This is a genomic window from Serratia ureilytica (assembly GCF_013375155.1).
In the GTDB taxonomy this organism is placed as follows: Bacteria; Pseudomonadota; Gammaproteobacteria; order Enterobacterales; family Enterobacteriaceae; genus Serratia; species Serratia ureilytica.
The window spans coordinates 57,672-114,498 of sequence record NZ_JABXOF010000012.1; the positions used below are offsets into that span (position 1 = coordinate 57,672).

A 56,827-nucleotide genomic window follows, 5' to 3' on the forward strand; every position below is an offset into this window, starting at 1 on the left:
CCAGAGCATGGGCCGCCCGGATAAAGCTGCCCATCTCCGCCACCTGCACGAATACGCGGTATTGATTGAATCTGTCCATCTCGTTGACCTGCTGTTCCTTGGCGCCGTTTCTGACAGAGAGTGTAGCCGCATGGCGCGGTTGCGCGCGAGCAGGTGCGGGGGCGATAGGTGCCCCCGCCGGGTTTATTTGGTGGTGTAGCCGCCGTTGATCAGGATGGTTTGGCCGGTTACCCACCAGCCGTCGCTGACCAGATGACGGATGAACGGCACCACGTCTTCGATATCGGTCAGGCCGGTTTGGCTGAATGGCGACAGCGCCGCCGCCGTCTTGTGGTAGGCCACGGCGTCCGCGCCTTCCGCCGGGTAGAAGAACGGGGTATCCATCGGGCCGGGGCCGACCGCCGTCACGGAGATGCCGCGCTCGCCGAACTCCTTGGCGGCGGCGCGGGTGAAGTGCTCCACCGGCGCTTTGGTGCCGGCGTAAGCGGCGTAGAACGGCGTGAAGGCGCCGAGCAGCGAGGTGACCAGCGTGCAGATTTTGCCGTTGTCGTTAAGGTGCTTACCCGCTTCTTTCAGGAAGAAGAACGCGGTTTTGGCGTTGACCGCGGTCATCTCGTCGTACTCGGCTTCGCTGATGTCGATCAGCGGCTTTTTCAGCACCTTGCCGACGGTATTGATGGCGATATCCGGCTTGCCGACGGCGGCGACAGCATCGGCGAACAGCTTCTCGACCGCGCCTGCGGTGGTCAGATCGGCCTGCAGCGCGACGCCTTGCGCCCCGGCGGCCTGAATGGCGGCGACGGTTTTCTCCGCCTCGGTTTTGGAGGCGGCGCTGTTGTAGTGGATCACCACCGCTTTGGCGCCTTGCTCAGCCAAATCGCGCGCGATCAGCCCGCCGAGGTTCTTGGCGCCGCCGGCGATCAGGACGGTTTTTCCCTTGATTGAATGGTTTGCCATAACAGTTTCCTTGGATAAGCGTAACGGAAACCTGAGTCTAGCCAGCGTGGGGGGAAAGATCAGCGGCGTGGCGCGGGATAGACTATCCATAAAAACAGCCTAATCGAAAACGGGCGGTTATCGCTTATAACGCCCCGGCAGGTGACTTTTCGGCACAGGGCGGTAAATTTTATCCACTGCTCAGGCCAGTTTGCGTTTCATTAACCTACAATGATGGATATGGGCCTCATCATTTCTCCTCTGAGTAGAACCATGCCGTGCAAATCTCATCGTGCGGTGCGGCAACGTCTTCGGAGGCGGTGGGTTATGGGCGTGGCCCGTGCAGGCAAAAAAAGGGGATGAGAGCGGTAAGCTCCAGCAGAGTATCGGGTAATGAGGTAGGGCGGTTGGACCCGGCGGATGGCCGCGGATAACAACGCCTTGAGGGGGCAATCATGATCAGTACCGTCGCGCTGTTTTGGGCCTTGTGTGTGGTGTGTGTGGTTAACATGGTGCGGTATTACTCTTCTCTGCGCGCGCTGCTGGTGGTATTGCGCGGCTGTGACCCGCTGCTGTACCAATATGTCGACGGCGGCGGTTTCTTTACCGCCCACGGCCAACCCAGCAAGCAGCTGAGGCTGGTGCGTTATATTTTCGCGCAGCGCTATGTCGAGCACCACGATCCGGAGTTTATTCGCCGCTGCGAGCGGGTGCGCGGGCAGTTTATGCTGACTTCGGCCCTGTGCGGCCTGGTGGTCATCTGCCTGATAGCGATGATGATTTGGTATTAATGCCTTTCTGTTTCCCTTGATGCAGGCAAAAAAAAAGGCGGCCATGCGGCCGCCTTCCTCATGATGCTTGTCGCTTAGATCAGCTTCAACGCGACCCAATACAGCGCACCGGAAAGCAGAATCGAGATTGGCAGGGTGAGCACCCAGGCCAACAGGATGTTCTTCACGGTTTTGCTCTGCACGCCGCCGCCGTCCACGATCATCGTCCCGGCAACCGCCGAAGAGAGAACGTGGGTGGTGGAGACCGGCATGCCGGTATAACTCGCCACGCCGATCGACAGCGCCGCGGTCATCTGGGCCGATACGCCCTGGGCGTAGGTCATGCCTTTCTTGCCGATCTTCTCGCCGATGGTGGTGGCTACGCGTTTCCAGCCCACCATGGTGCCGAGCGACAGCGCCAGCGCGACGGCGACGATGATCCACATCGGCGCGTACTCGACGGTCTGCAGCAGATCCTGACGCAGGTTCTTCAGGAAGCGCTGGTCGGCGGATGAGGTTTCCGGCAGCTTGGCGACTTTATCCGCCGTGTCGGTCACGCACATCAGCAGGCGGCGCAAATGGCTGCGCTGCTCAACCGTCAACTGATCGTAGCTTTGCAGGTTGGTCAGCATGCCCTGAGCCAGCTCGATCGCCGGCATGGCGCGCGAACTGTCGCAGTGGAACTCGGCCGGTTTGCCAGGCGTGGCTTCGTCATCCGGGCTTGGCACCAGCGGCGTCAACGACACCGCATGCGACAGCGCGTCGCCGTGCTGCTGGTAATATTGCTGCAGGTGGGTCACGGCGTCACGCGTACGGGTGATGTCATAACCGGTTGCATTCATATTGACCACGAAGCCGGCCGGGGCAACGCCGATCAGCACCAGCATGATAAGGCCGATGCCTTTCTGACCGTCGTTGGCGCCGTGCGAGAAGCTGACGCCAATCGCCGACAGGATCAGCGCGATACGGGTCCAGAACGGCGGCTTGCGTTTGCCGTCGACCTTTTCACGTTCCGCTGGGGTCATGTGGATACGCTGGCGTTTCTTGGTGCCACTCCAATAGCGGCGCAAGGCGAACACCATCACTCCCGCCACCATCATGCCGACCAGCGGCGAGAACAGCAGAGAAAGGAAAATGCCAATCATTTTCGGGACGTTAAGCGCATCCACGACCGAAGTGTGGGTCATCAGGGCGTTGGTTAAACCGACACCGATGATTGCGCCTATCAGCGTATGGGAACTGGACGCCGGCAGACCGAAATACCAGGTGCCGAGGTTCCAGATGATTGCCGCCAACAGCATGGAGAAGACCATGGCTAATCCGTGTGCTGAACTGACGTTCAACAACAGATCGGTAGGCAACAAGTGGACGATGGCGTAAGCAACACTCAAACCGCCGAGCATTACGCCAAGAAAGTTGAACAAACCTGCCATCACGACCGCAAGTTGCGAGCGCATGGCGCGGGTATAAATAACTGTAGCGACCGCATTGGCCGTATCATGAAAACCGTTGATGGCTTCATAAAACAACACGAACAACAATGCGAGAATTAACATCAGGCCGGTATGGAAATCCAGGCCAGCGAACAAATGCAGCATAAGCGTTACGCCAGTTTGTGGACATGAACGCCGCGCATTATCAGTGACAACCGGTGCCGGGGAAAAGGAAAATATGACGTTTTTTTGATTTGGACATGACGAAATGGTGGCGTGTCTATAACAAAAATATGGAATATCAACGCGTTAATCTGCTCTGACCTCTGTAATATTTTCTTACTATGGCGTTGGCGGCGCGGGGGCTTTACAATCTGCCGCCGTGAATTTGGCGGTGACCGGCGGCGAAACGGCGTAATATGGCGCTCTTTTGTCGCGATTGTGGTTTTGATAAGTGAGGCTCAGGTGGAACAGTTTGATGTCGTAGTGATTGGGGCGGGCGCCGCCGGCATGTTTTGCGCCGCGCAGGCGGGGCAACTCGGTTGCCGCGTGTTGCTGCTCGACAACGGCAAAAAACCGGGCCGCAAGATCCTGATGTCCGGCGGCGGGCGCTGCAACTTCACCAACATGTACGCCGAACCGGCGGCCTATCTGTCGAACAACCCGCATTTTTGCAAGTCGGCGCTGGCGCGCTACACCCAGTGGGACTTCATCGATCTGATCAACCGTTACGGCATCGCCTACCATGAAAAAACGCTGGGGCAGCTGTTCTGCGACGATTCGGCGCAGCAGGTGGTGGATCTGCTGGTCAAAGAGTGCGAGCTGGGCCAGGTGACGATGCGCCTGCGCAGCGAAGTGCTGGGCGTGGAGAAAACCGAGAACGGCTACGCGCTGGCGCTCAATGGCGAAAAAGTAAGTGCTCGCTCACTTGTGGTGGCCAGCGGCGGATTATCCATGCCGGGGCTGGGCGCCTCGCCGTTCGGTTACAAGCTGGCGGAGCAGTTCGGCCTCAGGGTGCTGCCGACGCGCGCCGGGCTGGTGCCGTTTACCCTGCATAAGCCGCTGCTGGAGCATGTGCAAACGCTGTCCGGCGTGTCGGTGCCGGCGGTGATCACCGCCGAGAACGGCGTCAGCTTCCGTGAAAGCATCCTGTTCACCCATCGCGGCCTGTCCGGCCCGGCGGTATTGCAGTTGTCCAGCTACTGGCAACCGGGTGAGTATGTGAGCATTAACTTACTTCCTGAGCTTGATCTGGCGGGCTTCCTTGATGAACAGCGCCTGCAGCACCCTAACCAAAGCCTGAAAAACACCCTGGCGCTGCACTTGCCGAAGCGGCTGGTGGAATGCTTGCAGACCCTGGGACAACTGCCGGAGGCGACGCTGAAGCAGCTGAATGCGCCGCAGCAGGCGGCACTGGTGGATCTGTTGCAGAACTGGCGCGTGCAGCCGAACGGCACCGAGGGTTATCGCACGGCGGAGGTGACGCTCGGCGGCGTCGACACCAACGAACTTTCTTCCAAGACGATGGAAGCCCACAAGGCGCCGGGGCTCTATTTTATCGGCGAAGTGGTGGACGTGACCGGGTGGCTGGGCGGTTACAACTTCCAGTGGGCCTGGAGCTCGGCCTGGGCCTGCGCCCAGGCGCTGGCGGCGCAGGGGCGTTAAAACGCCGCTTGGCCTTGAAACGCGCCGGGTCACATCGACCCGGCATTGAGCTGACTCATTAATTTAATTTTAGTATCGCCGTCGAGAAAACTCGCCTCCAGCGCCTGTCGGTTGCTGCGGTTAAAATCGTCATCCTGCCAGCCGAAGGCGTCATGCAACAGCTGGTACTCCTTGTTCAGCGTGGTATCGACGACGGTGCGCGCATCGGTATTCACGTTTAGCCGCACCCCCCACTTTTTGAGCCGATCTATCGGATGATCGTCGATGCTGTCGAACAAATTGCAGGTGAGATTGCAGCTGGGGCAGATCTCGAGCAGGACGCCGGTGGCTACCAGGCGCTCGACGAGCGCAGGGTCCTCGATGCTTCTGACGCCGTGGCCGATGCGTGACACCTGCAGCCTATCTAGCGTTTCCCGCACGCTGTCGGGGCCTTTCGCCTCACCGGCGTGGGCGATGACGTTGCCGCCGGCGGCACGCACGGCGCGAAAGGCCGCCACATGGTGGGTCAGCGGGTAACGTGCTTCATCGGCGGCCAAATCCAGCGCCACCACGCCGCTTCCCTGATAATCGATAACCAGCTTCGCCGTTTGCAGGCTGGCGGCCGCGTCGAAATGCCGCAGCGTGCATAGGATAAGCCCGGCGGCGATGCCGTAAGCCCGCGAGGCGTTATGCATGGCCGCCAGCACCGTCTCGACCACCGCTTCGCCGGTTAACCCCAGCCGGGTATGCAGCAGCGGCGCGAAGCGCAGCTCGGCATAGATGACATTATCCGCCGCCAACTGCGCGAATAAGTCCTCGACGGCCAGCGCTATCGCCTGGCTTGTCTGCAATAGATCTATTTGCGGCGCTATCTTGCTTAGAAAGTCCCCCAGATCGGCGCATCGTTTCGCCGCGACAAATTGCCGATTAAATGCCGTTCTGGTTATTTGCGGGTCGACCTTTTTTAAATAGTGGTAGCTTAAACAGGTATCCAAATGGACGTGTAATTCCACTTTCTTCAATTTTCTTGGATCGAATTTCATGCGGGTCACTTATTTCATTAACGGCTGAGATAACAACGAGAACAGTTTTTCTTTAAACAGGCCGGGCTTAATGCGGGTAATCACGCGCGCATTGGCCGGTTCGCCGGTAAGCTGAGTGGAATCGATGACGTAATGGCCGTAAGACCTCTCACTTTTATATTCTACCCATGAATACGCTTCCAGACTGGTCTCGACGATATCCGGATAGAGCGCCACCGCCATGGTGGTCGGATCGGGCAAATCAAACCCTTTGCGTTCGGTGCGCCGTGCGTTGAACGCCATCAGCGCGCGATTGCAGCGCACGGCAAAGCGTCCCAGTTCGCCGAGGTTATTCAATCGTTCTATATCGCGTTCGTCGATAAACGCTTCCCCCATGCCGATCTCCCAGCCGACGAGAGTGAGCGGCAGCCCGGCAGTGAGCACCAGATGCGCAGCCTCGGCGTCGGCGTAAAAATTAAATTCGGCCAGCGGGGTGATATTGCCGGGCGTCAGTCCGGAACCGCCCATGACATACACGCGCTTCACTTTTTCGGCCAGCGCGGGCGCTTTCAGCACCGCCATCGCGAGATTGGTCAGCGGCCCCAGGGTGACGATTTCCAGCTCGCCCTTGAGCCGTGCGGCGCAGTCGATGATGGCGTCCACGGCATGAACGGGTTCTACGGCCAAGCGTGGGGTCGGCAAGGCCATGTCGCCCATGCCGTCTTCACCGTGAATATGGTGCGAGTGATAGCGCGTGCGAAACAGTGGTTTCGCCATGCCGGCGTAAACCGGAGGAGCATAGGTTCCCGCTTTTTCCACGCAAATGAGCGCATTTTTGACGCAGTGTTCTAGCGGGCAGTTTCCGGCGACCGCGGTGATCGCTTCCACTTTCACGCCAGGTTCGCGCAACGCCATCAGCAGCGCAACGGCATCGTCGGAAGCGGTATCGGTGTCTATCAGAATGTGTCGCATGGCAATCTCCTCGTAGGGGGTACGGAGAAAATACCCAGGCGGCCCAAGGCAAAAAAGGTCAGATGTCCTTTTTCGTTCTGAAGCGCGTCGGCTATGCTGAACGCAGTCGAAAGCGAGGAGGCAAGACGTTTAAGGATGAACCTTGGGAGTGAATCGCCTTGAAAACGGTCGGTGACAGCAAGCTAAAAGAAGCGTTCATTGAGGTTCACGATCTGCAAACGGCGCTTTCGCCCACGCTGCTCGCCGCACTGCGCCTGGTGAGCGTCGAAGCCGGCGAATACCTGGTGACGCAAAGCGATCGTTTGACCCACCTGTTTTTTCTCGTGCAGGGAAAATTGCAGGTTGAGAATTTTGATGTGAATGGCGCGCACATTGTCTTTTCCTTCGAAACGGATTTCTCGGTAATTGGCGATCTGGAGCTGTTCTCCCAGGCGCAGCGCACGCTGTTCAGCACCGTGCAGGCGGTGACCGACGCGCTGCTCCTCGCGGCACCGATAGAGGTCATCAACAATCACGCCCTGAGCGACCCGGCGTTTCTCACCTTTATCTGCCGGCAATTGAGCAATAAGCTGCTGAATTCCTCCTTGCTGCATGCGAACGGCGTTTTGACGGCGGAATATAAACTGCGAAAATTTTTATTGTTCAAGATAAAGAGCGAAGGGGAATTGATTGAGCTGGAAAACCGGGAGGCGCTGGCGGCGAGATTGGGCATCTCCGTCAGACAGCTGAGCCGCGCGTTGGCGCAGCTCGCGGCGGAAGGCATCATTCAGTTTAAAAACAAATCACTGCGGGTGACGGATCGCCAACGGCTGTCTGCTATCGAAGGTAACCAAAGCGGTTAATCGAGCGCCGGCCCTTTCAATTCCACGCGATTGCCGTCCGGATCGCTGAAATAGATGGACGGCCCGTCGCCTTCCGCGCCGTAGCGCGATTCGGCGGGATCCGCGTCGATCCCCTGCGATCGCAGGTAGGTCAGCAACGCGTCTTCGTTGAACGGATCGATGCGCAGACAAAAGTGATCGACGTTCTGCTGTCTGGCATCGGGCGGCATGCCGCCTTTTCTTCCTAGCATGCCGTTGACGTCCACCAGATCGATCATGGAGGCGCCGGCGCGCAGGTGCACCAGCCCCAAATCCGGCCGCTGTTTGGCGATATCACAACCGATGACCTGGGTATAAAAACGCAGGCTGTTCTGCATATCGCGCACGCGCAGAACCACATGATCCAACTGTTGCAGGTTGAAAGGGCGCACGGTCATCTCCTCAAATGAACATCTCCTTTACAGCATAAGCGGCGATGGCGGATTTATCCTGTTTCGCGGCGTTGCCGCTTCGCGCGGCCAAACCAAAAAAAAACGGCCGATGGGTGTAGCCATCGGCCGTGGGGCTTGAGTGTTCAAGCGTTAACGAGGGAAGTTACCGCTCAGCGCATCCAGGCCGCCCTGGTAGATGCCGCTGAACAGGGCGATGGCCTCGTCGTCACTGATGTTGACCGGCGTGAAGCTGCCCGACCATTCCACGCGCGCCACGTTGGCGTCGTCGGTGGCGTGCACTGACAGGGTGGACAGGTAATTCACCACCGGGAACGGCGCCTGCATGATGGAGTAGCTGTAGCTGCGTTGACGGTTATCGAACGCTTCCAGCCGCTCGATGACGGTGCCGCCGTCGGCGGTGGTCAAAGTGCGCACGCGGCCGCCTTGCGAAATGACGCTTTTCGGAATGAACGGCAGCCAGTCAGGCAGGGCATCGAAGCCGCCGATCAGTTGCCATACGGTGTCGGCGGATGCCGGGATGTCCATTGAGACGGATGTAGTAGCCATTTTCTTTCTCTCTCTTAATATCGGTTTCGGGTACAGGGTTACATTGCCAGCGTATCTACGACGCCGCCGTCGACGCGCAGCGCCGCGCCGGTGGTGGCCGAAGACAGCGGAGACGCGAGGTAAACGGCCAGGTTGGCCACTTCATCGACGTCCGCCGCGCGCTGAATGATGGAGCTTGGGCGTTCGGTTTTAACGAACTCGTCGGCCTGATCGCGGGCGCTGCGACCGGATTTGGCCGCCGCATCCGCCAGCATGTCTTGCAGGCCTTCGGTAAAGGTCGGCCCCGGCAGGATGGCGTTGACCGTCACGCCGGTGCCGGCGAGGCGTTTCGCCAGGCCGTGGGACACCGCCAGGTTGGCGCTTTTGGTGACGCCGTAGTTGATCATGTCCGCCGGGATGGCGACGCCGGATTCGGACGACACGAAAATAATGCGTCCCCAACCCTGCTCGGTCATGCTCTGCGCATAGTGGCGCGCCAGCCGCACGCCTGAGAGGACGTTGACGTTATAGAAGTGCATCCACTCGCTGTCGGGCACGGTAAAGAAGTCGTTATCGTTGAAAATGCCCAGGTTGTTGATCAGCACGTCGGCTCTCGGTTCCGCGGCGAACAGGGTTGCAGCCCCGTGTTCCGTCCCGAGATCGGCGACCACGCCGCGCACCTGCGCGCCGGGCACGTTGGCGCTGATGTCGGCGATGGCGTTATCGACCCCGGCTTTCTGACGGCCGACGATCACCACGGTGGCGCCCGTTTTGGCGAGCCCGCGCGCGATGCCGAGGCCGATGCCGGAGGTGGAGCCGCTGACGACGGCGACTTTGCCTGAAAGATCCAGTTTCATCATGTATCTCATCGAGTTAATGGGGTGAATGGGGCCATGCGGCCCCATAAAACTTAACGAATCGGCAGCGGCGCGTTGTCGGCCACCAGTTTCTGACGGCGCATTTCGGCCCAGAATTCAGCCGGGATAACGGCGTCCAGCGCAGCCAGATCTTCGGCCATGCGGCCAGGGCGGCTCGAACCGGGGATCACGGCGGCGACCGCCGGGTTAGCCAGCGAGAACTGCAGCGCGGCGGCTTTGACGTCGACCTGGAAGCGAGCGGCGATCGCTTTGATTTGCGCCACTTTCGCCAGCACCGCCGGGGATGCTTTCTGGTATTCGTAGTGCTCGCCACCGGCCAGCACGCCGGAGTTGTAAGGGCCGCCGACGACGATGTCGACGTTGCTCGCCAGGGCTTCCGGCATCAAACGTTGCAGCGCGCGTTCATGATCCAGCAGGCTGTAACGGCCGGCCAGCAGGAAGGCGTCCGGCTGCGTTTCGCTCAGGCCCAGCGCCAGTTCGCAAGGCTCGACGCGGTTGACGCCGAGGCCCCAGGCCTTGATCACCCCTTCTTCACGCAGACGGGTCAGCGCGCGGAAAGCGCCGGTGCGGGCGATGTTGAACTGTTCAATCCAGTTGTCGCCGTAGAAATCCTGGGCCGGATCGTGGATCCAGACGATATCCAGGCGGTCGGTTTTCAGGCGCTTCAGGCTGTCTTCGATGGAACGCAGCGTGGCGTCGGCGGAGTAGTCGTTGACTATTTTGTTCTTCAAGCCGTGTTCGAACAAACCGCCTTTCTCGCCCAGATCGCGGGCGGAAGTGTCTTCTTCTTCGTCCAGCATGATGCGGCCCACTTTGGTGCTCAGCACATACTCATCGCGTGGGTAGTGCGACAGCACTTCACCCATGCGGATTTCCGACAGGCCGGAACCGTAGAGCGGCGCGGTGTCGAAGTAGCGGATGCCCAGATCCCAGGCGCCGCTGACGGTGGCTTGCACGTCGTCTTGCGGGATGTTGCGGAACATATTGCCGAGCGGTGCGCCGCCCAAACCGATCTTGCCGGGTAAAATATTTCTGATGCTCATGTCAGGTCCTCAATACGTTATCTTTTCAGGGAAATTGGGGGGCGCACAGTGCGTCTGCCCCGTCACGAGGCTAAAGATAGCGTGGCAAGTTGTGACTTGATAGGACATAATTTGTCTAAGTTAAGTCCTTTGAGGTCTCACATGATCGATTTACGTCAGTTGAAATACTTCGTCGCGGTGGCGGAAGAGGAGCACGTCGGCCGCGCTGCCGAACGGCTGCACATTTCCCAGTCGCCGCTGAGCCGGCAGATTTCCCAGCTTGAGGAACGTCTCGGATTGATGCTGTTTGAGCGCAATCAGCAGCGCATTCGCCTGACCGCTGACGGCCAGACGTTTCTGGCCGAAACCCGCGCGCTGTTGACGCACGCCAACCGGCTCGAATCGCTCGGACGCCGCCTGGGGCGGGGTGAAGACGGTGGGCTGTGCATCGGCTATATCGAAAATGCGATGCACTCCGGCGTCTTGTCGAACGCCTTGCGGTCGCTGCGGGTGTCCCGGCCGGATGTGCACATCGTGCTTTACAGCCAGCCTTCTTCCATGCAGTTGGAAGGGCTGCGGCAGCGTAGCCTGGACGTGGCGCTGGTCAATACGGCGCCGGATCGCGACGATCAGGATTTGGACTATACGCAGGTGTTGGACGATCGCATGTTGCTGGCCCTGCCGCAGACGCATCCGCTGGCGGACAGGGAAACGCTGCAGCCGGCGGATCTCACCGATCAGGCCTGGATCTCGGTGATCCACAAAGAGGATGCCCATTCGCGCGACGATTTCGTGGCGGCCTGCGTGAAGGCCGGGTTCGATCCGGATATTCGGCTGGAAGCGGGCGAGCCGCTGACGGCGCTGGGGCTGGTCGCCGCCGGGTTGGGGATGACGCTGATCCAGCACAGCCTGCGGCATAACGCGCCGCAGGGCGTGGTGCTGCGCGAGCTGCCCTGGATGCAATACACCACGCAGCTGTGGGCAGTGTGGCACAAGGCCAACCTGCGCCCGCTGGTCACCCACTTTCGCGAAGTGATGTCGGCCGGGCCGGCCTGCCACTGATCGCGCGGCGGCGTCCGGCCCGGATGGCGCCCACTACGGCGCAGCGCGCAGGGCCGCGACGATCGCCGCCAGGTCGGCGCGCTGCTCGTCTGCCAGCGCGGGCTGCGCCTGCGCGGCATTCTCCGCCAGCAGGGTTTGCAGGCCGATCAGCCAGTCATAAATATAAAACGCGGTATTCTTGGTCGGCGTCGGCGCCAGCCGGGTTAGCCGCTGCTGGCCACTCCAGTCCACCGCCGGCTGCGGCGGCGGGGTAAAGATCGGCTGGCCGGGATTGACGCGGCTCTCGGGGCGCGTGGCCGTGTCGCGCCGCTGGAAGCCGAGCCAGGCGACGAAGTCGCCCAGTAGCGCCAGCGCCTGGCTGATCTGCCGATCTTCACCCTGTTCCGGCAAGCTCCCGGCGCACAGCGCGCGCTCCAGTTCGTCGTCGAGCCGCAGGCGGCAGGCGGCGCCGATCAGCGCATCGACCAGCAGTTCGAGGTGCGGCCTGTCGACGCCGAGCAGATCCAGCAACCGGCGGCTGTCAGGCAGCGCGCGCAGATGGTTGACCCAGTCGGCGAAGATCCGCGCGGCGAAAGGCGATGCGGGCTGCTCGCCGGGCGCCGCAGGGTCTTGCGCACCGAACAGATCGATATCCAGCCCAAACGGCGAAGTCGGCGTCGTCTGGGACGGCGTCGTATGCTGCTGTTGCTGATAAAGCTGGCGCAGCGTATCGCGCTGGGGCAGCAACCGTTCCAGCAGTTCGCCGTGGCGGCCGGCCTGCGCCTGCAACGCGCGCAACAGCTGCTGGGCGCGTTGCTGCGCCGCGTGCGGATCGGCGACGGAGAGCCAGTTGCCGAGCAGGCTTTCCGTCAGTTCGCGCTGCAACTCTTCACGCTGTTCGAGCAAGCGCGCTTGTTTGTGGGCCGGGCGCGCCTGTGCAGCCAGGTAGTTCACCATCCGGCGGCAGTCCTGTTCATCCAGCGCCAGCAGCGTGGCCCAGCTGTCGCCGGGCTCGCCGACCTGACGCTGGACGGCATCGTCGGGCCGCGCTTTGCCTTCCTGACGCAGGTCGAACGGCGTGATCGCCCAGATTAAACCGGGCTTGCGGCGCTGGCGCAGCGCCGGGGTTTCCCCCTGGGTGTGGTTGACCCAATCGGCGAGCGCCTGGCCGACGCGCGCGGTGTCCTGCGGCGTGGCGGCGGCATCGGTCACCAGCAGCAGGCTGGCGTGCAGGCCGTCGGCGCAACGGGCCAGTAAATGGGCGCGCTTCGCCTGCTGCAGACGCTGCGCCGGCTCCGCCTGCGGACAGATGCGGCTGCCGGGCAGGTCGATCAGCGCCACGTCGGCGGGCAAGCCTGCCTGCGTCGTCTGCGGCAGCAGGGTGGTCAATTCTGCGGTCAGCCAGGCCAGATCGCTCAGTGCGATCTCCCGTTCATCGCCGTTTTCGGTCATGACGGCGATCGTGGCGTTTTCCGGTGCGGCGCTTGCGGTCAGCAGCGCCAACGCGCGGCGCGGGGCATGAACCCGTCTGCTGCCGTCGAGGGTATGCAGTGCGTGCGCCAGCTGGCGGTAACGCGCCGTCAGCGTCGCTTCCTCTCCCCACAGCGGCGCAAACAGGCGCGCGCGGTCATCGATGCTCAACTGCGGCGCCAGCGTCACCGCCTGCGGCCAGAAGTGCCTGTCGAGCGTGGATTGCTCTTTGTCGCCGTGGCGGCGCAGGCTGTCCCACAGCGCCAGTACGGCATTGCCGTCGAGGCCATCGATGGCTACCGCCTGTCGGTGGCGCGTCAGCGCTTGCAGGTGGCCGGCGATGGCGCGGGCGTCCCAGTCCGGGCGAAAGCCGCTCATCGCGGCGGCGTCAATCGTCATGGCCAACCACTGCGCTTCATCGAGCAAGGCGAGGGCGATCGGATAATCGGCGGGCCCCGCCTCGGCCGCCGTGCAGTAGCGCACCGCGAGCGAAAGGTCCGCGTCGAAGCGCTTCGCGCCGGGCGCCAGCGCCGCCAACAGATGGGCTTTGGCGGCGGCGTTGTGGCCATATAAACCGATGGCGACCTGCGCAGGCCGTGTGTTTTCCAACAGTGCGGCGCGGTTATGGCAACGCCGCAAACGCTGTATCAGTCGATCGGCTTCCCGCTCCAGGCGGGCGGAGTGATGGCGTGCGGCGTCCACCCAGTCGATCGCCTGCAAAATGCCGGCGCTGAGCGCGTTATTCGGAGCCGCTGGGGCGAGGGTTTGCGTGTTCATCGTGGGTAAATGCTCCCGCTGTCTATCCAGTAGTGGGTCGCACCGGAGGCGCTGGCAGCCAGGGTATTGAGTTTCAGTTGCAGGTGGTGCGCCGGGACGGGGCTGCCGTCGGCCAGCAGCGCCTGGGCGATCTTGACGCTCTCGGCGCCCTGCTCGGCGCTGGCGGTGATGGCCAGCCGCAGGCCGATCACCGCGTCGCCGGCCAGCTTGCGCGCCAACTGGGCGTCATTGATGGTCAGCGTATAGAGCGGCGAGGCCGGCCAGCGTTCGTTGTCCAGCTGGCGGAAGCCCAGACGCAGCGGGCCGCGCAGCTGGAAGCTGCCGGCGGGATCGAGCGCGAAATCGGCGCGATCCAGATCGATGTCGCGGTAATAGACGTTATCGTCCGCCAGCATGTTGTTGCCGTCCAGCATGCCCAGATAGCGAATGGTGGAGTAGGGCTGGAAATCGCCGACGTTGAAGTAAAAGCTCTCCAGCCGCAGATCGATCGCCAGCAGGCACAGCATGGCGCCCACGGCAGCGGTGGATTTCGGGTTGTCGATGCGGCCGCGTTTGTTGAATGGGTACCAGCTGCGGGTGTGGTAGCCCTCGAGCGGCAGAATACGGCTGGCGGGCAGCGGCTGCAGATGGCGCAGCAGCGCCTGCACGCCGGGGAAGCGCGCCGGGCGGCCGGTCAGCAGCAACACGTCGCAGGTGTACAGCGCCACCACTTCGGCCAGCAGGCGCAGACAGCGGCCGATGCCGATGCGATCGGACAAGAAAGCGGCGTGCAGGTCGGCCAGACGGATCACCAGCGGGGTGTGCAGGATATCGAAGGCGTCGCTGTCGGCTTCGCGCTGCACTTCGCCGTTGATAAACGCCAGCACCTGCGGCGTCGGCCGCTGCGGCAGCAGATCGCCGAGGCCGGCGGTGATTTCCGCGCGGCTGTCCAGCGGATCGTACTGCTCATAGGCGGCGAGCAGCGCGCGTCCGGCGGGCATGAAGATCTGCAGCGCGGCCTGTTGACGCAGGGTGGAAAGCCCGTCCATGCGCCCTTCGTTGCCGAACAGTTTGTCCATCAGCGCCGCGGCGGCGCTCACGCCGGCGGCCTCGAACGCCTGTTGCACGGCGGGCAGGACAAACTGCTGGATGATGTCCAGCAAGATATCGTCGCCGGCGACCTTAAAGCCCTCGCGGAACAGCAGGCGCGGGTTGATTTTGATGTTGTTGCCTACGCCGTCATCGAGCGAGTAGTGCGTGATCGCCAGATCGGTGGTGCCGCCGCCGATGTCGATGGAGGCGATGCGCAGCGTCTTGCCGGGCTGTTCACCCGGCGCCAGCGGCCGATCGGGCCGAGCCATGGCGGCAAAGAAGGCGTCGGTGCGGCCGGCGAAGTTCACCTGGGTTTCGTTGTACAGATAGACCATCTGGCCGCAGGTGGCTTCGTCCCACTCGATCTGCACCTGCGGCGCCGGGAAGCGAGTGTGCGCGCCGTCGAACGGCGCATCCTGCGGGTGCCAGCCGAGGGCTTTCCACACCAGCCCGATCGCTTCCTGCATGCGGCGGCGGAAGATCTCCCGCTCCGGCTTCGGCATCGCCGACGGCAGCGTCAGGATGATGGCGCGTAAACGGCGCGGGGCGGCGGCGTTCGGCATGCGGCTGCGCTGGGCGATGCTGTTGATCTGCATCAGCGCCTGCGCCAACAGCTCGCTCAGCATCAGGCTCATCACCGCGCTGCGGCTGTAATGGGCGGCGAACACCGGCAGCCGTTCGGCCGTCGGCAGGGCGGACAGCGGCACGCCCTCGTCGTTGATCAAGGTGGTCAACGGCGCGGCGGCGGCCATCGGCTCGTGCCGCTCGTTGAAGCGCCAGCCGGGCGCATAGCGCTCTTCGTCCCACAGATAGCGGCGCGGGCTGGAGATGCCGGTGGTGCCTTCATGCCCTTCGCGTCGCTGCGCCAATTGCGCGGCTTCACGGCCGACGCGGGTGATGGACGGCCATTGGAAGGCGTCGTCGCGTCCGCTCTGGAAGGACAGATGCGGCTTGCCGAACGCGGCCCGAGAAAACTCCACCCGGCTCTCGAACAGTTCGTTGTAGACGTGATGCGGTTCGGACAGCGAGCGCAGCTGCAGCTCATAGGTTTGCTTCAGGCCGTTGCTCTCTTCCGGATGGTCTTCGACCAGCACGCCGCAGGTGTGAGAATTGCCGACGTCCAGCACCAGATCGACGTCGATCGCCGGCTGTTGCAGCGTCGCCGCCGCTATTTTTATCTGCGGCACCGTCAGCTGATGGCCGAGCATGTGCAACAGGTTGAGGTAGTGCGCCTGATACTCGAAGGTTTTCAGCCCGGCGTTGATCTCCGCCTCGGCGCGCTGTTCCCGCTCGGCGGCGCGCTGGCTGAACGCCTCTCGCAACCAGCCGTCCACCCAGGTCAGATCGAGGAACTCGCCCAGCTCGTGGTTGCGGTGCGCCAGCGCGAAGCTCAGATCGGCGCCGAGATCGCTCTCGCCCGGCGCCAGCGCTTCCTGGCCGGGCGCGGCGGCGCGGGTATCGAAGGCCAGCACCACCCGCAGCAGGTTGCCGTCCTGATCCGGTTCATCCAGTTGCACCACCTGCAGGCGAGCCCAGTTATCCGGGCCTGACAAAAATATCCCCGAGGCGGTATAGCGCAAGAACGGCAACGGCAGCCAGAGCTTATCCAGCAGGCGCAGCGACTGCTGCAGCGGGTAGCTGAACTCCGGCCGCACCACTTCGGCGGCTTGCCCGCCCTCGGCCGGCAGCTGATATTTGCCGCTCTCGGCCTCCCATTGCAGGCGCAACAGCGGGCCGCTGGCGGTCTTGCGCACGAATTTGCCGGGAAACTCGGCGTCCAGCCGCGGGGTCAGGGCAAAGTCCATAAACTGAATGCCGCTGTCCTGAATCAGCGTAATGCCGTGTTTGTAGTCCGTAAGGGGTGCCAGCATCATTTACTCTCGCGCTTGAACGTCATGGGATAGGTGGTGTCCGCATCGTAGCGGCCGGTGCATTCCGCGGTCCCGGTCTCGCCCTGGCGGCAGACGATTTCCGGGATCTGGTAGCGGCTGCCGTCGCTGCAGCGCGCTTTGGTGCGGCTGTTGATCACCAGATTGCCGGACTGCATCAGCCCGGCCTCGACCGCCACCCGGCAGGTGACGCCGTCGCCGTAGGCGATGACAGCGCTGCCTTTGCCCGCGTTCAGGCGGTATTGCAGGCTGGGGCGCTTGCCGGTGATCGGATCTTTCAGCGCCACCGTGGCGCGCCATTTGCCGTTAAGGAAACGGGTGGAGCCGGCCTTCACCGCCTCGGGCGGCAGCACCAGCGCATTTTTGTCCGCCGGCTGCGGGATGATCGGCGCCGGGGGCGGCGGCATCAGCGTGGCGTGCGCCAGCGGCAAGCGCAGCTCAGGCAACGGCGCGGCGGTTTTTTCCGGCGGTGCCGGATGGCGCACCTCAGCCGGCATCGCCGGTTGCGGCGGCGGTGAGCGGTGCAGCCAGGCGGCCAGCGCCGCGCTGCCTAGCAGCAGTACCGGCAACAACCACAGCGCGTGGCGTCGACGCGGGCGAACAACGGCGGGGGATTCGGCGGGCGCCGTCGGGGCGGGCACCGGTTCAGGCTCGGCGGCCGGGGGCGGTTTTACCGGTTCGACAACGGCCGGTTTGCGCGGCGCGGCGGCGATCGGCGCCGGTTTTTCCACTTCCGATTCGAGCGGGCGCAGGCAGGCTAACGGATCGTCCGGGCTCTGCGCCTGCGGTTTGATAAAGCCCCAAAAGGTCAGCACCGGCCGATCGTCCACCAGGTAGACGTGGTTGGGATCGGGAATGTGCATCGCTTTGGCCAGCAGCGCGCCGAACAGGCGGTGGCTGGGGTGATCGGTCGCCCGGGTCTGTTCGGTCAGGCTGCGGAAGGTCGCCAGACAGTGTTCCAGGTGGCGCACCGCCTGCGCGCGCTGGGCATCGCTTGCCGCCAGCCAGGAGGTCACCTTGCCCGGAAAGGGCGCATACCAGTCGATGCGCGTGCCGCTTTCGTTCGGCTGGGGGATCGCCAGACAGTCGGCGGCCTGCTGCTGTCGGCGAAGACGCAGGGTTTCCCGCAGCTGCTGCGCGCAGGCGTAGATCGGTTGCCCGTTTTCGCCTAAAGCCAGCACATCATCCAAACTGCCACTGCGTAAGAAGGGTTTCACCACGGCGCCGCACCTTGTCCTGTTCTGCAAAAACGCATAAAAGTCCATGGTACCCCGCCGGCGATGCCGCCAAACGGCCAAGGACAGCCCGAAAAACGCCCTTCTTTGGCGTTAGCGGCGCACTTTGGCAACCGGCACAGTGAAAATCTCGCTATCTGGACCTGTCTGTGAACCGCTTTATCTGAAAAATAGAACGCAGCCCCGGCAAGCGACGCCGGGGAACGATGTTCTCTTTCACTATGACCTCGCCTCGCGGGTTGCCGATTTCGGTATGCCTCAGGCGTGCGGAGCATTCGCATGATGGACAGTCAGTCTGAAAAAACGCTTGTTGTTACCCCTGCTCATCCCGCCGTCGGGCATTCGGCTCAGGGCTGGATGAACGGTTTCCTCGGCATGATTATCTTCAGCGGCTCGTTGCCCGCCACCCGGGTGGCGGTGCTGGAGCTCGATCCGCTGTTTCTGACGGCGATCAGGGCGGCGATCGCCGCTTTGCTGGCCCTGTGCGCGCTGCGGATCACTCGCCAGGCGCGGCCGACGCGGGCCGATTTGCCGCCGTTGCTGTTTGTAGCGCTCGGCGTGGTCATCGGTTTTCCGCTGCTGACGGCGCTGGCGCTGCAGCACACCACCTCGGCGCATTCGCTGGTGTATATCGGCCTGCTGCCGCTGGCGACCGCCGGTTTTGGCGTCTTGCGCGGCGGTGAGCGCCCCAAGCCCGCTTTTTGGGCTTTTTCGGGCATTGGCGCCGCGCTGGTGGGGGCGTTCGCGCTGAGCCAGGGGAGCGGCGGCGCCTGGCAGGGAGATGCGCTGATGGTCGGCGCGGTGCTGCTGTGCGGTTTGGGTTATGCCGAAGGCGCGGTGCTGTCGCGCCGGATCGGCGGCTGGCAGGTGATCTCCTGGGCGCTGGTGGCGGCGTTGCCGTTGACGCTGGCGGCCGCATGGTGGGCGGCGCCGGCCGCTTGGCCCGTCGTCAGCGGCGCCGCCTGGCTGTCGCTGGCTTACGTCTCGGTGTTCAGCATGTGGATCGGCTTTATCTTCTGGTATCGCGGCCTGGCGCAGGGCGGCATCGCCGCCGTCGGGCAATTGCAGCTGCTGCAGCCGTTCTTCGGCCTGGCGCTGGCGGGCTGGCTGCTGCAGGAAACCGTCCAGCCGATGATGATCGCCGTGATGGCCGGCGTGGTGGCTTGCGTGTTCGGCGCCAAGCGCTTTTCTCGCTAGGCCCCGTTGCGGGCGCAGGCGCGGATCACCTCGCCGAGTCGTTCCACCGCCTGCTGCACCTGGCGGTCATCGTAACCGCCCAACCCCAGCACCAGACCCGGCTCACCGTGGCCGGGCGCATACATCGGCGATACCGCCCGCAGCGCCAATCCGGCTTCGTTGGCCTGCTGGGCGACCTGCACGTCGTCGAGATCTTTCCTCAGCCACAGCACCATGTGCATGCCCTGATCGCAGGGCTGCACCCTCCCCAATTCGGCCGGGATGCGCGCGTTGATCGTCTCGATCAGCACCCGGCGTTTCTCGGCGTAGACGCCGCGCATTTTGCGGATATGCCGGTCGAGATACCCTTCGGCGATAAAGGCGGCCAGTACGTGTTGATCTGCGCTGGGTGGGTGACGATCCATCAGGATCCGGGCGCCGCAAAAGGCGTCGACCAGCGGCGGCGGCACGATGGCGTAACCCAATCGCAGCGAAGGGAACAGCACCTTGCTGAAGGTGCCGAGATAGAGCGTCCGCTCGGGCGCCAACCCTTGCAGCGAAGGGAACGGGTGGCCGGCGTAGCGCATCTCGCTGTCGTAATCGTCTTCCACGATCCAGGCCTGCCGTTCTTTGGCCCAGGCCAGCAGGGCGCTTCTTTTCGCCATGCTCATCGGCATGCCCAGCGGATATTGATGCGACGGCGTGACAAAAGCGGCGCGGGCGTCGGCGGCCAGGCGCACGCCGGCGGCGACGTCGATGCCGTCGTCGGCGACGGGCACCCTGATCATGTGCCGATCGCGAAACAGGCTGTTAAAAAGGGCGGTGATGCCGGCGTAGGCGGGATCCTCGACCCAGGCGCTGTCGCCGGCGTCCAACAGGATCTGCGCGGCCAGATACAGTCCCTGCTGGGTGCCGGCGGTGATGAGGATTTGCTGCGGCGTGCAGTTTACCGAGCGGGAACGGCGCACATAATCGCAGATGGCTTCGCGCAGCGGCAGGGCGCCCAACGGATCGCCATAGCCGGATGGGGCGCCGGGGCCGCGCGCCCGGATGCGGTTGCCGAGCCGCCGCCAGATATCGTCGGGCGCGGTATCGCCGATCGGGACCGACACGGTGAATGGCACCGACGGCAGCGCCCGCGCCTGGGCGGCAAAACGCGCCAGATGCTGCGCCTGTGAAGAAAGCGGCACGGCTGTGGCCGGAGCGGTTTGCACCGTGGCGTGCGGCGTGCGGCGCGGCGCCTGATAGTGGGCGACCCGGGTGCCGGAGCCGGGCTGCGGTTCAAGAAAGCCTTCCGCCGTCAGTTGAGCAAACGCCTCCAATACCGTGCCGCGCGCCAGATTCAGCGCCGCCGACAGCCGGCGCGTCGAAGGCAGCAGATCGCCCGCTTTCAGATCGCCTTTGTGGATGGCCCGGCGCAGTGCCTGCGCCAGTTGGTGGCTTAGCTGCCCCGCCTGGCGGTCAATCTCGCCGAGGGCGGGGACGTCAACGACTTGGGCTGTTCTGGGCATGCATTCCGGCTCGCTGTGCAGTGCAAAAATGAGTATTCAGAGTAAACCACTCTGTCGGCACTCGCGAGTCCGTTGTCAGTCAACTCAACCCGCGCTGATTCAGCAGCACCTTATTCAGCTCGCTGTTTTTACGCACGTTGAGCTTGCGCATCGCCGAACGCTTATGGGCGCTGATGGTTTTCTGGCTGCGCTGCAGCAGGCCGGCGATGCTGCAGGCGGACATGCCGCTGCTCATCAAACCCAGCACCTTTTTCTCGCAGTGGCTGAGCGCGGCGATGCGGCAAGCCTGGCATTTCCACTGGCCGGCGGCGTGCAGCGCCACCCACGGATGCAGGATGAACTTTTCCAACGCCATCTGCAGCTTGAGGCGAATGGCGTAGGCCGAATCGCGCCGATGGATGCTGAACAGCGGCGGCAGGTTTTTCACCTGTTGCTGGGTCGCGTCGTCGAGGATCAGCAGGGTCAGCTGCCGCTGGCGCGGAACGCCGTGAGGGCTTTGATAACAACAGGCGCAGCCCCAGCGCTCTTCCGGCGTGCGGAACACGATTTCGATGTTATCCAACGCCTGCAGCGCCAGCGGCGAGAACTGCGGGTACCGGCGGTGACATTCGTTCAGGGAGTGCAGATAGTCCTGCAGCAGCAGACGCAGCCCCTGCTGGTAGAAGTTATCGCTGTCGAACAGCGTGAAGCGAATATCTGGCATGGGTGACTCCTTAAAAAGCCGTGGCGCCGCGCCGGAGCAAACGGTGACGGCCCATCGCCGGCGTTCGCGCGCCGGTCGTTTTCCTGATTTCCCTGGGATGGTGCGGGGCTTATTGGTACGCCAGCACAAAATTGGCGATGGACGTGAATTCGCCTTCGGTAATGCTTTGGTTTTGAATCGCGCTGGGCCGCCCTTGCACGTAGGCGGTGAAGTTCAGGCTGTTGGGGCCGTTTTGCAGCGCGACGGCGCTGGTGGCCTTATTCAAATCGATGTCTGCGCCCTGATGATCGAACAGGGCGATGGCGGCGCCGTTCGCGCCGTTGTTGATCGCCAGCTTGCCCGGCAGCTCACCGTCTTCGGTGCCGCTGAAGGTCACGCTGACGGATTTGAACACCGTGGTCTTGCAGTCGGTCAGCTTGATGCTGAACGGCACCGGCGTGGTGTGGCCGTAGCGGTACAGGGTTTTGACGATCACCGTGCCCATCTCCACCAGCTGATCGGCGGACTGCGGTTCGATATTGCACGGCCGGCTCACCACGGTGCCGTGGAACTGCACCGGCGCGCCGATAAGCTCGGTGTTCGCCGCCGCCGGCATGGCGGCAAACCACCAGGACGCGCAGCTGAGCAGCGCTAAAGCGCGTAGACGCATTTTCCGTTCCTCCCTCGGTTACTGGAATGCCGCCACGATGGTGGCCGACGCGTTGAATTCCCCTTCGCCGATCTCCGCGCCGCCGTTGGCGAACGGCGCCGCCACCAGGTTCCAGGAGCCGCCGTTGCCGATGTTCGGCACCGGGTAAAACTCGTTCGGAATGACCAGCTGGCCGTTGTGCGTTAGCCGGATGCCGAGATCGTTCTTGTCGGTTTTGAACACCTCGTTGCTGAAGGAAGCGGCCGTGCCCGAGACCGCCAGCTTGATGTTCAGCGTGCCGTCCTCGAAGCTGCCGCCCTCGCACTGGAAACGCACCGGAATGCTTTGCGGGTAGTTTGAACCGTTGAGATCGCTGCCGCCGATTTCGCCGAACTCCACGTTGATCAGCTGGCCTTCGTTCACCACGCATTTATCCGGCACGTAAAGGATCGCGGACTGGATAAACACCTGCGCCATCGGATTGGGGCCGAAACCGCCGTCGGTTGAGCCGAGGCGGCCGAACATCTCGATGATCTGCCGATCGTTAATCTCGACGCCGTTGATGATCTTTTTGCGCACCCGGAAGGTGATGCGGCCTTTTGAACCGCTTTCATAGTTGTTGACCTGCACATAGGGCGGTGAGCAACTGTGATTGGGATACTCGTTGGATTCGTTGTAAAAAGGCACCGTGACATAGGCCTTCTTATTACCTGCAATCCACACTTCGGCTTTTAAATCCAGGAAGTCGTTCAACTGCAAGAAGCCGTTGCCGTAGTCAGAGGGGGGCAGCGCCGAATCCGACTTGTAAAAGTGCGGGCTTCGGGGGATCGGCGTATCGCAGTAGGCCTTGCCGGTATAGGTACCGCCTAATGAATAGGGAAACTGTTTGGTGAACCCCACCTGGTTGGTGATGTTGCTTTGATTCAGATCGATATAGAACTGTTTGGGGCCGCCGTCCGGCGTGACGTAGCCGTTGGCCCAGGCGGCGGGGGCCGCCAGCGCGATCGCCAGCGGCAGGCAGAGTTTGGTCAGTTGTGTTTTCATCGCGTTCTCGAGCCTCACAGGTAAATCACCTGAATGTGCGCCACGGCGGCGAACCCGGCCGCCATCACCGCCCGCTGGGTGGATTCCACGCTGGCGCTGAACCACAGGGTGTTGCTACCGGGTTGCAGAATGTAAGGGCGGCTGCGTTGATTCAGCTCCAGCGCCTGGCCTTGTTGGTCTTGCAGCCGCAGGCCGATGCCCTGCACGCCGCCGTTCAGCTTCAGCAGCGATGGGTTGTCGACATCGCTTTCGCCGAGAAACACCAGCGTGGCGGCCTGCTCTCCCTGCAGGTAGAGGCGGCCGGCGTCGCCGTTGCGCGGGCCGGCCGGGTTATCCGCCAGCGCGCGCGCGCCCAGCAGGCAGTTGCGGAACGAGAGGCGAAAACGCACCGGCGCGCTGCGATCGCCGGCGTTGCGGAAGTCGCGTGCGCTGACGTCGCCCAGATCGACGGATTGATCCCGGCTGTCCGGCGTCAGGCTGCAGGGGGAGCTGAGCAGGCCGCCGTGAAAGCTGACGGTGCCGGTGGTGCCTTCGATCACGCCCAGCGGCGTTGCCGCCATCGCGCCGCCGCCGCACAGCAGTGCGCCGAGCAGCAGCGGGCGCAGTCGATCGGTGAATTCAGCCATGCTGGACCTCCTTATTTTTTCTCGGGCACGGCGGTGCAAACGCCGCCATTGCAGACGAAGCGCAGCTCAGGATGGCCGCCGTAGTCGTTGATGTAGGTGATGACGAAGCTGTTCATGCCGGTCTCTTGCAGCTTGAGGATTTCGCTGGATTTCGGCTTCAGCATCAGCGGCTGAAAACCGCCGATCGCGCCGCCGCCCTGTTTTTGCGTCTGCCGCGTCATGCCGGTCAGGGTGATGTAAAACGGCGTCGGGTTGTCGACGGTGATGGCGCCGCCGCTTTTACGGAACACCAGCTTTTCCTGCCACACCTGGCCCTTGGGCGCGACGATGGCTTTCGGCCGATAGAACAGTTTGATCTGCGTTTGCAGCGCCAGCTGCATCACGTTGGTTTTGGTGCTTTTCGGCGGAATTTCGCGCAGGTTGAAGTAGAACACCGACTCGCGATCCTGTGGCAGGCGATCCGCCTCCGGCGTCTTGGTGATGCGTACCACGCTGCGCTCGCTTGGTTCCACGCGCTGCAGCGGCGGCAGCACCACCAGCGGCGAGGTGATTTTCTGGTGCTGCTCGTTCTCAAGCCAGGATTGCGCCAGGAAGGGCAGCTCTTTGTTTTCGTTGACGATATTCAGGCTGATCGATTTGGCGTCGCTCACATAAACGGCGCGCGTGCGATCCAGCGATATCGCCGCGTCGGCGGTGGGCAGTACGGCGCTCAGGGCCAGGCCGGCGGCGGTCAGTAGCGTTATCGGGTGTTTGTTCATGTCATCATTTCTCAGCGTTACGGATTACAGAGTGGCGCACGGCAGCAGCAGCTGGTCCAGCGGCTTGGCGGCGCCCGGGATCACGATGCGGCAGCGGCGTTGGCCTTCCCAGGCGACGTCCAGTTTTTCCTCCGGCTGCACGCCGGTCAGGTAAACCGAGCCGCCGTCGTTGACCACCGCGACCTCGCGGCCTTTCTCGCTCAGCACCGCGGCGCCGAACGGCGGTTCGCTGCCGTCCGCGAGGCGAATGGTGGCCAACAGCTTGCTGCCTTTCACCACCTCGAAGTGGCGGTAACCGATGGCGCCTTCGGTCAGCGTGCCTTGCACCACGGCGCGAGTGGCCTCGACGTCGTCCGCCAGCTTGTTGACGTCGATGCGGGTGTCGGTGTTGTAGTAGCTGGTGATGTCGGAAATCACCGCCAGCCCGAAACGGTTGCTGTAGGCGCGGCCGTTGTTGATCGGCACACCGGCGATGCCGTCGGTGTCGAGCATCATGCGGCTGCCGCCGTTGCTCGAGTTCTGATGCGCCGCGATGCCGTGCCGGGTCGCAGTGAGGCCGCCGCGGAACGAGCCACCGATCGACGAGTAGCTGTCCTGCTGGTAAGAGGCGCTGGCGTTCAGCGAGCCAAACGAGGCGTTGTGGGTGTAGTACCCGCGCGCCAGCGATTTGCCGGACTGATTAAAGCCGCCGCTGACCTGCCAGGTATTGTCCGGATCGCTGTAGTCGTTGTACGACGCGGTCTGCGTGACATCGCCGTTGTTGGTTTGCAGCGCATAACCGACGCGCCGACGGTCGCCGATCGGCACGGTGAAGTTGAGCATCACGCTGTCGTCGGTGCGGCCCTGGTAATAGGTGCGGTAAGCCGACAGCGAGGCGGTGATGTTGCTGATATCGCCGACGCTGAACAGCTTGCTGGCCGACAGCCCGTAACGGTCCTGGGTTCGCGCATCCCAATAGGTCTGGTGCGAGTAGGTCAGGTAGGCGGTGATCGCCTTGGCGCTGTCTTCCGCCATAAAGGTTTTGCTGGCGGTGATGGTATACAGCTCTTTCTGGCGGCCGTTGTAATTCTTGTCGTAATCGCCGTAACGCTCCTGCAGGTACTGCGACATGTTCATGAACTTGCGCTGCGAGAAGCGGTAGCCGGCGAAGGTGATCTGGCTGTTCAGCTCATCGAACCGTTTGGCGTAGTTGAGCTTGAACGACATGCCGCTGGCGGTCGGCTCGCCGGGCAGACGGGCGATCGACTGGGTGACGTCCAGCGACATGGCGCCGAACACGTTCAGATCGCGGCCGAGGCCGAGCGCCCAGGCGTTATAGTCGCCGCCGAGCAGCGCCCCGCCATACAGCGACCAGGCGTTGCTCAGCCCCCAGGAGAAGTCGCTGGCGGAAAACAGCGGGCCCTGGGTGCGGTGGTCGTAGGCCGAGGTTTTGCCGAGCGCCACGTTGTAGCGCACGTAGCCCGGGCGGGTCAGGTACGGAATGGTGGCGGTATCCACCTGGAAGGTCGAGACGGTGCCGTCCTGCTCTTCCACCTTGACGTCCAGCTTGCCGCGCACCGAGCTGTTGAGATCCTGAATGGCGAACGGCCCGGCGGGCACGGTGGTTTCGTACAGCGTGCGGCCTTCCTGCGAGACGGTGATCTTGGCGTTGCTCTTGGCGATGCCGCGCACTTCCGGCGCGTAGCCCTGCAGGTTCGGCGGCAGCATGCGCTCGTCGCTGGCCAGATTGAGGCCGGTGAAGCGATAGGCGTCGAACACCCCGGAGTCGAGATAAATCTCACCCAGCGTCAGCTTGGCGGCCTGCATCGGCAGCGCGCGGTAGGCGTAGATCTGGTTCCAGTCGAAGCCGGTGCTGCGATCGCCGGCCTGCTGATTGTAATTGGCCTGGTAGTCCGCGCGCAGGCGCCAGGGGCCCAGGTTGGCGCCCAGCGTGCCGTAGCTGCTCAGGTTCTGGGCGGTGTTGTTGTTGTGATTCTGCTTGCCTAACTGGCCGCTCAGGTTGTAGTCCAGCAGCAGGCCGGGAATGCCGTCGTCCCACTGCTCGGGCGGCGTCCAGTCGGGATCGGAGTATTTCATCCACGCCTGCGGGATGGTGATCGCCAGCACGCCGCCGCCGATGCGATCGGAGACGGTCGCGCCTTTGATGCCGCGAATGTCGGCGCACTGGTTGTCGTGCCACAGGGTGACTTTTTTGGCCGCTTCTTCTTTCAGCGCCATTTTTTCCACCAGATCAGGCGGCAGGCACACCTGGCTGCCGCTCTTGTTATCCGGCGACGGGAAATACTGAATGCTGCGCTGGGGCAGCGTTTTCTGGTTGATCTTGATGTCCAGCAAATAAGCGCCGGGCATGACGTAGTCGGCATCGGAGAAACGCGAAAGATCCACTTTGCTGCGCTCGCCGATATCCAGGACGTCGGTATTGAATTCCGTGGCGGAAAATGCCGGACGCACCCAGAGGAAAGATAGAATGACGAGAAGAGGTAGGTGTTTCCGTGTCAGTAATGACGTCATAGCATAATCACTCATGGCAAGTCCGCGCCCAATAGCAGGTCATCCGTGCGACCTGAATACGTAATGCTGTGCAGCGCCCGCCGGCGCTAGAGATAAGACAGGGTGAATTTGGCCAGAGAGCTGAAGCCGCCCGCCCGCGCCTTATCGGGATGCAGGCGCAACTGCGCGCCAAAACGCAGCGTGTTGTCGCCGGCGACGATCTGGTAATCCGCCGTCGTGCTGCCGAGCGGGATCGGGGTGCCGGCATCGGTCAACAGTTCGATAGCCACGCCCTGCGCCTCGCCGTAAACGCCCAGCAGGGAAGGATCCCGGCTGTCGGCGGTGCCGTCGAAGGTGACGTTGGCTGCGCGATAGATGAAGTCAGGCTTCACCTGGCTGGCCAGTTCGCAGTTCACCAGTTTGATCGTGAAATGACGGCGGCTGCCGATCAGCACCGATTGCCCGTCCTGCGAGGCATCGGTCATGGAGATCAGACCGAAATCGACGGTTTGATCCAGGCTGTCGCTGGCGATGCCGCACGGCGTTTCAACGATGGTGCCGCCCAGGCTGACTTTGCCGTGGCCCTGATTTTTCACTGCCGCCGCCGCGCTGCCTACGCTGAGCGCGATGAGCAACAGGCCGCAAAGGCGGATAGTCATGCTGGCGTCTCCCTGTCTTGCCCTGTTCCCTTGCCGCTCTCGTCGGCATGCAATCAAGCGGGGGATGCCCTGAGACATCCCCTGTGGGGTATTACAGGTAAGCCAGGGTGAAGTTGGCCACGCTGGTGAAGTCGCCCGGCACCACGGCGGCGGAGGCGCTGCTGCCCTGCAGGTAAGCGGCGAATTTCAGCGAGTTGTCGCCGTTGTTCAGGCCCTGACCGTCGGTCGCCGTGCCCAGTTCCACTTCCTTGGAGTGCAGGTTGTCGTAGATCACGATGCCGGCGCCGGTTGCCGTGCCGCTCAGGGCCAGCAGTTTGTTGTTGACCGGATCAGGCGTGCCGGTAAAGGTCACCTTGACGTTTTTCATGGTGGAGATGGAGCAATCTTTCAGTTCGATGTTGAAAGGTTGCATGCTGGATTTACCCTGGTTAGCCAGGATGCGGCTGCTGATCTGGCCCATTGGTACGGTTTGGTCAACGGATTCCGGCGCGACGCTGCATGGCGCATCGATAATTTCGCCGGTAAAGGTGACTTTACCGCTGCCCTGATTAGATGCGGCGTGAGCAACAGATGCAGAAGCGAAAGCAATCACGGTTGCCAGCATTAATTTATTCAGTTTCATTTCTCAGGTTCCTGTAGAGAGTTTTTAAATAAAAAGAACAGCACATCTAAATCCCCCGCAGCGGCGGCAACGTCATGTCGCCGGCCGTACGGTTGGAGCCAGATCCTTTTGCTCTGGGCAATACGCCAACATCCGTTATTTATGAGAAATAACGAGATTGGGAAAATCGACAATGGATTTTCTGGTAAATAAAATACGAGTTTTACGTGTGGCGTGTTGCTGGGAATATTCTTGCAAATAATAGTATTGCTTGGAAATAGATTTTATTAAATTAAGTCAAATTCAGAATATAAAACCAAAAGGAAAAAGAAATATATTTGCTTTAAAACCAATAGATCGTATACAAATATTATCCAGTATAAATCACTATATAAATAACGATATGCGAGATATTAGATCGGGGGAAATAGGCTGATACCTACAATTCGCCATATTGTTTTGCTAATATCGCCCTGAGGCAGCAGATGATGAATTTCCCTTTAGAAACAAAATATAAAACATAATCTATTGTTTTTATTGTTGTTTCGTGGTTTTCTTCTCCTAAGGGATTGGTTTTTTTATTCGTGTTTAGCCCGCGTTTAGGTCTAATTCATTAACAATTAAATAACAATGTCATCGGTAGTGAATTATTCTATCGCACTGCGGTATAGGGATTTTTCACTGCCTAACCCATTTTGATTAATCAAATTAAGGCATGTGCTGTTGCCGTTCGCCACATAATGATGACCTAAGTGACAATTAAAGGATTATAAACGGAATGATAACGATGATTAATGCTTGCGGCGGCCGCCGCACGGTAGTTTCTGCTATATTTTTACTGTCTGTCATGTCGCTGTCAGGCTGCGTGGGCGGTAGCAAGACAAACCTGAATTCCGTGAAAAAAATTTCACAGAACAATCCTAATGATAAATCCGATGAACAACGTATCGCGCTTTGCCAGCAACGGGTTAACTCATTAAAAAATATTAATCCGCAGAGTTACCAAAAACGCATTGCCTATTTTAACGGTCTGCTTTCCAACGCTTCCGGATATGCCGGCGTGCGCGGCAATGTGGATGAAAGCACCCGTAAAGCGATTGATGCTCTTTATCAATATAAAACCGAGAAATTCTGCGCCGACGTTGAACATGAGCTGATGTCCGATCTGTCCAACCGGGTCGAGAATCTGTAGCCATGAAGCGATGCGCGCAAAGATGGGCGATGGGGCTTTGGCTGTTGGCGCTGAGCGGCGCCGTTTGCGCCGCTGACGACGGCATTCCCGCCCTGTTGAAATTTGCCGAACAGCGGCAGGCTCCGCCGGCCGCGCTCAAGGAGGAAACCGCGCGTAAACCGGCGCCCGCACCGGCCGCCAAACCGGCCGCCGTCGCGGGGGCAGACGGCGCTCGTTTAACTTCTCTGAAGCACTCTGTACAACAGCAGGCGGAGAAAATCCGTCAGCTGGAGCGCCAGTTGGCGGCGGCTCAGGCCGCCGCGGCGCCGAAAAGCGAGCGGACCGATGTCGATATTCGGCCACTGGCCGATGCCCTGAAGGCGTTGCGGCAGGCCGTTGCGCCGTTGCCTGAGGTCACCGCGCTGGCCGCTTCGCTCACGCGGGCCGAACAGCGCAGCGCAAGCTTGACGGCGCAGTTGGCACAGCAACGACAGCGGGTAGACACCTTGCTGGCTGAGCGGCGGCAGGCGGCTGAGGCCCCGGTGCTGGCCAGCGAGGCGGACAAGCAGGCGTATGCCGCCGGCGTATCGCTGGGGCGCGATATTTTGCATCTGCAACAGGAGAACCGGCGTGCGGGACTGGAGGCGGATCGGCGGCTTTTGCTGGCGGGCATCGCCGATACCCTGGCCGGGCGGTTGCGGCTGGATGAGGCCGCCATCGACAGCGCGCTGCGCACGGCGCAGCAACGTTTGCAGCAGACGCAACAGACACAGGCTCCCCCTCCGGACGGCAAGGCCTATCTGGCCGATTTCGCCCGCCAGGAGGGAGTCAAGCAAGATGCGCTCGGTTTCTACTACCGGGTGGACTATGACGGCAGCGGTGCGATCGGCGCCGACGATCGGGTGGATATCGTGGTGCGCGAAAGCCTGACCGACGGCCGGGTGATCAAAGACATGGAGCTGGCGGGTACGGTGATCTCGCAGCCATTGACGCGCTATCCGCCGCTGTTTCGCGCGGCTATCGAGAAGCTGCAGCGCCACGGCTCGATCACGCTGGTGGTGCCGCCGGCGCTGGCGTACGGCAAGCAGGGCAGCCCGCCGGCGATCCCTCCGGACGCCACCATGATTTATACCCTGCGCATTGCTGACGTGCAGTCGTGAGCGGGGAGCTCAGCAGTAACCACTCAGGAGGAATGCTATGGCCAAGGCGCCGAAAACGTTTGAAAGCAGAAAATCGCTGATGCTGAATGTGTTGCAAGGATTGTGCAGGGATCGTGTGGAAGGCTCCGGCGGCCATCATCCCCCGCCGGAGCAGTGGCCGAAGACCCGCGAGCTGGCTGATAAATGCGGTGAAAACATTTATACCACCCGCACCCTGCTGCTGGCGCTGGAAAAGGAGGGCAAGGTCCGCTGCACCCACCGCAGCATCAACAATTCTCTACGCTGGTACAGCTGCGACGAACAGGCAGCGATAAAAAAAGAGTGATTCGACCCTGACGGTCGCTTTTGACTATCTTACAGCTAAACATTAATTAATCTTATTATTTGGCGGGGCATTTCGCTCCGCCAATCCTCCTCTCCGCTTTCCGCCCTCCGCGCAGGCATTGCTAAGATGTTTTTTGCGACCATATACTTATCGCTCAGACGGGAACAGGTGTAGGGAGCCGGCATCGTAATGAAGGAAAAGAAAGACATACTGAGATTGGATGATATTCATTATCAAATAGACCGCCAGGTGATCCTGGACTCCGTCTCTTTCACGTTGGGTGAGGGCGAGTTCAAACTGATCACCGGGCCTTCCGGCTGCGGAAAAAGCACGCTGCTAAAAATCATCTCTTCCTTAATGAATCCGACCAGCGGAAGCCTCTATTTCGACGGCCAGGCGATCGACGAGATGTCGCCGGAGGCGTATCGCAAGCAGGTCTCTTATTGCTTCCAGACGCCGGCGCTGTTCGGTAATACGGTTTACGACAATCTGGCGCTGCCGTATCAGATCCGCCAGGAACCGCCGGCCGAGCGAAAAATGAAGGCCGATCTGGCGCGTTTCGGCCTGCCGGAGGCGATGCTGACGAAAAGCATCAATGAACTGTCCGGCGGGGAGAAGCAGCGCGTGTCCCTGATCCGCAACCTGCAGTTTATGCCCCGAGTGCTGTTGCTCGATGAGATCACCAGCGCGCTGGACGAGGAAAATAAGCGCAACGTCAACGAAATCGTGCATCAGCTGGTGGCGGAACACCGGCTGGCGGTGCTGTGGGTGACGCACGATACCGAAGAGATAGCGCATGCGGACGAGGTGATCACCCTGCGCGCGCACAGCGCCGAGCCACAGGAGCAACAGCATGAATCAGCATAATATCACCAACGAATCCTTGGGCTTGTCGATGGTGCTGGTGGTGGTCGCCATCCTGATCAGCCACCGGGAAAAGCTGGCGCTGGAAAAGGACATCATCTGGAGCATCTGCCGCGCGGTGGTGCAGCTGATCATCGTCGGCTACGTGCTGAAGTATATTTTCGACCTGGATAACGCCGTTCTCACCGTGTTGATGGTGCTGTTCATCTGCTTTAACGCGGCCTACAACGCCAAGAAACGCAGCAAGTACGTCGAACACGCGTTCGTGACGTCGTTTATCGCCATCACCACCGGCGCGGTGCTGACGCTGGCGGTGCTGGTGTTGACCGGCTCCATTGAATTTACGCCGATGCAGGTGATCCCCATCTCCGGGATGATCGCCGGTAACGCCATGGTGGCGGTGGGGCTGTGCTATACCAACCTCGGCCAGCGTTTCAAAAGCGAGCAGCAGAAGATTCAGGAGATGCTCAGCCTGGGGGCGACGCCCAAGTTCGCGTCGGCGGCGCTGATCCGCGACAGCATCCGCGCTTCGCTGATCCCGACCGTCGACTCGGCGAAAACCGTTGGGCTGGTCAGCCTGCCGGGCATGATGTCCGGGCTGATCTTCGCCGGCATCGATCCGGTGAAAGCGATCAAATATCAGATTATGGTGACCTTCATGCTGCTTTCCACCGCCAGCCTGTCGACCATCATCGCCTGCTATCTGGCCTACCGTAAGTTTTACAACGAGCGCCATCAGCTGGTGGTCGGCAACCTGAAGTAACGCCATGAAAAACGGCCTCCGCGGAGGCCGTTTTTTTTACCCTTGCAGCAGGGCGATGCTCTGGCGGATTTCCCGTTCGATATCCGCCCCGCTCCAGCGGTCCAGCTGTGAAGAGAACGGCTCGAAGGCATAGACGCCGGTGTAGCCCAGGCGTTCCAGGTTCTGCACCTGGCGGCGGCTCTCCAGCCGATCGCCCTCGCTCAGCATGATGCGCTCTTCGTCGCTCAGCGCGCTTTTATCCCGCCCGTCCTCCACGCCGGACAGATGCACCAGGCCGATCTGCGCCACCTGGATCTGCGCGTCGAAGTCGGCCTGCGCCACATCGCTCAGATAGTGGTGGAACGTATCGAGCACGATGCGGTACGGCGCGCCCGAGTCGCGGATGAGCGCCTGGGTCAGCAGCGACGATCGCAGCGAGCTGATGCCGAAGCCCAGCGGTTCGACGTATCCCTGTACGCCATAGCGGGCAAACAGCGGCGCCAGCAGCCGCAACGCCGCGAGGGTGTCGTCCCGTTTTTGCTGCTCGCTGCGCGTGTCGTCGGCGCTGCAGTGCGGGCATAGCACCAGCGCCCGGCTGCGGATGGCCTGCGCCTGCGCCAGCATCGCTTCGGCGCGCTGTTGCAGCGCCGCCGGGTCATCCATCAGATTGAACCTGCCGAGGGCGTTGATCGTGACGATCTCGATGCCGTATTGCGCGGCGAGCGCGTTGAGCTGCGCGTCGCTCAGATCGTCGGTCACCTTGCCGCTGGGCATGTCGTTGCGCAGCTCAACTTTGCTGAGCCCGCAGCGTTTCACCAGGCGGAAAAAATTGTCCAGATCGAGATTCGGCGCGATCTTGCGGTTAATGCAGAAGCGGTCCAGCGCAATGTTCATGGGCATGACTCCAGCGGTCAGGGTTGAGAGATCAGGATTTGCCGTTTTCCAGCGGCAGCGGCTTGCCTTCGGGCTGGGATTGGCGGTGGCGTTTGGCCAACACCACCTGCTCCATTTTTTCCAGCGAGACGCCTTTGGTTTCCGGGATATAGCGGCCGATAAACCAGTAGCTGAACAGGCAGCAGGCGGCGAAGATCCACATCGGGAAGGCGCCGTGGAAATGCGAGAACAGGTAAGGGTGATCGTTGATCATCGGGAACGACTGCGACACCGCGAAGTTGGCGACCCACATGCAGCCGACGGCGATGCTCATCCCCTGTGCGCGCATGCGGTTCGGGAAGATCTCCGACACCAGCACCCAGGCGCCGACGCCCCAGGAGAGCGCATAAAACACCATGAAGAACAGCATGCCGAACAGCGCGAAATAGCCGGTGGCCTGGGTGTAGAGCGCGTACGAGGTGAGCAGCAGGCCCGCGATGGCGCCCAGCGTGCCGTAACGCATCAACGGAATGCGGCCCATGCGATCCATCAGCATGGCGCCGATGACCGAACCGACCAGCTGCAGCACGCCGATCCAGATGGTCTGGAACAGCGCTTCCTGCGCGTTTTCGGTGACGGTTTTCAGCACCACCGGCGCGTAGTACATCATCACGTTAACGCCGGTGACCTGTTGCAGCATGGCGATCATACAGCCGACGAACAGGATGAAACGCACCCGCACATCGCCGTAGTTCAGCTTCCGGTGCTGCTGCTGTTGATCCTGCTGCAGCGAGTCTTTGATTTCTTTCAGCAGATTCTGCGCGTGGGCGGCGTTGGAGACTTTGGTCAACATCGCCAGCGCCTGATCGTCGCGGCCCATCATCACGTTCCAGCGCGGCGATTCAGGAATGACGAACACCAGGATGCAGAACAGAATGCAGGGGATCACGCCCGAGGCGAACATCCAGCGCCAGCCCATTTCCACCAGCCAGGCTTCGCTGGCGAGGCTGGCGATTTTGAAGTTGACGTAGAAAATCACGATCTGACCGAAGACGATGGCGAACTGCTGCATGCTGAGCGCCCGCCCGCGCATGTCTTTCGGCGACACTTCCGACATGTACATCGGCGACACGGTGGCGGCGATGCCGACCGCCAGCCCGCCGATGATGCGGTAAATGACGAACCAGGTGAAGGTCGGGGCCAATGCGGCGCCGACGGCGGAAACGGTGAACAGCAGCGCCGCCAGCATCAGCGCCTTTTTACGGCCCCAGCGCGCCGCCAGCGGCCCGGCGGCGAAGGCGCCGATCACGCAGCCGATCACCACGTTGGAGACGGCCCAGCCGGTTTCGGCCGGGCTGAGATTGAAATAGGTTTTCAACGCTTCGATCGCGCCGGAGATCACGGCGGTGTCGTAGCCGAACAGAATGCCGCCCAGGGCGGCGATGCCGCAAATTCGCAATATGTAACCGGTATTGTGCTTACGCTGATATGACATGTGTTGCTCCGATTTTTATCCTGGCTTCCGTCCGCACGGTTGGGGTGTCGGGAGGAGGGCGAGCGGAAGGGTGTGAACCGTGCCTGTCATCAAGGCGATGTCGTTGATAAATGCTGGAACAAACAAGAACATTTATTTCATAATTAGTGAATAATGGAATATTGATTTTTAGATCCAGTTCAAAAAAAACCGTCGCGAGCGATCCGGGCGCCTTGGGCGCTCGGAGGGAGGCGGTAACGGCCGCAGGTCAGGCGCAGTGCGGATTTTCTGTAGCAAAGTCAGTGTGCATTAGCGATGGACTCTCCTGCGAAACCGCGCCTTGATTGGCGCGGGAATGAAAGCGCCAACCCGATCGACACCGCAAAATTGCGACCTCACGCACTAAAAATAAATTTTTCAAAACAATTTATTTGAAACTTTTTTTTCAATGAAATAGAGTTTGCTGCATCCGGTCAGGATGTAGCCGGCTTGCCGACGGGGTTTGGCGAGCGGGACGATTAACGCCGCGCCGCCTGGGTGTGGCCAGGCGACAGCGGACTTGAAAAGAGGGCGTGACATGAAAACCGTGGGTAATTTTATTGACGGGCAGGTGTGCCTGAGCAGCAGCAATCAAACCGTCGACGTGCACAACCCGGCCAGCGGGCAGGTTGAGCGGCGCGTCACGCAGAGCACTGCTGCCGAAGTCAAACAGGCCATCGACGTGGCCCATCGGGCGTTCGCCGACTGGTCGCGCACCACGCCGCTGCGCCGCGCGCGCATCATGTTCAATTTCAAGGCGCTGCTGGAACAGCACCGCGACGAGCTGGCCGAGCTTATCGTCAGCGAGCACGGCAAAGTGTATTCGGATGCGCTGGGCGAACTGACGCGCGGCATGGAAGTGGTCGAATTCGCCTGCGGCATCCCGCATCTGATCAAAGGCGAGTACTCGCCGGACGTCGGCAGCGGCGTCGACAGCTTCTCGCTGATGCAGCCGCTGGGCGTGGTGGCGGGCATTACTCCGTTCAACTTCCCGGCGATGGTGCCGATGTGGATGTTCCCCATCGCGCTGGCCTGCGGCAACACCTTCGTCCTCAAGCCGCCGGCGCTGGTGCCTTCGGCCTCGGTGCGCCTGGCGGAACTGTTGAAGGAAGCCGGTTTGCCGGACGGCGTGTTCAACGTGGTGCACTGCGCCAATGAAGATGCGGCGCAGCTGTGTACCGATCCGCGCATTCAGGCGGTGAGCTTCGTCGGCTCCTCCACTGTGGCGGAACATATCTATACCACCGCCAGCGCGCACGGCAAGCGGGTGCAGGCCTTCGGCGCGGCGAAGAACCAGGCGATCGTCATGCCGGACGCCGATCTGGACGCCACGGTCAACGCGCTGATGGGCGGCGCGTTCGGCTCTGCCGGCGAGCGCTGCATGGCGTTGCCGATCGCCGTGGTGGTTGGTGACGACACTGCCGATAAACTGATCGCCAAACTGAAGCCGCTGATCGCGCAGCTGCGCGTCGGGCCGGGCTTGCAGCAGGGCGGCGAAGAGAATGAAATGGGGCCGCTGGTGTCGTCCGCTCACCAGAAAAAGGTGCTGGGCTACATCGATTTGGGCGTGGAAGAAGGCGCCACCCTGGTGGCCGACGGCCGCAACTATCAGGTGCCGGGCTATCCTGAAGGCTACTACGTCGGCGGCACGCTGTTCGACCATGTGACGCCGAACATGCGCATCTACCGCGAAGAGATTTTTGGGCCGGTGCTGGGCATCGTACGGGTGCCGGACTACCGCACCGCCATCGACACGGTGAACGGCCACGAATTCGGCAACGGCAGCGCCATCTTCACCGGCAGCGGCCACTATGCGCGCCAGTTCGTGCAAGACGTGCAGGCCGGAATGGTCGGCGTCAACGTGCCGGTGCCGGTGCCGATGGCGTTCCACAGCTTCGGCGGCTGGAAGCGCTCGGTGTTCGGCGCGTTGAACGTGCACGGCACCGACGGCGTGCGCTTCTACACGCGCATGAAGACCGCCACCGCGCGCTGGCCGGCCGGGCAGCAGACGGTGTCCGAATTCAGCATGCCGACGCTGGGCTAAGCGCTTTCACACTCAGGCCAGGCCGTTGCTCCTTCGGGGCAACGGCCTTTGCACTGCGAGTTAACAGGAGAATCGAAATGTCTTCACTGCTTGCCAAATGTCAGACGCCGAACGCCGAGGGGCGTATCCAGCACGTGACGCCGGAAAATGCCGGTTGGCGCTATGTCGGCTTTGACGTTTACCGCCTGGCCGCCGGGCAGTCGCTGCAGCTGGAATGCGGCGACAAGGAACTGTGTCTGGTGCTGGTGGCCGGTATCGCCTCCGTCGCCACGCGGCGCGCCGAATACCCGCATATCGGCAAACGCATGAGTCCGTTCGAGCGCACGCCGCCTTACGCGGTGTATGTGCCGCACCACGATCGCATCGACGTGCGGGCGGAAACCGATCTGGAGCTGGCGGTGTGCAGCGCGCCCGGCGGCGGCCACCTGCCTTCACGGCTGATCACGCCGGCGGATATCGGCGTGGAGCGGCGCGGCAAGGGGCGCAACCAGCGGCTGGTGCACAACATTCTGCCGGACAGCGAGCCGGCCGACAGTCTGCTGGTGGTGGAGGTTTACACCGACGAGGGCAACACCAGCTCCTACCCGAGCCACAAGCACGATCAAGAAGACTCGCCGGACGAAACCTATCTGGAAGAGACGTACTATCACCGCATTCAGCCGGAGCAAGGGTTCTGCATGCAGCGCGTCTATACCGACGACCGCACGCTCGACGAGTGCATGCCGGCCTACAATCGCGACGTGGTGAAAGTGCCGCGCGGTTATCACCCGGTGGCGACCCTGGCGGGTTACGACAACTATTACCTCAACGTGATGGCCGGGCCGGTGCGGCAGTGGAAGTTCACCTGGGAAAAAGACCACGCCTGGATTAACGGCGACGGCTACCCCGCCGCGCAATAGGCGCTTGAGGCCCGGCTTGCCGGGCTTTTTTGTCAGCTTTACTCGTCCCGGGCGTTATTCAGCGCCAGCGAGACCGCCAGCGTCTGCGCCAGGCACATCGAGGCCACCTGCGAGCGGAACCCGTCCACCTGCGCTTCGCGCACCACGAAACAGACATCGCTGAAGGCGGCCAGCGGGCTGACCTGGCTGTCGGTGATGGCGATCTGCTGCGCGCCGCGCTTGGCGCCCAATTCCACCAGTTCCACCGCCTCGCGGGCGTACGGCGAATAGCTGATGGCGATCACCACGTCCTTCGGTTTCACCATGCTCAGCTGTTCGGTGAACATCCCGCCCAGGCCGTCGATCAGAAACGCGCGGCGCTCCAGATGGCGCAGCGCATAGGTGAGGTAGGAAGCGACGCTGAACGAGCGGCGCAGGCCGATCACGTAGATGTTTTCGGCGTTGTTGAGCAGCTCGACGGCGCGATCCAGCTGCTCGGGGGCGATCTGCATCGCCAGCTGCTGCAGCGCCTGCGCGTTGACCATGGTGAACACGTTGAGAATCTCCGCCGGTTTCTCCGGCGCGACGTTGTCGTCGGTGGAGGTTTGGCGGAACAGGCGCGCGCGCTCGGTATAGTTCACCGTCTCTTCCATCAGATGCTGACGGAACACCTGCTTCATTTCGTTGAAGCCGCTGAAGCCGAAGGCGTTGGCGAAACGGATCAGGGTGGAAGGCGGCACGCTGGCCTGTGCGGCGATGGAGGCAACGGTATCGAAAGCGATGCTGTTACTGTTATCCAAAATGTAGCGCGCCACCTGCTTCAAACGCTTGCTCAGCGTTTCATAACGGTGGCGGATCTCGTCCTGTAACAGCGAAAGTTGAGTTGGGTTGTTCATCCATTCGGCTCGCAGTGGGGTGAAGGCGCATTGGCCTGACGCCTGAAATATTGACAGGGTATTTTAACAGACGGAGCGGAAATTTCATTTCCTCAAAAAGCGATTTATTCGATCGCACATTGCGCGACTTCACAGAAAATGGGCAAAAAAATCCCCTTAAAGCGGCGAAATGGCCTTAAGGGGACGTGAACCTGCTGTCGCTGTCAGTGCGCGCCGCCCGCCTGCGGACGGTACTGGCGCCAGAAACCGATCAGCGTCAGGTATTTTTGTTTCACCTGCTCGATCAGGGCCGCGTCGTCGATTTCCCCCTGTAGCCAGCGGCGCGAAGGTTGGCCGAAAATGGTGCGGCCGACGGCGAAACCTTTCACCCAGCGCGCATCTGCGGCGGCGGCAAAGCCCGCCTTCAGCACCGCCTCCGGGGAGTCGAGCCCCAGGATCAGCACGCCGCGGCAGTCGGGATCGCAGGCGTCGATCAGCGCGCCGACCCGCTGCCAGTTTTCCGCGCTCAGCGGCGGCAGTTTCCACCAGTCCGGCTGAATGCCCAACTGGTAGAAGTGTTCAATCATCTCCAGGTAATAGCGCTCGTCCTTGTCGGCGTTGCTGTCCGGCAGGATCACCTCCAGCAGCAGTTCGTGATCGGATTTGCAGCAGCCGCGGTAGACGTCGGCGATCAGCGCATCCTGTTCGCGGCGCAGTTCCGCCGCGTCGTGTGGGTGATAAAACACCAGGCACTTCACCACGTGCTCCTGCGGCCAGTCGATCAATTGCGAGCCGATATTGCCGTGCTCCAGGCGCAGCGGGCGCGAGCTGGGCAGCTCCACCGGCCGGCCGATCCACCATCCCTGGCCGGTGATCTCGTTCAGCGCCGCCTGCCCGTAGGTGGTGTCGGCCAGAATGCCGCTGTTGCCGTTGAGCCCGGCCTGCGCGGCAGCTTGTTGCGCCGCGGTGAGCAGCAAGGTCTTCAGACGCGGGATGCGTTCCTCGCCGACGCCGGCTTCGCGCGCCATGTCCGCCAGCTGCTTGCGGTGATCGAAGGCGAACACGCACAGTTCCGGCCACTGTTGCTTGCGGGTGGTGACCCGGTGCAGGTGGTTCAGGCGCGCGTCGCGGTCCGGGCGCGTGACCTGGTGTTCACGCTGCAGGTAGTCGTCCAGCTCCCGTTTGGTCGGCATGGCCGGCGCGCAGCCGTGGCGCGAGACCACCAATGCGCCGCAGGCGTTGGCGTAGCGGCAGGCCTGATCCCAACCCTCATCGTTCAGATAGCCGCGCAGCAGACCGGACATAAAGGCGTCGCCGGCCCCCAGCACGTTCAGCACCTCCACCCGCACGCCGGCGTGCAGCTTCACCTGCGCCCAGTCGTCGGCTATGTCATCTTCGAACACCGAGCAGCCCTGCGCGCCGCGCTTGCACACCAGCGTGGCCGCGGTCGTCCGGCGCACGTTTTTCAGCGCCGTCAGCGTATCGGTGCTGCCGCCGGCGATATGAAATTCCTCTTCGGTGCCGACGATCAGATCGAATTGGTGCAGCACTTCCTGCAGCTCGCGGGTCACCTGTGCCGATTCCACAAAGCGGGTTTCGCCGTCGCCCAGCGACGTCAGCCCCCACAGCACCGGGCGATAATCGATGTCGAGCGCGGTGCGCAAACCGTGGCGGCGCGCGTATTCCAGCGCCTTCAACACGGCGGCGCGGGTGTTCGGGTGCGACAGGTGCGTGCCGGTGATGGCCAGCGCGCGCGCGCTGGCGATGTAGGTTTCGTCGATGTCGTCCGGCGTCAGCGCCATGTCCGCGCAGTTTTCGCGGTAGAAGATCAGCGGGAAGGTTTCCTGATCCTTGATGCCGAGGATCACCAGGCCGGTTAACCGATGTTTGTCGGTGATCAGACAGCGGGTATCGGCCCCGACGCGCTGCAGCTCTTCACGCAGAAAGCGGCCCATGTGTTCATCGCCGACGCGGGCCAGCATGCCGGATTTCAACCCCTGAATGGCGGTACCGTAGGCCACGTTGCCGGAAGAGCCGCCGAGGTATTTGGCGAATGTGCCGGCGTCTTCCAGACGCGCGCCGATCTGCTGAGCATAGAAATCGACGGCGATGCGCCCGAGACAAATGACATCAAGCTGTTTTTCTTGTGTAGCCATACCCGTTTCCTTCTGTTTAAGCAAAACTCCGGCGGCGGCCCGAGCGTGGCGCCTTGCAGGAAGCATGGGAACAGTATGGGGAATGAAAATTTCAATTTCAATATGGAATGAAATTTACACCCCAAAAATGTGATGCGTTTAAAACATCGACGGAGGAGCGGAAAAAGCGGATTAAGTCGCCATGAGAGGGTGGCGGAGGGCGTGTGGCAAAGAGGCGCCGGGGCAGGATGAAAGACGGTCGCCCTGCGTGCTGATGGCATTCCCCGGCTGGTGCGCGGCGCTAAGCCGGTAAAGGCCAAACCACGAGATGAAACGGGCTTTTCATCTAATATGCGATCTTTATCGCAAAATGAAATGTTTCTTCTGTAATGTGATTTTATGAAAAATATATTTGTTTATAATCGCTTCACGTTTCAGGTTGTCGACTTCGTGAGCAGCGGGCATCGCCTGCTCAAGATAATAGCTGCCGCCGCGTAACACAAACACGGGATTGTCGGCTCGGCGCGAGCCCTTTCCGGGGCGGCCCTCAATCTAAAGGGTGAGTAAATGGGCAAGATCAGGCTAACCATGGCGCAGGCGCTCGTCAGATTTCTCGATAACCAGTATCTGCTGGCCGACGGGGTGGAAACCAAATTCGTCGCGGGCATTTTCGCGATTTTCGGCCACGGCAACGTACTGGGGTTGGGGCAAGCGCTGGAACAGGATAGTGGCGATCTGCGGGTGCACCAGGGCCGCAACGAACAGGGGATGGCCCACGCGGCGATCGGCTTCGCCAAGCAGAAATTGCGCCGGCAGATTTACGCCTGCACCTCCTCGGTCGGCCCCGGCGCCGCCAATATGATCACCGCCGCGGCTACCGCCACCGCCAACCGCATCCCTTTATTGCTGCTGCCAGGCGACGTTTACGCTTCCCGCCAGCCGGATCCGGTGCTGCAGCAAATCGAACAGTCTTACGATCTCAGCATCAGCACCAACGACGCGTTCCGCGCGGTGAGCAAGTACTGGGACCGTATCGTGCGGCCGGAGCAGCTGATGAGCGCCTGCATCAACGCGATGCGCGTGCTGACCGATCCGGCGGAAACCGGCGCGGTGACGCTGTGTCTGCCGCAGGACGTGCAGGGGGAAGCCTACGACTACCCCGACTATTTCTTCCAAAAACGCGTACACCGGCTCGATCGCCGCCCGGCGACCGATGGCATGTTGGCGGACGCCTTGGCGCTGCTGACGGCCAAACGCAAACCGCTGCTGGTGTGCGGCGGCGGCGTGAAGTACTCGCAGGCCGGGCGGGCGCTGCGCGAATTCGCCGAGCGCTTCGGCATTCCGTTCGCCGAAACCCAGGCCGGCAAAGGCGCGGTGCCGAGCGATCATGAATTCAATCTCGGCGGCATCGGCGAAACCGGCTGCCTGGCGGCCAACACGCTGGCTCGACAGGCAGATCTGGTGATTGGCGTCGGCACCCGTTACACCGATTTCACCACCTCGTCCAAATGGCTGTTCCAACATCCGGACGTCAGCTTCCTCAATATCAACGTCAGCGCCTTTGACGCCGGCAAGCTCGACGGCGTGCAGGTGCTGGCGGACGCCCGCGAGGGCCTGAGCGAACTGAGCGCGCTGCTGGCGCAGGCTGATTATCGCGCCGGCTGGGGCGACGCCATCGCCGCGGCGCGCGTCGCCCAGCGTGAAGAGACCGAGCGGGTTTACGCGGTGGAATACAGCGGCGCAGGCTTTGTGCCGGAAATAGACGATCACCTCGATCGCGAACGGGTGTTCGCCGAATTTATCGCTCAGACCGACTCGGCGATGACGCAAAGCCGGGTGCTGGGGGTGCTGAACCGCGAGCTGCCGCCGGACAGCGTGATTGTCGCCGCCGCCGGCAGCCTGCCGGGCGACCTGCAACGGGTGTGGCACAACCATGGCGAGCACGGTTACCACGTGGAATACGGCTACTCCTGCATGGGGTACGAGGTGAACGCCGCATTGGGGGTCAAGCTGGCCGAGCCGCAGCGCGAGGTGTACGCGATGGTGGGCGACGGCGCCTTCATGATGCTCCATTCCGAGCTGGTCACTTCGATTCAGGAAGGCTGCAAGATCAACGTGGTGCTGTTTGACAACATGACCAACGGCTGCATCAACAACCTGCAGATGGAACACGGCATGGACAGTTACACCACCGAATTCCGCTTCCGCAATCCAGAGGGCGGCAAGCTCGACGGCAAACTGGTGCCGGTCGATTTCGCCATGCTGGCGGCGGCTTACGGCTGCAAAACCTATCGCGTCACCACCGAGCAGCAGCTGCTCGACGCGCTGGCCGACGCCCGCAGGCAAACCGTGTCCACGCTGCTCGACATCAAAGTGCTGCCGAAGACCATGGTGCACAAGTACCTCAGCTGGTGGCGCGTGGGCGGCGCTCAGGTGGCCGACAGCGAGAAAATCGTCGCAGTGGCGCGCAAGCTGCAGGAAAACATCGATAAGGCGCGCGATTACTGATTCGTTTTCGAACACAACACACTTTCCAGAGGGTAGCGAAAATGACTTTGAACATTGGGGTTATCGGCACCGGCGCCATCGGCCGCGATCATATCCGTCGCTGCAGTCAAGTTTTGCAGGGCGCCCGCGTCGTGGCGGTGAACGACATCAATCGCGACAACGCCGCCAAGGCGGTGAACGATCTGCAGCTGGATGCGCGGGTGTATGACAGCGGCCACGATCTGATCAAGGCCGCCGACGTGCAGGCGGTGCTGGTCACCTCCTGGGGGCCGAGTCACGAAGAATTCGTGCTGGCGGCCATCGCCGCCGGCAAACCGGTGTTCTGCGAGAAACCGCTGGCGGTGACCGCGCAGGGCTGCAAAAACATCGTCGATGCCGAAGCGAAGTACGGCAAGCGGCTGGTGCAGGTCGGCTTTATGCGCCCCTATGACCAGGGCTATCGCGCGCTGAAACAGGTGCTGACCAGCGGCCAGATCGGCGAACCGCTGATGTTGCACTGCGCGCACCGCAACCCGACGGTCGGCGAGGCTTACACCACCGATATGGCGATCACCGACACCCTGATCCACGAAATCGACGTGCTGCGCTGGCTGCTCGACGACGACTATGTGTCGGTGCAGGTGGTGTTCCCGCGCAAGAGCCCGAAGGCGTTCCCGCATCTGAAAGATCCGCAGATTGTGCTGTTCGAAACCGCCAAAGGCACCCGCATCGACGTCGAGATTTTCGTCAACTGCCAGTACGGCTACGACATTCAGTGTGAAGTGGTGGGGGAAACCGGCATCGCTAAACTGCCGGAGCCGTCCTCGGTGCAGTTGCGCAGCGGCGCCCGCCTGTCGACCGAAATTCTGACCGACTGGAAGGATCGCTTTATCGACGCCTATGACGTCGAGCTGCAGGGGTTCATCAACGACGTGGCCGCGGGCCAACTGACCGGGCCTTCCGCCTGGGACGGCTACGCCGCCGCCGTGACCGCCGACGCCTGCGTGGCGGCCCAGCTCAGCGGCGAGATCGTACCGGTGACCCTGCCGGCGCGCCCGGCGTTTTACAACAAGCCATCGGCTTGAACCCCGTACCCACGATTGCAGAGGAGTGACCATGAAGATCGCTTTTGATGTCGACGTTATCCGGGATTTGGGCGTGACCAAAATGGTTCAGCAGGTGGCGGACTGGGGCTATAAGTACATCGAGCAGTCGCCGCACCCGCAGATCAACCCGTTTTACAAGCATCCGAAGGCCAGCCGCGAAATCATGGCGGAGTATAAAAACGCCCTGAAAGCGACCGGCGTGGAAATATCCTCATTTATCGTGGTGTATCGCTGGTCCGGGCCGGGGGAAGATCGCCGTCAGGCGGCGGTCAAAAACTGGCGACGGATGATCGAAATCGCGGTGGAGATGGGCGTGCAGGTGATCAACACCGAGTTGGCCGGTAACCCCAACGAGCCGGAGATCTGCGAGGAGCTGTGGTATCGCTCGATGGAGGAGCTGCTGCCGATCGTCGAGCGTGAGGGCATCCGTATGGAGATCCAGTCGCATCCGTGGGACTTCTGTGAGCTGAGCAACGAAACCGCCGATCTGGTGAAATCGCTGCGCAGCGACCACGTCAAATACCTCTACAGCGTGCCGCACACCTTCTACTACGACAAGGGGCAGGGCGACGTGGCCGGCATGCTGAAGTACGCCGGGGACGATCTTTCCCACGTGCTGATCGCCGACACCATGAACCACACCAAGCACTGCCGCTATATCGTCAACCCGCCGGGCGTTGACGCCGCGGTGCACCAGCACGTCGGCATCGGCGAAGGCGAGGTGAATTTCGACGCCCTGTTCCAGACGCTGCGCGACATGGAATTCGCCAACCGCAGCTTCAAGGTCGGCGGCGAATCGATCATCTGCACCTCGCTGTTCGGCTATCCGGAAAAGATGCCGAGCCAGGCGGTGGCGACCAGAGAGCGCATCGAAAGAGAGCTGTTGGGCAACTAATCTTATTCGGCTCGCCGGCGGCGTTTGCACCGGCGGCCCTCCAAGGACCGAGGCAGACCATGAATAAAGACAACGTGAAATTGGCCATTGCGCCGATCGGCTGGACCAACGACGACATGCCCGATCTGGGCAAGGAAAATACCTTTCAGCAGTGCGTCAGCGAAATGGCGCTGGCCGGCTTCACCGGCAGCGAAGTGGGCAGCAAATACCCGCGCGATCCGGCGGTGCTGAAGCCGATGCTGGATATTCGCGGCATCCAGATCTGCAACGCCTGGTTCAGCACCTTTTTCGCCGATGGTCAGAAAGACAAAACCATCGATGAATTTATCAACCACATGAATTTCCTGCATGCCATGGGCGCCAGGGTGATCGGCTGTTCTGAACAGAGCAAGAGCATTCAGGGCACCACCAAAGGCGTGTTCGAAGAGAAGCCGTACTTCAGCGATGAAGAGTGGCGGCGGGTGGCCGACGGTTACAACGAGCTGGCGAAGATCGCCGCCGGCAAAGGCATGCAGGTGTGTCTGCATCACCACATGGGCACCGGCATTCAGACCACCGCCGAAATCGATCGCTACATGAGTATGGTCAACGACGACGTCTACCTGCTGTTCGATACCGGCCACGCCTACTATTCGGAAGGCAGCCAGCAGGCGATGATGGCGATCCTGGAGAAGTATCTGCCGCGCATCAACCACGTCCATCTGAAGGACGTGCGCGATGAGGTGGTGGCGGAAGTGAAGGCCAACAAGCTGAGCTTCCTCGACGGCGTGAAGAAGGGCACCTTTACCGTGCCAGGTGATGGCGTGATCGACTTCAGGCCGGTGTTCAAGCTGCTGGACGAGCGCGGTTACAAGGGATGGATGGTGGTGGAAGCCGAGCAGGATCCGGCGCTGGCCAACCCGTTCGAGTATGCGGTGAAAGCGCGCCGCTATATTCGGGAAACCGCCGGCATTTAAGCGGTAAGGGGCAATAAAACTCGAGGGGCGCCGCCAGCGCCCCTTTTTGATGGCGGCGCGTTAGCCGCCGAGCGTTCGCCAGGTGGCAACCTGGCTGCCCGGCCACGGCGTGGCGGCGTATACGCCCCGGGCGATCGCCCGGGCCAGGGTGTCCGCCGCCAGTGCGCCGATCTGCAGCACCGCCAGTTCGCGGCTGCCCTGTACCTCGCGCAGCCCGGTGGACAGGGCGAACACCACGTCGCCGTCAAACGGGCTGTGCAGCGGGCGAATAGCGCGCGCCATGCCGTCTTGCGCCATGATGGCCACCCGTTTCAACTCCACGCGCGTCAGCGCCAGATCGGTGGCGATGCAGGCCAGAGTGGTGTTCTTTCTGCCGCCCTGCGGCTCTTGCACCATCCAGTCTTCGCCCTGAGCGCGCAGTTGCGCCAGCGCCGCCGCGCCGCCGTTGCCGAATTCACCGTCAATTTCATAGGGCGTCGCCCAGAAGGCGCGGGTGCCGGGCGCTACCACCGCACCCAGGCTGTTGACCGCCACCAGCGCGCCGACGGTAGCGCCGTTGGCGGCGACGATAGACGCCGAACCGAGGCCGCCTTTCAGCTTGCCCATGCCGGTCATGGCGCCGTAGCCGGCGCCGACGGTGCCCAGCGGAAAGTCCAATCCAGCCTTGCCGACCGCGTCGATACCCAACTGGCGATATGGCGGCGTGAGCTGCCAGTTTTTGTCACCGCCGTTGGCCAGATCGTACAGGCAGGCGGTGGGCACGATCGGGGAGACCGGCACGCCGGGCGCTGGGCGCAGCGCGTAGCCTCGGCCCTGTTGCCCCAGCCAGGCCGCGACGCCGTCCGCCGCCGCCAGGCCGTAAACTGAACCGCCGCTGAACGTCAGCGCATCGATGGTTTGCACCAGATTGTCTTCGCCCAAGGCGTCGGTTTCCCGGGTGGCGGGGCCGCCGCCGCGCACGTCCACGGCGGCCATCGCCGGGCTGTCCGGCAGGATCACCGTCGCGCCGGTGCGCACCCGGCTGTCTTGCGCCACGCCGACCTTCAGGCCCGGCACATCGGTAATCAGGTTGCGGGCGCCAGGGCGCCCGGTGGCGGAAGTTGGCATAGCGGCACCTAATGGGGTGAGGGGAGAGAACATGCCGGCGGCGGCCGTCAAGCCGGCCAGCGCTTGTAAAAAGGTTCGGCGGTTGATGTTAAGGGGCCGGCGCAGCGGCCCCTGCGGGGGGATGAGATCACGCATCTGCGCGTGGCTGCCCGGAGCGCAGACGCGCCATATGGTAGGCATCGACCAGCACGCCGTCGCGCATGGCATAGGCGCGGCTGGTGCCCTCTATCTCAAAGCCGAATTTGCGGTACAGCGCGATGGCCGCCGGGTTATCGGTGAACACCGTCAGTTCGATGCGCTCGATGGCCGCCCAGTTGTCGCACAGGTCGAGCATCGCCTGCATCAGGCGGCTGCCGACGCCTTTACCGTGGTAGCGCGGATCGACGCCGATGCCGAAGGTGGCGACGTGGCGGCGGCGAACGCGCTGATTCAGCATCACAACCAACTGGCCGGCAAGCTGCCCGTCGATGATGGCGGCCAGGTTATGCGTGCCCGGTTCGGGATTGGCGAGGCGTTTCTGCCAGGACTCGACGGACGGTAGCGGGAGCTGCAGCGTATCGCGGTAGACGGGCGTCTGAGAATAAAGATGATGCAGGGCCTGCGCATCCGTTGTTTCCACGTGGCGTATCACGATCTCGCTCATCTTGCTGCTCATCTCGCTGCTCCTGTCGCTTACCGGTTGAATAACCTCTGAATTTATCCGTTTACTGCCTTGAGTCAATATTATTTAAACGGGTCAAAAAAAACGCTTTACAGGTGCGAATGATAATGATTATTATTGCGATGCGTTCCGGGGAGGGCATCAACCCTTGATACTCTCGCTGCGAAGGCACGACATTGCTCACATTGCTTCCAGTGTTTACTTAGCCAGCTCGGGTGCTGGCTTTTTTTTTGCCATTTTTCAGCCGTTCCCGCTTTCAACAAATCCGCTGCCCATCCGCCGTTTCATTTCATCGAAATTTTTGAACAGAGGCATGAGTTTTTTACGCTTTCTTATTCTGCTGGCAGGACTAGACTGTAAAAAAACATTGAGGAGAGTTGAATATGATTTATGTACGTAAAGCGGAAGACCGCGGCCACGCCAATCATGGCTGGCTGGATAGCTGGCACACCTTCTCATTTGCCGATTACTACGATCCGAACTTTATGGGGTTCTCGGCGCTGCGGGTGATCAACGAAGATGTGATCGACGCAGGGCAGGGGTTCGGTACTCACCCGCATAAAGACATGGAAATCCTGACCTACGTGCTGAGCGGCACGGTGGAACACCAGGACAGCATGGGCAACAAAGAGCAGATCCAGGCCGGCGAATTCCAGATCATGAGTGCGGGCACCGGCGTGCGTCACTCCGAGTACAACGCCAATCAGGATCGTCCGTTGCACCTGTACCAGATTTGGATCATCCCGGATCAGGTCGGGCTGGAGCCGCGCTACGAACAGCGCATGTTCGACGCGCCGCAGGGCCGTCAGCTGGTGCTGTCGCCGGATGCGCGTGACGGCTCGCTGAAGGTGTTCCAGGACATGACGCTGTCGCGTTGGGCGCTGAATAAAGGTGAGCAGGCGGAATACGCGATCGACGCCGGCCGCCGCATTTGGATCCAGGTGGTGCGCGGCAAGGTCTCGGTCAATGGCCAGGCCGCCGGCATCAGCGACGCGTTTGCGGTGTGGGATGAATCGGCGCTGACGATTCAGGCCGACGAAGAGAGCGAAATCCTGCTGTTCGATCTGCCGCCGGTGTGATTAAGCGGTAAATATCAAGGGCTCACGGTGTGAGCCCTTGAAGTGAGTGATTCGCCTGCCGACGTTGCCTGACTTAATGCCGGCAAAACATATAAAAACAAGGAAAATCAATTTATTGATTTTCGGCTGCTCGTCACAAAGGGGGAGAAACCACGCTTTTTCCCCTTTGTCTGCGTATGAAGGGCTCACGGTGTGAGCCCTTTTTGCGTTGGCCGTCGCATAACCGACAATATCGGCGCGCCGTTTTTTTTGCTAAAATGACTGCCCATTCACGGTTAGTCAGTTCATTGATAATGAAGAAAAAACGGCCGGTACTCCAGGATGTGGCGGACAAGGTGGGCGTGACCAAGATGACGGTGAGCCGTTATCTGCGCAATCCCGACCAGGTTTCCGCCGCCCTGCAGCAAAAAATCGCCGTCGCGCTGGATGAGCTGGGCTACATCCCCAACCGCGCGCCGGACATTCTCTCCAACGCCACCAGCCGGGCGATTGGCGTGCTGTTGCCGTCGCTGACCAACCAGGTGTTCGCCGAAGTGCTGCGCGGCATCGAAAGCGTGACCGACGCGCACAACTACCAGACCATGCTGGCGCACTACGGCTATCTGCCGGAGCGTGAAGAAGAGCGTCTGACCTCGCTGCTGTCTTACAATATCGACGGTTTGATCCTGTCCGAGCGACACCACACGCCGCGCACCCTGAAGATGATCGAGGTGGCGGGCATTCCGGTGGTAGAGCTGATGGACTGCGTCTCGCCGTGCATCGATCTGGCGGTGGGCTTCAACAACTTCGAGGCGGCGCGCCAGATGACGCAGCAAATCATCGCGCACGGCCACCGTCACGTGGTCTACTTCGGCGCCCGTCAGGATGAACGTACTATCATCAAACAACAGGGGTATGAGCAGGCGATGCGTGAATCCGGCCTGGAGCCGTACAGCATCATGACCGCGCGGTCTTCCTCCTATTCCGCCGGCGGCGAGCTGCTGCGCCAGGCGCAGCGCGATTATCCGCAGATCGACAGTATCTTCTGCACCAACGATGACCTGGCGATCGGCGCGGCCTTCGAGTGCCAGCGACAGGGGCTGTCGATCCCGCAGGACATGGCGATCGCCGGTTTCCACGGCCATGACATCGGTCAGGTGATGGTGCCGAAGCTGGCCAGCGTGCTGACCCCGCGCGAGCGCATGGGGCAGATCGGCGCCGAGCGCCTGCTGGCCCGGCTGCGCGGCGAAACGGTGTGCCCGCGCATGGTGGACGTCGGTTTCACCGTGATCCCAGGCGGCAGCATCTGAGCCATTTTAACGTTCTGTTTTAACACCCTTTCTTTTTGCAGCGCGTCCTGAGGCGCGCTGGTTATCCCGCCTGTAAGCCCGCCGCTCGTTGCCGACATAAGTTTGATCTCTGTCCCAGAACGCGAATTTTAGCCGCTTACCCGGTTCCGAGGCTTATGTTGTTACCGGTATCATGATACCGGTAACAACGAGTGGGCGGTCATCTTGCTGCAAGACTGAACCTCTGAATCAACAACACCTACAGCTCTTCTTAAACACCGGGAAAGAGCCTAAAAATAAAACAACCGCACGCTTTACGCCTATCGTAAAGAGAGTCGCGATAAAAGGTTGGAGAAAAACTATGCCATTAGTGATTGTTGCAGGCGGCGTAGCGCTGCTGCTGCTGCTGATGATCCGCTTCAAGCTGAACGGCTTTATCTCTCTGGTTCTGGTTGCTCTGGCGGTCGGGATTGCACAGGGGATGCCGGTCGATAAGGTCATCGGCTCCATCAAGGCCGGCGTGGGCGGCACGCTGGGCAGCCTGGCGCTGATCATGGGCTTCGGCGCCATGCTCGGCAAGCTGCTGGCGGACTGCGGCGGCGCACAGCGCATCGCCACCACGCTGATCGACAAGTTCGGCAGAAAACACATTCAATGGGCGGTGGTGCTGACCGGTTTCACCGTCGGCTTCGCGCTGTTCTACGAAGTGGGCTTCGTGCTGTTGCTGCCGCTGGTGTTCACCATCGCCGCCTCCGCGCGCATTCCGCTGCTGTACGTCGGCGTGCCGATGGCCGCTGCGCTGTCGGTGACTCACGGCTTCCTGCCGCCGCACCCGGGCCCGACCGCTATCGCCACCATCTTCCATGCCGACATGGGTAAAACCCTGTTGTACGGCACGCTGCTGGCGATCCCGACGGTGATCCTGGCCGGCCCGGTCTATGCCCGCTTCCTGAAAGGCATCGACAAGCCGGTGCCGGAAGGCCTGTACAACCCGAAAACCTTTACCGACGCGGAGATGCCGAGCTTTGGCGTCAGCGTCGCCACGTCGCTGGTGCCGGTGATCCTGATGGCGCTGCGCGCGGTGGCTGAAATGGTGTTGCCGAAGGGCCACAGCCTGCTGCGCTTCGCCGAGTTCTTCGGCGACCCGGTGATGGCGACCCTGATCGCCGTGCTGATCGCCATCTTCACCTTCGGCCTGAACCGCGGCCGCACCATGGATGAAGTGATGGGCACCATCACCGACTCGATTAAAATCATCGCCATGATGCTGTTGATCATCGGCGGCGGCGGCGCCTTCAAACAGGTGCTGGTGGACAGCGGCGTCGAGCAGTACATCGCCGGCCTGATGGAAGGCAGCAACGTTTCGCCGATCCTGATGGCCTGGTCGATCGCCGCCGCGCTGCGTCTGGCGCTGGGTTCCGCCACCGTGGCGGCGATCACCGCCGGCGGCATCGTCGCCCCGCTGATCGCCACCACCGGCGTCAGCCCTGAGCTGATGGTGATTGCGGTCGGTTCCGGCAGCGTTATCTTCTCGCACGTTAACGATCCGGGCTTCTGGCTGTTCAAGGAGTACTTCAACCTGAGCATCATGGAAACCATCAAATCCTGGTCGGTGCTGGAAACCATCATCTCGGTGTGCGGCCTGGTGGGCTGCCTGCTGCTGGCGACGGTCGTATAATCGTTATCCGACGCCCTGCGGGGCGTCGGCGTTCCAGAGTATCTTTATCAGTTGGGACGCATTTGGCGCGCTCGCGCCAGTTCCCATAAGGGCATGACACAATGAGTAATCCGCAGAATCACGTATTTATCCTGATGGGGGTGTCCGGCAGCGGTAAATCCGCCGTGGCCAGCGCCGTCGCCCGGGAAGCCGATGCCGCCATGCTGGACGGCGATTATCTGCATCCGCGCGCCAACATCAACAAAATGGCCGCCGGGCATGCGCTGGACGACAACGATCGCGCTCCGTGGCTGGCTGCGCTCAACGACGCCATCTTCGCCATGCAACGCACCAATCCGGTGTCGCTGCTGGTGTGTTCGGCGCTGAAAAAAAGCTATCGCGACCGCCTGCGCGAAGGGAATAGCAACCTGCATTTCCTCTACCTGAAAGGCGACAAAGCGGTGATCGAGGAGCGCCTGAAGCAGCGCAAAGGTCATTTCTTCAAACCGCAGATGCTGGTTTCGCAGTTCGCCACGTTGGAAGAGCCGGGCGAGCAGGAGCCGGATGTGCAAGCGATCGACATCAACCAGCCGCTGGACGGCGTGGTCGCCGATACGCTCGCCTATATTCGCCGCGTTACCGCCCGCTGAGCGCGGGCCGTTGTCGGCGCCGCCAGGCGCCTACAGCTTCATGTAAGCCCGCACGCCGTCCAGGAACATCTGGGTCGACAGCATCACCAGAATCAGCCCCATCAACCGCTCCAGCGCGCTGACGCCTTTGCTGCCCAGCAGGCGCAGGAACAGGTTCGACATCAGCAAAATGGCCGCAGAGAGGCCCCAGGCGATCAACAGCGCCGCCACCAGATGGGGCAGCTGATGTGGATACTGGTGCGACAGCAGCATCAGCGCTGCCAGAATCGACGGCCCGGCCACCAGCGGGATCGCCAGCGGCACCAGGAAGGGCTCTTCGCCGGCGGACAGCCCCGAACTGTTGCCCTCCTGAGACGGGAAAATCATCTTGATGGCGATCAGAAACAGGATGATGCCGCCGGAAATGGAGACGGTTTCGGTGCGCAGGTTGAGGAACGCCAGAATTTTCTCGCCGGCGAACAGGAAGATCAGCATCAGCAGCAGGGCGATCAGCAGCTCGCGAATCAACACCACGCGGCGGCGGCGCGGTTCCAGGTGTTTGAGCACCGACATGAAAATCGGCAGGTTGCCCAGCGGATCCATAATTAAAAACAGCAATACCGTAGCGGAAATCATCTCTGTCATGGTGACCTCGTGATCGGGAAAACGCCTCGGCCTTTTCGGCCGCGTCCTTGCCTATAAGAAGGATTGCTGAGAAATCCCCAGCCATCGAATAAATTCACTTTGCGCCCGCGCCGACATTTTGTAAGGTGAGGAGATATTGCACACAACTCGTTATCACCTAATAAGCCCTTATCCGGGCGGGACACAGATATTATGAAAAACGTTGGTTTCATCGGTTGGCGCGGAATGGTCGGCTCGGTTCTCATGCAACGCATGACGGAAGAGCGCGATTTCGACGCCATTCGCCCGGTCTTTTTCTCCACCTCGCAGCACGGTTCTGCCGCGCCGGCCTTCGGCGGCCAGCAGGGCACGCTGCAGGATGCCTATGACATCGACGCCCTGAGCGCGCTCGATATCATTATTACCTGTCAGGGCGGCGATTATACCAACGAAGTTTACCCTAAGCTGCGCGCCAGCGGTTGGCAGGGTTACTGGATCGACGCGGCCTCGTCGCTGCGCATGCAGGATGACGCCATCATCATTCTGGATCCGGTCAACCACGCGGTGATCCAGCAGGGCCTGGACAAAGGCATCAAAACCTTCGTCGGCGGCAACTGCACCGTCAGCCTAATGCTGATGTCCCTCGGCGGCCTGTTCGCCAACGATCTGGTGGAGTGGGCGTCGGTCGCCACCTACCAGGCGGCCTCCGGCGGCGGCGCTCGCCACATGCGCGAACTGCTGACCCAAATGGGCATGCTGCACGCCGATGTGGCGAAAGAGCTGCAGGATCCAGCCTCCGCCATTCTGGATATCGAACGCAAGGTGACCGAGGCGACCCGCAGCGGCAAACTGCCGACCGACAACTTCGGCGTGCCGCTGGCCGGCAGCCTGATCCCGTGGATCGACAAGCAGCTCGACAACGGCCAGAGCCGCGAAGAGTGGAAAGGCCAGGCGGAGACCAACAAGATCCTCAACACCGGCAGCGTGATCCCGGTCGATGGCCTGTGCGTGCGCGTGGGCGCGCTGCGCTGCCACAGCCAGGCGTTCACCCTGAAGCTGAAAAAAGACGTGTCGCTGCCGGAAATCGAGCAGATGCTGGCGACGCACAACGACTGGGTGCGCGTGATCCCGAACGACCGCGAGCTGACCATGCGCGAACTGACGCCTGCGGCGGTGACCGGCACGCTGAATACGCCGGTCGGCCGTCTGCGCAAGCTGAATATGGGGCCGGAGTACCTGTCGGCGTTCACCGTGGGCGACCAACTGCTGTGGGGCGCGGCCGAGCCGCTGCGCCGCATGCTGCGCATCCTGCTGTAAACCCGCTCGCCAGTTCATCTGTTGTATTTCAAAGCCCGCTTATTGCGGGCTTTTTCATATGAGCGGAGTCATGTCGGTATGGTCTGAATGTGGTTACAAGTTAATCTTCCCTGTGATATTTATAAGCGCATTGGCAACATAGCGCAGGTATAGGGATATGATTTCCAACGAAGGATTACAGGTCGCGCTTTCACCCGTGCAGCTAGCGGCCGTGATGTCGGATAGCACGGTCACAGAAGGGGAAACCTGGGGTAATCGGCTCATGGGTGGACTGGGTTTAGCGGGGGGAGTCGTCGAACTTCTTGGGGCTGGGGTGATGTGCTATGCGCCTGACCCAACATTGTTAACCAAAGTGGGATGCGTGGTCGTTGGCACTCATAGCATGGATAGCATAAAAACCGCATCAAATCAGATCATTACCGGCCGATCATTGACTACAGACACTTACAAGTCGGCGGTTTTGCTGGCTCAGAGTCTGGGGGCCGACGAAGATATGGCTTACAACGTCGGTTTAACGGTAGATATTGCCGTTCCTTTGGTGTTTGCAACCGCTTTAGGCGCTGTACGCGTGGCTTCCGTTCGGGTGGGGCAATTAAAATTGCTTGAACACGAGTCTATAGCCGGTGCAAAAGGAGGTGGGCACACCATTGCTAAGCATGTTGCTAAAAGTTCAGAAGAGCTGCTGGAGCGCTTGGCAAAGAGTCCTGGTTTACAGTCAGCCTCGACATTTACAGATTTACGTACTGCTGAAGACGCGATTAGTCGGGCGTTGAAAGTGAATAACGCGCTTATTAAGCGCTGGGCGCAACAGCCTACTTCGGCCAACGTGCTTGAACTCACGCATAAGGTGGGTAAGCGGTTGGTTTTGGCTACAGGCAAGGAAGCACAATTCAATTAACGTCCAACAGCGTGCGGGTTGTCTTGCTAAAGAAAATTTACAACGGTAAGCCGTATTACATTTTAACCGCTTACCCCATTATCAGATAAGGGACCCTATGGGCTTTTCAGTCGCTAATCTCGGTACACTTGTGCGTGTTTTTTTTGGGCAAGATTATGATTTATTTGGAGAGTCTGTAGAAGAGATCCTGGCCTCTTATCGGGAGACGGAAAATACCGCGACAGTGAGAAAAACCGTCGATGAAGCACGAGCGTTGCTGGCGCAATATCCTGAGGAACAACAGCTTGAACTTGCTGTTGCTGAACTTGCTGATGGGGAGTTTGCACCAGCGCCATGGGGATACACAGCGCGATCGTTTCTTGAGAAGGTGATCTCTGCTTTGGAATAGGCGATACCTGCTGCTTCTGTACTTTGTTGTAAACCCATACTTCCTGGGGGCTGAGCGCTTTCAGCCCCCTAACGCCTTATTTTCCGCCTTTTTGTTCGCTGCGCGCCGCGTCGGGCAGCGTTATCGCAAGTCTCGTTTCATTGGGCTGTACCCCGCATCTCTTCTCGTCGGCCGCCGCATGCAGATGCCGTCAGGCTGGCAGTTTTCTTAATGAAGAATTTTCCTCACCAATGCCGAGCAGTTTTTAACAGACATTGGCTATGCTTAACGCAGGGGTGAACACTTTTTCACCATGACTGAAATATTTCAAAAAATAAGCATAAAGAGCGAAATTCAGGTCGGCAGAGTAAAGATTGGTCAATAACCGACCGCAATCACGCTTTAGAGTCCGAATGCATTGCATGATGACCAAAACGGCCAAGGAATAACCAACAAGCCGTGCTTAGATCATGCTGTTAATCTAAGGAAGAAGACTATGCCTGTACTTCCCGATCGTGACGTGATTGATCAGATCATCTCCGGCCATTATGCCGATCCCTTTGCTCTGCTTGGCATGCATGCGACCGATAACGGTCTGCAAGTGCGCGCGCTGCTGCCGGACGCCGGCGCAGTCTGGCTGGTGGAACAGCAAACCGGCCGGCGACTGGTGCAGCTGAACTGCGACGATCCGCGCGGTTTCTTCAGCGCCGTGGTGCCGCGGCGAAAAAATCCTTTCCGCTATCAGCTGCAGGTCAGCTGGCGCGATCATCAACAGATCGTCGACGATCCCTACCGGTTCGGCCCGCTGCTGCAGGATATCGACAGTTGGTTATTGGCCGAAGGCACGCATCTGCGCCCCTATGAACGGCTGGGCGCTCACCTCGTCACGCTGGATGGCGTCGACGGCGTCAGCTTTGCGGTCTGGGCGCCCAACGCGCAGCGCGTCTCGGTGGTGGGGGAATTCAACTTCTGGGACGGCCGCCGCCACCCGATGCGTCTGCGGCGTGAGAACGGCATCTGGGAGCTGTTCTTGCCCGGCGTG

51 protein-coding genes and 1 pseudogene (2 of these 52 only partly in view) are annotated in these 56,827 nt (G+C 61.3%); 24 read left to right on the forward strand and 28 right to left on the reverse strand.

All coding sequences use genetic code 11. From position 1 onward, the window contains the following. Positions 1–79, reverse strand: partial view of a LysR family transcriptional regulator gene (locus HWW83_RS20930; protein ID WP_033645350.1) — the beginning only. 830 nt of this gene lie to the left of the window's left edge; the window shows 79 of its 909 coding nt (coding positions 1–79); it begins with the start codon at positions 77–79; the stop codon falls past the left edge of the window. A gap of 104 nt (positions 80–183) precedes the next feature. Further along, positions 184–957, reverse strand: coding sequence for an SDR family oxidoreductase (locus HWW83_RS20935; RefSeq protein WP_033651782.1), 774 nt, complete (start codon positions 955–957; stop codon positions 184–186). A gap of 434 nt (positions 958–1,391) precedes the next feature. Here HWW83_RS20935 and uspB point away from each other — a divergent pair, with 434 nt between their 5' ends. Continuing rightward, positions 1,392–1,727: a universal stress protein UspB gene (gene uspB / locus HWW83_RS20940; protein ID WP_004930978.1), complete on the forward strand. Its 336-nt coding sequence runs from the start codon at positions 1,392–1,394 to the stop codon at positions 1,725–1,727. Positions 1,728–1,801: 74 nt separating this feature from the next. Here uspB and pitA read toward each other — a convergent pair whose 3' ends face one another. Beyond that, positions 1,802–3,304: an inorganic phosphate transporter PitA gene (pitA, locus tag HWW83_RS20945; RefSeq protein ID WP_033645348.1), complete on the reverse strand. Its 1,503-nt coding sequence runs from the start codon at positions 3,302–3,304 to the stop codon at positions 1,802–1,804. 300 nt (positions 3,305–3,604) lie between these two features. Here pitA and HWW83_RS20950 point away from each other — a divergent pair, with 300 nt between their 5' ends. Beyond that, positions 3,605–4,804, forward strand: a complete 1,200-nt coding sequence (locus HWW83_RS20950; protein WP_033645347.1) for a BaiN/RdsA family NAD(P)/FAD-dependent oxidoreductase — start codon at positions 3,605–3,607, stop codon at positions 4,802–4,804. Between the two features lie 29 nt (positions 4,805–4,833). Here the strand turns inward: HWW83_RS20950 and add are convergent, their stop codons facing one another. Further along, a complete protein-coding gene (add, locus tag HWW83_RS20955; protein WP_089197725.1) occupies positions 4,834–5,826 on the reverse strand; it encodes an adenosine deaminase in 993 nt (330 codons plus the stop codon). A gap of 9 nt (positions 5,827–5,835) precedes the next feature. Then, positions 5,836–6,777 (reverse strand): nucleoside hydrolase, encoded by a 942-nt coding sequence (locus tag HWW83_RS20960; protein ID WP_033645346.1) that lies wholly within the window; start codon positions 6,775–6,777, stop codon positions 5,836–5,838. 158 nt (positions 6,778–6,935) lie between these two features. Between HWW83_RS20960 and HWW83_RS20965 the strand changes: the two genes are divergently transcribed. Continuing rightward, positions 6,936–7,619 (forward strand): Crp/Fnr family transcriptional regulator, encoded by a 684-nt coding sequence (locus HWW83_RS20965; protein WP_047573382.1) that lies wholly within the window; start codon positions 6,936–6,938, stop codon positions 7,617–7,619. On the opposite strand, the gene HWW83_RS20970 is transcribed toward HWW83_RS20965, so the two are convergent. From HWW83_RS20970 to HWW83_RS20985, 4 genes are all read right to left on the reverse strand, one after another. Next, on the reverse strand, positions 7,616–8,035 hold the full coding sequence (locus HWW83_RS20970; RefSeq protein ID WP_033651779.1) for a VOC family protein: 420 nt from the start codon (positions 8,033–8,035) through the stop codon (positions 7,616–7,618). The two genes, HWW83_RS20965 and HWW83_RS20970, sit on opposite strands and share 4 nt — an antisense overlap. Positions 8,036–8,179: 144 nt before the next feature. Beyond that, on the reverse strand, positions 8,180–8,596 hold the full coding sequence (locus HWW83_RS20975; RefSeq protein ID WP_047026516.1) for an SRPBCC family protein: 417 nt from the start codon (positions 8,594–8,596) through the stop codon (positions 8,180–8,182). A 38-nt stretch (positions 8,597–8,634) separates the two neighbouring features. After that, complete coding sequence (locus HWW83_RS20980; RefSeq protein WP_033645342.1) at positions 8,635–9,432, reverse strand: SDR family NAD(P)-dependent oxidoreductase; 798 nt, start codon at positions 9,430–9,432, stop codon at positions 8,635–8,637. A 53-nt stretch (positions 9,433–9,485) separates the two neighbouring features. Then, positions 9,486–10,496 (reverse strand): aldo/keto reductase, encoded by a 1,011-nt coding sequence (locus tag HWW83_RS20985; RefSeq protein WP_047026514.1) that lies wholly within the window; start codon positions 10,494–10,496, stop codon positions 9,486–9,488. Positions 10,497–10,637: 141 nt separating this feature from the next. Between HWW83_RS20985 and HWW83_RS20990 the strand changes: the two genes are divergently transcribed. Next, positions 10,638–11,537 (forward strand): LysR substrate-binding domain-containing protein, encoded by a 900-nt coding sequence (locus HWW83_RS20990; RefSeq protein ID WP_033645340.1) that lies wholly within the window; start codon positions 10,638–10,640, stop codon positions 11,535–11,537. Between the two features lie 33 nt (positions 11,538–11,570). Here HWW83_RS20990 and HWW83_RS20995 read toward each other — a convergent pair whose 3' ends face one another. The 3 genes from HWW83_RS20995 to HWW83_RS21005 are packed head-to-tail and all read right to left on the reverse strand — an operon-like array spanning position 11,571 to position 17,943. Continuing rightward, complete coding sequence (locus tag HWW83_RS20995) at positions 11,571–13,763, reverse strand: virulence factor SrfC family protein (RefSeq protein WP_176589529.1); 2,193 nt, start codon at positions 13,761–13,763, stop codon at positions 11,571–11,573. After that, on the reverse strand, positions 13,760–16,705 hold the full coding sequence (locus HWW83_RS21000) for a virulence factor SrfB (protein WP_176589544.1): 2,946 nt from the start codon (positions 16,703–16,705) through the stop codon (positions 13,760–13,762). The genes HWW83_RS20995 and HWW83_RS21000 overlap by 4 nt, the downstream gene beginning before the upstream one ends. Then, a complete protein-coding gene (locus HWW83_RS21005; protein ID WP_176589530.1) occupies positions 16,705–17,943 on the reverse strand; it encodes an SrfA family protein in 1,239 nt (412 codons plus the stop codon). The genes HWW83_RS21000 and HWW83_RS21005 overlap by 1 nt, the downstream gene beginning before the upstream one ends. A gap of 297 nt (positions 17,944–18,240) precedes the next feature. Here HWW83_RS21005 and HWW83_RS21010 point away from each other — a divergent pair, with 297 nt between their 5' ends. Further along, positions 18,241–19,155, forward strand: coding sequence for a DMT family transporter (locus HWW83_RS21010; protein WP_046688555.1), 915 nt, complete (start codon positions 18,241–18,243; stop codon positions 19,153–19,155). On the opposite strand, the gene pdxR is transcribed toward HWW83_RS21010, so the two are convergent. From pdxR to HWW83_RS21055, 9 genes are all read right to left on the reverse strand, one after another. Further along, positions 19,152–20,645, reverse strand: coding sequence for a MocR-like pyridoxine biosynthesis transcription factor PdxR (gene pdxR / locus HWW83_RS21015; protein ID WP_176589531.1), 1,494 nt, complete (start codon positions 20,643–20,645; stop codon positions 19,152–19,154). The genes HWW83_RS21010 and pdxR overlap by 4 nt on opposite strands. A 79-nt stretch (positions 20,646–20,724) precedes the next feature. Next, a complete protein-coding gene (locus HWW83_RS21020) occupies positions 20,725–21,348 on the reverse strand; it encodes a LuxR C-terminal-related transcriptional regulator (protein ID WP_033645336.1) in 624 nt (207 codons plus the stop codon). 109 nt (positions 21,349–21,457) lie between these two features. Beyond that, positions 21,458–21,997 carry a fimbrial protein gene (locus HWW83_RS21025; protein WP_046687944.1) on the reverse strand — a complete coding sequence of 180 codons (540 nt, stop codon included), beginning with the start codon at positions 21,995–21,997 and terminating at the stop codon, positions 21,458–21,460. 18 nt (positions 21,998–22,015) lie between these two features. Next, entirely contained in the window at positions 22,016–23,020 is a 1,005-nt protein-coding gene (locus HWW83_RS21030; protein WP_033645334.1) for a fimbrial protein, read from the reverse strand. 14 nt (positions 23,021–23,034) lie between these two features. After that, positions 23,035–23,646 carry a fimbrial protein gene (locus HWW83_RS21035; RefSeq protein ID WP_033645333.1) on the reverse strand — a complete coding sequence of 204 codons (612 nt, stop codon included), beginning with the start codon at positions 23,644–23,646 and terminating at the stop codon, positions 23,035–23,037. A gap of 11 nt (positions 23,647–23,657) precedes the next feature. After that, positions 23,658–24,404, reverse strand: a complete 747-nt coding sequence (locus tag HWW83_RS21040) for a fimbrial biogenesis chaperone (protein WP_176589532.1) — start codon at positions 24,402–24,404, stop codon at positions 23,658–23,660. 24 nt (positions 24,405–24,428) lie between these two features. After that, positions 24,429–26,930, reverse strand: coding sequence for a fimbria/pilus outer membrane usher protein (locus HWW83_RS21045; RefSeq protein WP_033645331.1), 2,502 nt, complete (start codon positions 26,928–26,930; stop codon positions 24,429–24,431). A 71-nt stretch (positions 26,931–27,001) separates the two neighbouring features. After that, the gene (locus tag HWW83_RS21050) at positions 27,002–27,553 is read right to left on the reverse strand and encodes a fimbrial protein (protein ID WP_033645330.1); all 552 of its coding nucleotides are present in this window, start codon (positions 27,551–27,553) and stop codon (positions 27,002–27,004) included. A 91-nt stretch (positions 27,554–27,644) separates the two neighbouring features. Further along, the gene (locus HWW83_RS21055; RefSeq protein WP_033645329.1) at positions 27,645–28,175 is read right to left on the reverse strand and encodes a fimbrial protein; all 531 of its coding nucleotides are present in this window, start codon (positions 28,173–28,175) and stop codon (positions 27,645–27,647) included. 757 nt (positions 28,176–28,932) lie between these two features. Between HWW83_RS21055 and HWW83_RS21060 the strand changes: the two genes are divergently transcribed. The 5 genes from HWW83_RS21060 to fetB all read left to right on the forward strand — a co-directional run bounded on the left by HWW83_RS21060 (position 28,933) and on the right by fetB (position 32,437). Further along, on the forward strand, positions 28,933–29,346 hold the full coding sequence (locus tag HWW83_RS21060; RefSeq protein WP_033645328.1) for a YuaE family lipoprotein: 414 nt from the start codon (positions 28,933–28,935) through the stop codon (positions 29,344–29,346). A gap of 29 nt (positions 29,347–29,375) precedes the next feature. Then, on the forward strand, positions 29,376–30,485 hold the full coding sequence (locus tag HWW83_RS21065) for an FKBP-type peptidyl-prolyl cis-trans isomerase N-terminal domain-containing protein (protein ID WP_232095462.1): 1,110 nt from the start codon (positions 29,376–29,378) through the stop codon (positions 30,483–30,485). Positions 30,486–30,522: 37 nt separating this feature from the next. Continuing rightward, positions 30,523–30,810: a FaeA/PapI family transcriptional regulator gene (locus HWW83_RS21070; RefSeq protein ID WP_033645326.1), complete on the forward strand. Its 288-nt coding sequence runs from the start codon at positions 30,523–30,525 to the stop codon at positions 30,808–30,810. A gap of 189 nt (positions 30,811–30,999) precedes the next feature. Further along, the gene (gene fetA, locus HWW83_RS21075; RefSeq protein WP_046687942.1) at positions 31,000–31,677 is read left to right on the forward strand and encodes an iron efflux ABC transporter ATP-binding subunit FetA; all 678 of its coding nucleotides are present in this window, start codon (positions 31,000–31,002) and stop codon (positions 31,675–31,677) included. Beyond that, positions 31,664–32,437 carry an iron efflux ABC transporter permease subunit FetB gene (gene fetB / locus HWW83_RS21080; protein ID WP_033645324.1) on the forward strand — a complete coding sequence of 258 codons (774 nt, stop codon included), beginning with the start codon at positions 31,664–31,666 and terminating at the stop codon, positions 32,435–32,437. Before fetA ends, fetB begins: the two co-directional genes overlap by 14 nt. A 36-nt stretch (positions 32,438–32,473) precedes the next feature. Here fetB and HWW83_RS21085 read toward each other — a convergent pair whose 3' ends face one another. After that, entirely contained in the window at positions 32,474–33,310 is an 837-nt protein-coding gene (locus HWW83_RS21085; RefSeq protein WP_163966863.1) for a TIM barrel protein, read from the reverse strand. A gap of 31 nt (positions 33,311–33,341) precedes the next feature. Continuing rightward, complete coding sequence (locus tag HWW83_RS21090) at positions 33,342–34,784, reverse strand: sugar porter family MFS transporter (RefSeq protein ID WP_176589534.1); 1,443 nt, start codon at positions 34,782–34,784, stop codon at positions 33,342–33,344. 556 nt (positions 34,785–35,340) lie between these two features. Between HWW83_RS21090 and HWW83_RS21095 the strand changes: the two genes are divergently transcribed. Further along, positions 35,341–36,846, forward strand: coding sequence for a CoA-acylating methylmalonate-semialdehyde dehydrogenase (locus HWW83_RS21095; RefSeq protein ID WP_046687940.1), 1,506 nt, complete (start codon positions 35,341–35,343; stop codon positions 36,844–36,846). A 77-nt stretch (positions 36,847–36,923) separates the two neighbouring features. Then, positions 36,924–37,745: a 5-deoxy-glucuronate isomerase gene (gene iolB / locus HWW83_RS21100; RefSeq protein WP_116286881.1), complete on the forward strand. Its 822-nt coding sequence runs from the start codon at positions 36,924–36,926 to the stop codon at positions 37,743–37,745. A 38-nt stretch (positions 37,746–37,783) separates the two neighbouring features. On the opposite strand, the gene HWW83_RS21105 is transcribed toward iolB, so the two are convergent. Continuing rightward, positions 37,784–38,620: a MurR/RpiR family transcriptional regulator gene (locus HWW83_RS21105; RefSeq protein WP_004930856.1), complete on the reverse strand. Its 837-nt coding sequence runs from the start codon at positions 38,618–38,620 to the stop codon at positions 37,784–37,786. A 203-nt stretch (positions 38,621–38,823) separates the two neighbouring features. Further along, positions 38,824–40,755 carry a bifunctional 5-dehydro-2-deoxygluconokinase/5-dehydro-2-deoxyphosphogluconate aldolase gene (locus tag HWW83_RS21110; protein ID WP_176589535.1) on the reverse strand — a complete coding sequence of 644 codons (1,932 nt, stop codon included), beginning with the start codon at positions 40,753–40,755 and terminating at the stop codon, positions 38,824–38,826. Positions 40,756–41,301: 546 nt separating this feature from the next. Between HWW83_RS21110 and iolD the strand changes: the two genes are divergently transcribed. Genes iolD through iolE form a run of 4 tightly spaced genes read left to right on the forward strand, consistent with a single transcriptional unit; the run spans position 41,302 to position 46,178 of the window. Then, the gene (iolD, locus tag HWW83_RS21115) at positions 41,302–43,242 is read left to right on the forward strand and encodes a 3D-(3,5/4)-trihydroxycyclohexane-1,2-dione acylhydrolase (decyclizing) (RefSeq protein ID WP_176589536.1); all 1,941 of its coding nucleotides are present in this window, start codon (positions 41,302–41,304) and stop codon (positions 43,240–43,242) included. A gap of 41 nt (positions 43,243–43,283) precedes the next feature. After that, a complete protein-coding gene (gene iolG / locus HWW83_RS21120) occupies positions 43,284–44,306 on the forward strand; it encodes a bifunctional inositol 2-dehydrogenase/D-chiro-inositol 1-dehydrogenase (RefSeq protein ID WP_033645317.1) in 1,023 nt (340 codons plus the stop codon). Between the two features lie 31 nt (positions 44,307–44,337). After that, positions 44,338–45,222 (forward strand): sugar phosphate isomerase/epimerase family protein, encoded by an 885-nt coding sequence (locus HWW83_RS21125; RefSeq protein ID WP_033645316.1) that lies wholly within the window; start codon positions 44,338–44,340, stop codon positions 45,220–45,222. 59 nt (positions 45,223–45,281) lie between these two features. Next, positions 45,282–46,178 (forward strand): myo-inosose-2 dehydratase, encoded by an 897-nt coding sequence (gene iolE, locus HWW83_RS21130; RefSeq protein WP_033645315.1) that lies wholly within the window; start codon positions 45,282–45,284, stop codon positions 46,176–46,178. Positions 46,179–46,238: 60 nt separating this feature from the next. Here the strand turns inward: iolE and HWW83_RS21135 are convergent, their stop codons facing one another. Both HWW83_RS21135 and HWW83_RS21140 read right to left on the reverse strand, forming a co-directional pair. Next, on the reverse strand, positions 46,239–47,420 hold the full coding sequence (locus tag HWW83_RS21135) for a P1 family peptidase (protein ID WP_047573413.1): 1,182 nt from the start codon (positions 47,418–47,420) through the stop codon (positions 46,239–46,241). Then, complete coding sequence (locus tag HWW83_RS21140; RefSeq protein ID WP_033651759.1) at positions 47,413–47,928, reverse strand: GNAT family N-acetyltransferase; 516 nt, start codon at positions 47,926–47,928, stop codon at positions 47,413–47,415. Before HWW83_RS21140 ends, HWW83_RS21135 begins: the two co-directional genes overlap by 8 nt. A gap of 401 nt (positions 47,929–48,329) precedes the next feature. Here HWW83_RS21140 and HWW83_RS21145 point away from each other — a divergent pair, with 401 nt between their 5' ends. From HWW83_RS21145 to gntK, 4 genes are all read left to right on the forward strand, one after another. Next, complete coding sequence (locus HWW83_RS21145; protein WP_033651758.1) at positions 48,330–49,025, forward strand: pirin family protein; 696 nt, start codon at positions 48,330–48,332, stop codon at positions 49,023–49,025. Positions 49,026–49,318: 293 nt separating this feature from the next. Next, positions 49,319–50,314, forward strand: coding sequence for a gluconate operon transcriptional repressor GntR (gene gntR / locus HWW83_RS21150; RefSeq protein WP_004930833.1), 996 nt, complete (start codon positions 49,319–49,321; stop codon positions 50,312–50,314). A 340-nt stretch (positions 50,315–50,654) separates the two neighbouring features. Then, positions 50,655–51,971, forward strand: a complete 1,317-nt coding sequence (gene gntT, locus HWW83_RS21155; RefSeq protein WP_016930400.1) for a gluconate transporter — start codon at positions 50,655–50,657, stop codon at positions 51,969–51,971. A 101-nt stretch (positions 51,972–52,072) separates the two neighbouring features. Further along, positions 52,073–52,600, forward strand: coding sequence for a gluconokinase (gene gntK / locus HWW83_RS21160; protein WP_046687937.1), 528 nt, complete (start codon positions 52,073–52,075; stop codon positions 52,598–52,600). A gap of 30 nt (positions 52,601–52,630) precedes the next feature. On the opposite strand, the gene HWW83_RS21165 is transcribed toward gntK, so the two are convergent. After that, a complete protein-coding gene (locus HWW83_RS21165) occupies positions 52,631–53,224 on the reverse strand; it encodes a YhgN family NAAT transporter (protein WP_025159894.1) in 594 nt (197 codons plus the stop codon). Positions 53,225–53,416: 192 nt separating this feature from the next. Here HWW83_RS21165 and asd point away from each other — a divergent pair, with 192 nt between their 5' ends. The 4 genes and pseudogenes from asd to glgB form a co-directional block, all read left to right on the forward strand. Next, a complete protein-coding gene (asd, locus tag HWW83_RS21170; RefSeq protein ID WP_016930397.1) occupies positions 53,417–54,520 on the forward strand; it encodes an aspartate-semialdehyde dehydrogenase in 1,104 nt (367 codons plus the stop codon). 493 nt (positions 54,521–55,013) lie between these two features. Further along, a pseudogene (locus tag HWW83_RS25805) lies at positions 55,014–55,507 on the forward strand (RNase A-like domain-containing protein). A gap of 8 nt (positions 55,508–55,515) precedes the next feature. Continuing rightward, positions 55,516–55,806 (forward strand): contact-dependent growth inhibition system immunity protein, encoded by a 291-nt coding sequence (locus HWW83_RS21180; protein ID WP_033645311.1) that lies wholly within the window; start codon positions 55,516–55,518, stop codon positions 55,804–55,806. Positions 55,807–56,281: 475 nt separating this feature from the next. Beyond that, positions 56,282–56,827, forward strand: the beginning of a protein-coding gene (gene glgB / locus HWW83_RS21185) for a 1,4-alpha-glucan branching enzyme (protein ID WP_033645310.1). It continues 1,641 nt past the right edge of the window; the window shows 546 of its 2,187 coding nt (coding positions 1–546); it begins with the start codon at positions 56,282–56,284; its stop codon lies off the right edge, out of view.

Coding starts and splice junctions, on each gene's coding strand:
- HWW83_RS20935 (WP_033651782.1), bottom strand. CDS start 957: ATGGCAAACCATTCAATCAAGGGAAAAACCGTCCTGATCGCCGGCGGC.
- uspB (WP_004930978.1), top strand. CDS start 1,392: ATGATCAGTACCGTCGCGCTGTTTTGGGCCTTGTGTGTGGTGTGTGTG.
- pitA (WP_033645348.1), bottom strand. CDS start 3,304: ATGCTGCATTTGTTCGCTGGCCTGGATTTCCATACCGGCCTGATGTTA.
- add (WP_089197725.1), bottom strand. CDS start 5,826: ATGAAATTCGATCCAAGAAAATTGAAGAAAGTGGAATTACACGTCCAT.
- HWW83_RS20960 (WP_033645346.1), bottom strand. CDS start 6,777: ATGCGACACATTCTGATAGACACCGATACCGCTTCCGACGATGCCGTT.
- HWW83_RS20970 (WP_033651779.1), bottom strand. CDS start 8,035: ATGACCGTGCGCCCTTTCAACCTGCAACAGTTGGATCATGTGGTTCTG.
- HWW83_RS20975 (WP_047026516.1), bottom strand. CDS start 8,596: ATGGCTACTACATCCGTCTCAATGGACATCCCGGCATCCGCCGACACC.
- HWW83_RS20980 (WP_033645342.1), bottom strand. CDS start 9,432: ATGAAACTGGATCTTTCAGGCAAAGTCGCCGTCGTCAGCGGCTCCACC.
- HWW83_RS20985 (WP_047026514.1), bottom strand. CDS start 10,496: ATGAGCATCAGAAATATTTTACCCGGCAAGATCGGTTTGGGCGGCGCA.
- HWW83_RS20990 (WP_033645340.1), top strand. CDS start 10,638: ATGATCGATTTACGTCAGTTGAAATACTTCGTCGCGGTGGCGGAAGAG.
- HWW83_RS20995 (WP_176589529.1), bottom strand. CDS start 13,763: ATGAACACGCAAACCCTCGCCCCAGCGGCTCCGAATAACGCGCTCAGC.
- HWW83_RS21000 (WP_176589544.1), bottom strand. CDS start 16,705: ATGCTGGCACCCCTTACGGACTACAAACACGGCATTACGCTGATTCAG.
- HWW83_RS21010 (WP_046688555.1), top strand. CDS start 18,241: ATGGACAGTCAGTCTGAAAAAACGCTTGTTGTTACCCCTGCTCATCCC.
- pdxR (WP_176589531.1), bottom strand. CDS start 20,645: ATGCCCAGAACAGCCCAAGTCGTTGACGTCCCCGCCCTCGGCGAGATT.
- HWW83_RS21020 (WP_033645336.1), bottom strand. CDS start 21,348: ATGCCAGATATTCGCTTCACGCTGTTCGACAGCGATAACTTCTACCAG.
- HWW83_RS21025 (WP_046687944.1), bottom strand. CDS start 21,997: ATGCGTCTACGCGCTTTAGCGCTGCTCAGCTGCGCGTCCTGGTGGTTT.
- HWW83_RS21030 (WP_033645334.1), bottom strand. CDS start 23,020: ATGAAAACACAACTGACCAAACTCTGCCTGCCGCTGGCGATCGCGCTG.
- HWW83_RS21035 (WP_033645333.1), bottom strand. CDS start 23,646: ATGGCTGAATTCACCGATCGACTGCGCCCGCTGCTGCTCGGCGCACTG.
- HWW83_RS21040 (WP_176589532.1), bottom strand. CDS start 24,404: ATGAACAAACACCCGATAACGCTACTGACCGCCGCCGGCCTGGCCCTG.
- HWW83_RS21045 (WP_033645331.1), bottom strand. CDS start 26,930: ATGAGTGATTATGCTATGACGTCATTACTGACACGGAAACACCTACCT.
- HWW83_RS21050 (WP_033645330.1), bottom strand. CDS start 27,553: ATGACTATCCGCCTTTGCGGCCTGTTGCTCATCGCGCTCAGCGTAGGC.
- HWW83_RS21055 (WP_033645329.1), bottom strand. CDS start 28,175: ATGAAACTGAATAAATTAATGCTGGCAACCGTGATTGCTTTCGCTTCT.
- HWW83_RS21060 (WP_033645328.1), top strand. CDS start 28,933: ATGATAACGATGATTAATGCTTGCGGCGGCCGCCGCACGGTAGTTTCT.
- HWW83_RS21065 (WP_232095462.1), top strand. CDS start 29,376: ATGGGGCTTTGGCTGTTGGCGCTGAGCGGCGCCGTTTGCGCCGCTGAC.
- HWW83_RS21070 (WP_033645326.1), top strand. CDS start 30,523: ATGGCCAAGGCGCCGAAAACGTTTGAAAGCAGAAAATCGCTGATGCTG.
- fetA (WP_046687942.1), top strand. CDS start 31,000: ATGAAGGAAAAGAAAGACATACTGAGATTGGATGATATTCATTATCAA.
- fetB (WP_033645324.1), top strand. CDS start 31,664: ATGAATCAGCATAATATCACCAACGAATCCTTGGGCTTGTCGATGGTG.
- HWW83_RS21085 (WP_163966863.1), bottom strand. CDS start 33,310: ATGAACATTGCGCTGGACCGCTTCTGCATTAACCGCAAGATCGCGCCG.
- HWW83_RS21090 (WP_176589534.1), bottom strand. CDS start 34,784: ATGTCATATCAGCGTAAGCACAATACCGGTTACATATTGCGAATTTGC.
- HWW83_RS21095 (WP_046687940.1), top strand. CDS start 35,341: ATGAAAACCGTGGGTAATTTTATTGACGGGCAGGTGTGCCTGAGCAGC.
- iolB (WP_116286881.1), top strand. CDS start 36,924: ATGTCTTCACTGCTTGCCAAATGTCAGACGCCGAACGCCGAGGGGCGT.
- HWW83_RS21105 (WP_004930856.1), bottom strand. CDS start 38,620: ATGAACAACCCAACTCAACTTTCGCTGTTACAGGACGAGATCCGCCAC.
- HWW83_RS21110 (WP_176589535.1), bottom strand. CDS start 40,755: ATGGCTACACAAGAAAAACAGCTTGATGTCATTTGTCTCGGGCGCATC.
- iolD (WP_176589536.1), top strand. CDS start 41,302: ATGGGCAAGATCAGGCTAACCATGGCGCAGGCGCTCGTCAGATTTCTC.
- iolG (WP_033645317.1), top strand. CDS start 43,284: ATGACTTTGAACATTGGGGTTATCGGCACCGGCGCCATCGGCCGCGAT.
- HWW83_RS21125 (WP_033645316.1), top strand. CDS start 44,338: ATGAAGATCGCTTTTGATGTCGACGTTATCCGGGATTTGGGCGTGACC.
- iolE (WP_033645315.1), top strand. CDS start 45,282: ATGAATAAAGACAACGTGAAATTGGCCATTGCGCCGATCGGCTGGACC.
- HWW83_RS21135 (WP_047573413.1), bottom strand. CDS start 47,420: ATGCGTGATCTCATCCCCCCGCAGGGGCCGCTGCGCCGGCCCCTTAAC.
- HWW83_RS21140 (WP_033651759.1), bottom strand. CDS start 47,928: ATGAGCGAGATCGTGATACGCCACGTGGAAACAACGGATGCGCAGGCC.
- HWW83_RS21145 (WP_033651758.1), top strand. CDS start 48,330: ATGATTTATGTACGTAAAGCGGAAGACCGCGGCCACGCCAATCATGGC.
- gntR (WP_004930833.1), top strand. CDS start 49,319: ATGAAGAAAAAACGGCCGGTACTCCAGGATGTGGCGGACAAGGTGGGC.
- gntT (WP_016930400.1), top strand. CDS start 50,655: ATGCCATTAGTGATTGTTGCAGGCGGCGTAGCGCTGCTGCTGCTGCTG.
- gntK (WP_046687937.1), top strand. CDS start 52,073: ATGAGTAATCCGCAGAATCACGTATTTATCCTGATGGGGGTGTCCGGC.
- HWW83_RS21165 (WP_025159894.1), bottom strand. CDS start 53,224: ATGACAGAGATGATTTCCGCTACGGTATTGCTGTTTTTAATTATGGAT.
- asd (WP_016930397.1), top strand. CDS start 53,417: ATGAAAAACGTTGGTTTCATCGGTTGGCGCGGAATGGTCGGCTCGGTT.
- HWW83_RS21180 (WP_033645311.1), top strand. CDS start 55,516: ATGGGCTTTTCAGTCGCTAATCTCGGTACACTTGTGCGTGTTTTTTTT.